The 53817-nt window shown below is 70.8% G+C and carries 58 protein-coding genes (1 of these 58 running past the window's edge); 26 read left to right on the top strand and 32 right to left on the bottom strand.

The window, feature by feature from the left end; all coding sequences use genetic code 11:
* The 5 genes from mutM to proC all read left to right on the top strand — a co-directional run.
* A protein-coding gene (gene mutM / locus GGQ83_RS18800; RefSeq protein WP_184386571.1) for a bifunctional DNA-formamidopyrimidine glycosylase/DNA-(apurinic or apyrimidinic site) lyase crosses the window boundary here: on the top strand, positions 1–504 show its 3' portion. It extends 393 nt beyond the left edge of the window; only the last 504 of its 897 coding nucleotides appear in the window; its start codon lies beyond the left edge, outside the window; it ends in the stop codon at positions 502–504.
* A gap of 11 nt (positions 505–515) precedes the next feature.
* Positions 516–1292, top strand: a complete 777-nt coding sequence (locus GGQ83_RS18795) for an enoyl-CoA hydratase (protein WP_184386522.1) — start codon at positions 516–518, stop codon at positions 1290–1292.
* A 132-nt stretch (positions 1293–1424) separates the two neighbouring features.
* Positions 1425–1697 (top strand): 30S ribosomal protein S20, encoded by a 273-nt coding sequence (gene rpsT, locus GGQ83_RS18790; protein WP_184386521.1) that lies wholly within the window; start codon positions 1425–1427, stop codon positions 1695–1697.
* Positions 1698–2000: 303 nt separating this feature from the next.
* Complete coding sequence (dnaA, locus tag GGQ83_RS18785) at positions 2001–3425, top strand: chromosomal replication initiator protein DnaA (RefSeq protein ID WP_184386520.1); 1425 nt, start codon at positions 2001–2003, stop codon at positions 3423–3425.
* Positions 3426–3427: 2 nt separating this feature from the next.
* Positions 3428–4237, top strand: coding sequence for a pyrroline-5-carboxylate reductase (proC, locus tag GGQ83_RS18780; protein WP_184386519.1), 810 nt, complete (start codon positions 3428–3430; stop codon positions 4235–4237).
* A 103-nt stretch (positions 4238–4340) separates the two neighbouring features.
* Here the strand turns inward: proC and GGQ83_RS18775 are convergent, their stop codons facing one another.
* A complete protein-coding gene (locus GGQ83_RS18775; RefSeq protein ID WP_184386518.1) occupies positions 4341–4541 on the bottom strand; it encodes a DUF2842 domain-containing protein in 201 nt (66 codons plus the stop codon).
* A 142-nt stretch (positions 4542–4683) separates the two neighbouring features.
* On the opposite strand from GGQ83_RS18775, the gene GGQ83_RS18770 reads away from it, so the two are divergent.
* Both GGQ83_RS18770 and GGQ83_RS18765 read left to right on the top strand, forming a co-directional pair.
* Positions 4684–5208, top strand: coding sequence for an adenine phosphoribosyltransferase (locus GGQ83_RS18770; protein ID WP_184386517.1), 525 nt, complete (start codon positions 4684–4686; stop codon positions 5206–5208).
* Positions 5171–7249, top strand: a complete 2079-nt coding sequence (locus tag GGQ83_RS18765) for an ATP-binding protein (RefSeq protein WP_184386516.1) — start codon at positions 5171–5173, stop codon at positions 7247–7249. The genes GGQ83_RS18770 and GGQ83_RS18765 overlap by 38 nt, the downstream gene beginning before the upstream one ends.
* Before the next feature lie 19 nt (positions 7250–7268).
* Here the strand turns inward: GGQ83_RS18765 and GGQ83_RS18760 are convergent, their stop codons facing one another.
* From GGQ83_RS18760 to GGQ83_RS18730, 7 genes are all read right to left on the bottom strand, one after another.
* Entirely contained in the window at positions 7269–7646 is a 378-nt protein-coding gene (locus GGQ83_RS18760; RefSeq protein ID WP_184386515.1) for a MerR family transcriptional regulator, read from the bottom strand.
* A complete protein-coding gene (locus tag GGQ83_RS18755; RefSeq protein WP_184386514.1) occupies positions 7643–7957 on the bottom strand; it encodes an integration host factor subunit alpha in 315 nt (104 codons plus the stop codon). Before GGQ83_RS18755 ends, GGQ83_RS18760 begins: the two co-directional genes overlap by 4 nt.
* 114 nt (positions 7958–8071) lie before the next feature.
* On the bottom strand, positions 8072–9025 hold the full coding sequence (locus GGQ83_RS18750) for a beta-ketoacyl-ACP synthase III (protein WP_184386513.1): 954 nt from the start codon (positions 9023–9025) through the stop codon (positions 8072–8074).
* Positions 9026–9034: 9 nt separating this feature from the next.
* Positions 9035–10108 (bottom strand): phosphate acyltransferase PlsX, encoded by a 1074-nt coding sequence (gene plsX / locus GGQ83_RS18745; protein ID WP_375781538.1) that lies wholly within the window; start codon positions 10106–10108, stop codon positions 9035–9037.
* A 26-nt stretch (positions 10109–10134) separates the two neighbouring features.
* Positions 10135–10338 (bottom strand): 50S ribosomal protein L32, encoded by a 204-nt coding sequence (rpmF, locus tag GGQ83_RS18740; RefSeq protein ID WP_184386511.1) that lies wholly within the window; start codon positions 10336–10338, stop codon positions 10135–10137.
* 121 nt (positions 10339–10459) lie between these two features.
* Entirely contained in the window at positions 10460–10954 is a 495-nt protein-coding gene (locus GGQ83_RS18735; protein WP_184386510.1) for a YceD family protein, read from the bottom strand.
* Positions 10951–11481, bottom strand: coding sequence for a ubiquinol-cytochrome C chaperone family protein (locus tag GGQ83_RS18730; RefSeq protein ID WP_184386509.1), 531 nt, complete (start codon positions 11479–11481; stop codon positions 10951–10953). The genes GGQ83_RS18735 and GGQ83_RS18730 overlap by 4 nt, the downstream gene beginning before the upstream one ends.
* A 210-nt stretch (positions 11482–11691) precedes the next feature.
* On the opposite strand from GGQ83_RS18730, the gene GGQ83_RS18725 reads away from it, so the two are divergent.
* From GGQ83_RS18725 to argF, 4 genes are all read left to right on the top strand, one after another.
* Positions 11692–12672 carry a Bug family tripartite tricarboxylate transporter substrate binding protein gene (locus GGQ83_RS18725; protein ID WP_184386508.1) on the top strand — a complete coding sequence of 327 codons (981 nt, stop codon included), beginning with the start codon at positions 11692–11694 and terminating at the stop codon, positions 12670–12672.
* Positions 12673–12732: 60 nt separating this feature from the next.
* On the top strand, positions 12733–13278 hold the full coding sequence (locus GGQ83_RS18720) for an outer membrane protein assembly factor BamE (protein ID WP_184386507.1): 546 nt from the start codon (positions 12733–12735) through the stop codon (positions 13276–13278).
* A gap of 117 nt (positions 13279–13395) precedes the next feature.
* Positions 13396–14598, top strand: coding sequence for an aspartate aminotransferase family protein (locus GGQ83_RS18715; RefSeq protein WP_184386506.1), 1203 nt, complete (start codon positions 13396–13398; stop codon positions 14596–14598).
* Positions 14595–15539, top strand: a complete 945-nt coding sequence (gene argF / locus GGQ83_RS18710) for an ornithine carbamoyltransferase (protein WP_311728724.1) — start codon at positions 14595–14597, stop codon at positions 15537–15539. The genes GGQ83_RS18715 and argF overlap by 4 nt, the downstream gene beginning before the upstream one ends.
* Before the next feature lie 277 nt (positions 15540–15816).
* On the opposite strand, the gene GGQ83_RS18705 is transcribed toward argF, so the two are convergent.
* The 4 genes from GGQ83_RS18705 to aspS form a co-directional block, all read right to left on the bottom strand.
* Positions 15817–17169 (bottom strand): amidase, encoded by a 1353-nt coding sequence (locus GGQ83_RS18705; RefSeq protein ID WP_184386505.1) that lies wholly within the window; start codon positions 17167–17169, stop codon positions 15817–15819.
* A gap of 41 nt (positions 17170–17210) precedes the next feature.
* Entirely contained in the window at positions 17211–18545 is a 1335-nt protein-coding gene (locus GGQ83_RS18700) for an LLM class flavin-dependent oxidoreductase (RefSeq protein WP_184386504.1), read from the bottom strand.
* Between the two features lie 76 nt (positions 18546–18621).
* Positions 18622–19476 (bottom strand): EipB family protein, encoded by an 855-nt coding sequence (locus GGQ83_RS18695; protein WP_242534765.1) that lies wholly within the window; start codon positions 19474–19476, stop codon positions 18622–18624.
* Positions 19477–19485: 9 nt separating this feature from the next.
* Positions 19486–21285, bottom strand: a complete 1800-nt coding sequence (aspS, locus tag GGQ83_RS18690) for an aspartate--tRNA ligase (protein WP_184386503.1) — start codon at positions 21283–21285, stop codon at positions 19486–19488.
* Between the two features lie 151 nt (positions 21286–21436).
* Here aspS and rnd point away from each other — a divergent pair, with 151 nt between their 5' ends.
* Positions 21437–22609: a ribonuclease D gene (rnd, locus tag GGQ83_RS18685; RefSeq protein ID WP_184386502.1), complete on the top strand. Its 1173-nt coding sequence runs from the start codon at positions 21437–21439 to the stop codon at positions 22607–22609.
* Positions 22610–22672: 63 nt separating this feature from the next.
* Here rnd and GGQ83_RS18680 read toward each other — a convergent pair whose 3' ends face one another.
* Complete coding sequence (locus GGQ83_RS18680; protein ID WP_184386501.1) at positions 22673–23560, bottom strand: polysaccharide deacetylase family protein; 888 nt, start codon at positions 23558–23560, stop codon at positions 22673–22675.
* A gap of 89 nt (positions 23561–23649) precedes the next feature.
* On the opposite strand from GGQ83_RS18680, the gene GGQ83_RS18675 reads away from it, so the two are divergent.
* A complete protein-coding gene (locus tag GGQ83_RS18675; protein ID WP_184386500.1) occupies positions 23650–24630 on the top strand; it encodes a Bug family tripartite tricarboxylate transporter substrate binding protein in 981 nt (326 codons plus the stop codon).
* Positions 24631–24653: 23 nt separating this feature from the next.
* Here GGQ83_RS18675 and GGQ83_RS18670 read toward each other — a convergent pair whose 3' ends face one another.
* From GGQ83_RS18670 to GGQ83_RS18660, 3 genes are read right to left on the bottom strand one after another with little or no spacing between them, the layout of a single operon-like run.
* Complete coding sequence (locus tag GGQ83_RS18670; protein ID WP_311728718.1) at positions 24654–25613, bottom strand: MBL fold metallo-hydrolase; 960 nt, start codon at positions 25611–25613, stop codon at positions 24654–24656.
* The gene (locus GGQ83_RS18665) at positions 25610–26215 is read right to left on the bottom strand and encodes a pyridoxamine 5'-phosphate oxidase family protein (RefSeq protein WP_311728716.1); all 606 of its coding nucleotides are present in this window, start codon (positions 26213–26215) and stop codon (positions 25610–25612) included. The genes GGQ83_RS18670 and GGQ83_RS18665 overlap by 4 nt, the downstream gene beginning before the upstream one ends.
* A complete protein-coding gene (locus GGQ83_RS18660) occupies positions 26212–27051 on the bottom strand; it encodes an ATP-binding protein (protein WP_184386498.1) in 840 nt (279 codons plus the stop codon). The genes GGQ83_RS18665 and GGQ83_RS18660 overlap by 4 nt, the downstream gene beginning before the upstream one ends.
* Before the next feature lie 141 nt (positions 27052–27192).
* On the opposite strand from GGQ83_RS18660, the gene yajC reads away from it, so the two are divergent.
* Both yajC and GGQ83_RS18650 read left to right on the top strand, forming a co-directional pair.
* Positions 27193–27528, top strand: a complete 336-nt coding sequence (gene yajC / locus GGQ83_RS18655) for a preprotein translocase subunit YajC (RefSeq protein ID WP_184386497.1) — start codon at positions 27193–27195, stop codon at positions 27526–27528.
* 12 nt (positions 27529–27540) lie between these two features.
* The gene (locus GGQ83_RS18650) at positions 27541–28410 is read left to right on the top strand and encodes an alpha/beta fold hydrolase (protein WP_184386496.1); all 870 of its coding nucleotides are present in this window, start codon (positions 27541–27543) and stop codon (positions 28408–28410) included.
* A 106-nt stretch (positions 28411–28516) separates the two neighbouring features.
* Here the strand turns inward: GGQ83_RS18650 and GGQ83_RS18645 are convergent, their stop codons facing one another.
* From GGQ83_RS18645 to wecB, 3 genes are all read right to left on the bottom strand, one after another.
* A complete protein-coding gene (locus GGQ83_RS18645) occupies positions 28517–28828 on the bottom strand; it encodes a hypothetical protein (protein WP_242534764.1) in 312 nt (103 codons plus the stop codon).
* A gap of 112 nt (positions 28829–28940) precedes the next feature.
* Positions 28941–30182 (bottom strand): UDP-N-acetyl-D-mannosamine dehydrogenase, encoded by a 1242-nt coding sequence (wecC, locus tag GGQ83_RS18640; protein ID WP_184386495.1) that lies wholly within the window; start codon positions 30180–30182, stop codon positions 28941–28943.
* Positions 30179–31303 (bottom strand): non-hydrolyzing UDP-N-acetylglucosamine 2-epimerase, encoded by a 1125-nt coding sequence (gene wecB / locus GGQ83_RS18635; RefSeq protein ID WP_184386494.1) that lies wholly within the window; start codon positions 31301–31303, stop codon positions 30179–30181. The genes wecC and wecB overlap by 4 nt, the downstream gene beginning before the upstream one ends.
* Before the next feature lie 798 nt (positions 31304–32101).
* On the opposite strand from wecB, the gene GGQ83_RS18630 reads away from it, so the two are divergent.
* Positions 32102–32656 (top strand): helix-turn-helix domain-containing protein, encoded by a 555-nt coding sequence (locus GGQ83_RS18630; protein ID WP_184386493.1) that lies wholly within the window; start codon positions 32102–32104, stop codon positions 32654–32656.
* Between the two features lie 49 nt (positions 32657–32705).
* Here the strand turns inward: GGQ83_RS18630 and GGQ83_RS18625 are convergent, their stop codons facing one another.
* The 3 genes from GGQ83_RS18625 to GGQ83_RS18615 are packed head-to-tail and all read right to left on the bottom strand — an operon-like array spanning position 32706 to position 36536.
* Complete coding sequence (locus GGQ83_RS18625; RefSeq protein ID WP_184386492.1) at positions 32706–33143, bottom strand: PRC-barrel domain-containing protein; 438 nt, start codon at positions 33141–33143, stop codon at positions 32706–32708.
* Positions 33144–33183: 40 nt separating this feature from the next.
* Entirely contained in the window at positions 33184–35028 is a 1845-nt protein-coding gene (gene mdoH, locus GGQ83_RS18620) for a glucans biosynthesis glucosyltransferase MdoH (RefSeq protein ID WP_184386491.1), read from the bottom strand.
* Positions 35016–36536: a glucan biosynthesis protein gene (locus tag GGQ83_RS18615; protein WP_184386490.1), complete on the bottom strand. Its 1521-nt coding sequence runs from the start codon at positions 36534–36536 to the stop codon at positions 35016–35018. The genes mdoH and GGQ83_RS18615 overlap by 13 nt, the downstream gene beginning before the upstream one ends.
* A 152-nt stretch (positions 36537–36688) precedes the next feature.
* Here GGQ83_RS18615 and uvrB point away from each other — a divergent pair, with 152 nt between their 5' ends.
* Positions 36689–38902, top strand: a complete 2214-nt coding sequence (gene uvrB, locus GGQ83_RS18610; protein ID WP_184386489.1) for an excinuclease ABC subunit UvrB — start codon at positions 36689–36691, stop codon at positions 38900–38902.
* 56 nt (positions 38903–38958) lie between these two features.
* Here uvrB and GGQ83_RS18605 read toward each other — a convergent pair whose 3' ends face one another.
* The 7 genes from GGQ83_RS18605 to GGQ83_RS18575 all read right to left on the bottom strand — a co-directional run bounded on the left by GGQ83_RS18605 (position 38959) and on the right by GGQ83_RS18575 (position 44478).
* Positions 38959–39306 carry an FKBP-type peptidyl-prolyl cis-trans isomerase gene (locus GGQ83_RS18605; protein WP_184386488.1) on the bottom strand — a complete coding sequence of 116 codons (348 nt, stop codon included), beginning with the start codon at positions 39304–39306 and terminating at the stop codon, positions 38959–38961.
* 54 nt (positions 39307–39360) lie between these two features.
* On the bottom strand, positions 39361–40098 hold the full coding sequence (locus GGQ83_RS18600) for a TlyA family RNA methyltransferase (RefSeq protein ID WP_184386487.1): 738 nt from the start codon (positions 40096–40098) through the stop codon (positions 39361–39363).
* Between the two features lie 3 nt (positions 40099–40101).
* Positions 40102–42027 (bottom strand): 1-deoxy-D-xylulose-5-phosphate synthase, encoded by a 1926-nt coding sequence (gene dxs / locus GGQ83_RS18595; protein WP_184386486.1) that lies wholly within the window; start codon positions 42025–42027, stop codon positions 40102–40104.
* Positions 42027–42947, bottom strand: coding sequence for a polyprenyl synthetase family protein (locus tag GGQ83_RS18590; RefSeq protein WP_242534763.1), 921 nt, complete (start codon positions 42945–42947; stop codon positions 42027–42029). The genes dxs and GGQ83_RS18590 overlap by 1 nt, the downstream gene beginning before the upstream one ends.
* Positions 42948–42961: 14 nt before the next feature.
* The gene (locus GGQ83_RS18585) at positions 42962–43240 is read right to left on the bottom strand and encodes an exodeoxyribonuclease VII small subunit (protein ID WP_184386566.1); all 279 of its coding nucleotides are present in this window, start codon (positions 43238–43240) and stop codon (positions 42962–42964) included.
* A 69-nt stretch (positions 43241–43309) separates the two neighbouring features.
* The gene (locus tag GGQ83_RS18580) at positions 43310–44239 is read right to left on the bottom strand and encodes a histone deacetylase family protein (RefSeq protein WP_184386485.1); all 930 of its coding nucleotides are present in this window, start codon (positions 44237–44239) and stop codon (positions 43310–43312) included.
* Positions 44236–44478, bottom strand: coding sequence for a sulfurtransferase TusA family protein (locus GGQ83_RS18575; RefSeq protein ID WP_184386484.1), 243 nt, complete (start codon positions 44476–44478; stop codon positions 44236–44238). Before GGQ83_RS18575 ends, GGQ83_RS18580 begins: the two co-directional genes overlap by 4 nt.
* 61 nt (positions 44479–44539) lie before the next feature.
* Here GGQ83_RS18575 and GGQ83_RS18570 point away from each other — a divergent pair, with 61 nt between their 5' ends.
* Together GGQ83_RS18570 and GGQ83_RS18565 are read left to right on the top strand one after the other, a co-directional pair.
* Positions 44540–45415 carry an ROK family protein gene (locus GGQ83_RS18570; protein ID WP_184386483.1) on the top strand — a complete coding sequence of 292 codons (876 nt, stop codon included), beginning with the start codon at positions 44540–44542 and terminating at the stop codon, positions 45413–45415.
* The gene (locus GGQ83_RS18565; protein WP_456315762.1) at positions 45406–46677 is read left to right on the top strand and encodes a DNA polymerase IV; all 1272 of its coding nucleotides are present in this window, start codon (positions 45406–45408) and stop codon (positions 46675–46677) included. The genes GGQ83_RS18570 and GGQ83_RS18565 overlap by 10 nt, the downstream gene beginning before the upstream one ends.
* A gap of 35 nt (positions 46678–46712) precedes the next feature.
* On the opposite strand, the gene nth is transcribed toward GGQ83_RS18565, so the two are convergent.
* Positions 46713–47360 carry an endonuclease III gene (gene nth, locus GGQ83_RS18560; RefSeq protein WP_184386564.1) on the bottom strand — a complete coding sequence of 216 codons (648 nt, stop codon included), beginning with the start codon at positions 47358–47360 and terminating at the stop codon, positions 46713–46715.
* 100 nt (positions 47361–47460) lie between these two features.
* On the opposite strand from nth, the gene GGQ83_RS18555 reads away from it, so the two are divergent.
* Both GGQ83_RS18555 and GGQ83_RS18550 read left to right on the top strand, forming a co-directional pair.
* The gene (locus tag GGQ83_RS18555) at positions 47461–47943 is read left to right on the top strand and encodes a DUF2244 domain-containing protein (RefSeq protein ID WP_184386482.1); all 483 of its coding nucleotides are present in this window, start codon (positions 47461–47463) and stop codon (positions 47941–47943) included.
* The gene (locus tag GGQ83_RS18550; protein WP_184386481.1) at positions 47940–48752 is read left to right on the top strand and encodes a DUF2272 domain-containing protein; all 813 of its coding nucleotides are present in this window, start codon (positions 47940–47942) and stop codon (positions 48750–48752) included. The genes GGQ83_RS18555 and GGQ83_RS18550 overlap by 4 nt, the downstream gene beginning before the upstream one ends.
* Before the next feature lie 54 nt (positions 48753–48806).
* On the opposite strand, the gene GGQ83_RS18545 is transcribed toward GGQ83_RS18550, so the two are convergent.
* Positions 48807–49715, bottom strand: coding sequence for a LysR family transcriptional regulator (locus GGQ83_RS18545; protein ID WP_184386480.1), 909 nt, complete (start codon positions 49713–49715; stop codon positions 48807–48809).
* Between the two features lie 128 nt (positions 49716–49843).
* Here GGQ83_RS18545 and GGQ83_RS18540 point away from each other — a divergent pair, with 128 nt between their 5' ends.
* Entirely contained in the window at positions 49844–50266 is a 423-nt protein-coding gene (locus GGQ83_RS18540) for a DoxX family protein (RefSeq protein WP_207017782.1), read from the top strand.
* A 177-nt stretch (positions 50267–50443) separates the two neighbouring features.
* Here the strand turns inward: GGQ83_RS18540 and GGQ83_RS18535 are convergent, their stop codons facing one another.
* Positions 50444–50989: a zinc-ribbon domain-containing protein gene (locus tag GGQ83_RS18535; protein ID WP_184386478.1), complete on the bottom strand. Its 546-nt coding sequence runs from the start codon at positions 50987–50989 to the stop codon at positions 50444–50446.
* 94 nt (positions 50990–51083) lie between these two features.
* On the opposite strand from GGQ83_RS18535, the gene GGQ83_RS18530 reads away from it, so the two are divergent.
* From GGQ83_RS18530 to GGQ83_RS18515, 4 genes are read left to right on the top strand one after another with little or no spacing between them, the layout of a single operon-like run.
* Complete coding sequence (locus GGQ83_RS18530) at positions 51084–51749, top strand: cell division ATP-binding protein FtsE (RefSeq protein ID WP_184386477.1); 666 nt, start codon at positions 51084–51086, stop codon at positions 51747–51749.
* Positions 51742–52605, top strand: coding sequence for a cell division protein FtsX (locus tag GGQ83_RS18525; RefSeq protein WP_242534762.1), 864 nt, complete (start codon positions 51742–51744; stop codon positions 52603–52605). Before GGQ83_RS18530 ends, GGQ83_RS18525 begins: the two co-directional genes overlap by 8 nt.
* Before the next feature lie 26 nt (positions 52606–52631).
* Positions 52632–53246, top strand: coding sequence for a tRNA (adenosine(37)-N6)-threonylcarbamoyltransferase complex dimerization subunit type 1 TsaB (gene tsaB, locus GGQ83_RS18520; RefSeq protein WP_184386476.1), 615 nt, complete (start codon positions 52632–52634; stop codon positions 53244–53246).
* A complete protein-coding gene (locus tag GGQ83_RS18515) occupies positions 53243–53674 on the top strand; it encodes a GNAT family N-acetyltransferase (protein WP_184386475.1) in 432 nt (143 codons plus the stop codon). The genes tsaB and GGQ83_RS18515 overlap by 4 nt, the downstream gene beginning before the upstream one ends.
* Positions 53675–53817: the final 143 nt, after the last annotated feature.

The following is a 53817-nucleotide window of genomic DNA, read 5'->3' as shown; positions in this document are numbered from 1 at the left end:
CGCTTCGGCAGCCTGGACCTGGTGCCGCGCGAGACGGAGGACAGCCACAAGCTGCTGGCGGGCCTGGGGCCGGAGCCGCTGGAGGAAGGCTTCACCGTCGCCGCGCTGGAGAAGGCGCTGGAGGGCCGCTTCACCCCCATCAAGGCCGCGCTGCTGGACCAGAAGACGGTGGCGGGGCTGGGCAACATCTATGTGTGCGAGGCGCTGTTCCGTGCCGGCATCTCGCCCCGGCGGCTTTCGGCCACCATCCCCGGCGCGCGGGCCGCGCGGCTGCATGGCGCGATCCAGGCCGTGCTGCGCGAGGCCATCGCGGCGGGCGGCTCCAGCCTGCGCGACTATGTGCGCGCGGATGGCGAGGTGGGCCGCTTCCAGGACCGTTTCGACGTCTATGACCGCGAGGGCCAGCCCTGCCGCGACTGCCCCGGCGCCCCCCGCTGCCCAGGGATCACGCGGCTTGTGCAGTCCGGCCGATCCACCTTCTACTGCCCCAAACACCAGCGTTGAGGATGGCCCACATGGCGTATGAAATGATCCTGACCGAGACGGAGGGCGCGACCGCCCTCATCCGCCTCAACCGCCCGAAGGCGCTGAACGCGCTGTGCGACCAGCTGATGCGCGAACTGGGCGAGGCGCTGCGCGCCTACGACGCGGACCCAGCCATCGCCGCCATCATCATCACGGGCAGCGAGCGCGCCTTCGCCGCCGGCGCCGACATCAAGGAGATGCAGGCCCGCACCTACCCGCAGGTCTATTTCGAGGACTTCATCACCGCGAACTGGGAGGTGGTGCCCACCATCAAGAAGCCCGTCATCGCGGCGGTGGCGGGCTTCGCGCTGGGCGGCGGCTGCGAACTGGCCATGATGTGCGACATGATCATCGCGGCCGACACGGCGAAGTTCGGCCAGCCCGAGATCAACCTCGGCATCATCCCCGGCGCCGGCGGCACCCAGCGCCTCACGCGCGCCGTGGGCAAAGCCAAGGCCATGGACCTGGTGCTGACCGCCCGGATGATGGACGCCGAGGAGGCCGAGCGCTGCGGCCTGGTGGCCCGCGTGGTGCCGGCGGACCAGCTGCTGGACGAGGCGCGCAAGGTGGCCGCCAAGATCGCGAGCCTGTCGGGCCCCTCCGTCGCCATCGCCAAGGAAAGCGTGAACCGCGCCTTCGAGACGACGCTGGCCGAGGGCGTGCGCTTCGAGCGCAAGATCTTCTATTCCCTCTTCGCGACCGAGGACCAGAAGGAGGGCATGGCGGCCTTCGCCGAGAAGCGCCCCCCCAGCTTCCGCAACCGATGAGTGCGGACCGCCGGCCGCTCCCGGGTTGACGTTGCGGGGGGGGTCGGCGTAAGACCGTGCCTCGCGCAGCGGTGGCCTCGCCTTCGCTGCTCCATCCTTTTCACTTGACACAGAGCGATAGCCCGCCCGCCCATGGCCAACAACGCTTCCGCGCGCAAGCGCATCCGTCAGACCGCGAAGCGCACCGAGCGCAACCGTATGCGCCGTTCGCGCGTGCGTACCTTCCTGCGCAAGCTGGAACTGGCCATCGCCACCGCGGACAAGCCCAAGGCCGAGGCCGCGTTCCGCGAGGCCCAGCCTGAGATGCAGCGCGCCGTGACCAAGGGCGTGCTCCATCAGAACACCGTGGCCCGCAAGCTCTCGCGGCTGTCGGCCCGGATCAAGGCGCTCAGCGCCGCGGCCTGAGGCCAGCCCTCAAAATACCCGCCTGTTGTGCGGCTGAAGGGGATTTCCCCTTCGGTCCGCATTACTGCGTCCGTATGCCTTCGTGACAGTGGTGTTTCTTTGCCACATGTGTCGCTCTGTTTCAGAGTCCTGCGAAGTGACGTTCACTTCTTGAGCGGGACTCAGTTACTGTTGCACGCAAGGTGAAAGGCGGGCGGGCACCTCCGGCCCCGGGCCCCGGAAAACTTGCAATTGGTTGTCCGGGATTCGCCTCCCGGAAGGTTGTGCGGAAACGTCTCCGCGGTGGAGAGGCAGAGGTCGGGAATGAATCACGAAGCCGGCGAACTCCCCCCGAATGCCGGGAAGGCCGCCACGGCCTGGGCCAAGGTTCGCAGCCGCCTCCGCCAGGAGGTGGGCGATGTGGAGTATCGGACCTGGCTGCGCCAGCTCACCCTCTCGGGCCTGGAGGGCGATGTGGCGCACATCACCCTTCCCACCCGCTTCCTGCGTGACTGGGTGCGCGACCATTACGGCGACCGCCTGCGCGTGCTGTGCCAGGCCGAGATGGGCGGCGTGCGCCGCGTGGAGCTGCGCGTGGCCGCCGAGGCGCCCGAGCTGGTGCAGGAGGCCGTGGCCATGCCCGCCTCGCCGCCCGGCCTCGCCGAGAGCCTGAGCCCCGCGCCCGCCGCCCCTGCCGCCGCCGCCGAGGGCGGCAAGAATGACTGGCTGGTGCCGCTCGACCCGCGCTTCACCTTCGACAGCTTCGTCGTCGGCAAGCCCAATGAATTCGCCCATGCCTGCGCCCGCCGCGTCTCCGAGCGCCCGGCCCAGGCGGGGTTCAACCCGCTGTTTCTCTATGGCGGGGTCGGTCTGGGCAAGACGCACCTGATGCACTCGATCGCGTGGTCCCTGCGCGAGCGCGAGGCGGAACTGCAGATCGCCTACATGTCCGCCGAGAAGTTCATGTACCGCTTCATCAATGCGCTGCGGACGCAGAACATCATGGAGTTCAAGACGCAGCTGCGCTCGGTTCATGTATTGATGGTGGATGACCTGCAGTTCCTGATCGGCAAGGACAACACGCAGGAAGAGTTCTTCCACACCTTCAACGCGCTGATCGACGCCGGCAAGCAGATCATCATCTCGGCCGACAAGGCGCCGAATGACCTCTCGGGCATCGAGGACCGGCTGCGGACGCGCCTGTCGGGCGGCATCGTGGCCGACCTGCACGCCACCACCTATGAACTCCGCCTGTCCATCCTCCAGGCCAAGGCCGCCCATGCGGGGGTGGAGGTGCCGGCACGCGTGCTGGAACTGCTGGCGCGCAAGATCGCCTCGAACGTGCGGGACCTGGAAGGCGCCTTGAACCGCATCGTCGCCCATGCGCGGCTGTTCGGCCGGCCCATCACGCTGGAAAGCGTGCCCGAGGTGCTGTCGGACATTCTGCGCGCGCATGACAAGCGCCTGTCCATTGACGACATCCAGCGCAAGGTGGCCGAGCACTACAACATCCGCCTCACCGAGATGGCCTCCGCCCGCCGCTCCCGCGCCGTGGCCCGGCCGCGCCAGGTGGCGATGTACCTGGCGAAGCAGCTCACCTCGCGCTCCCTGCCGGAGATCGGCAAGCGCTTCGGCAACCGCGACCACACCACGGTGCTGCACGCGGTGAACAAGATCACGGAACTGATGCAGGAAGACCCGACCTTCGCCGAGGACGTGTCCCTGCTGCGCAAGATGCTGGAGATGTGACCATGGCGCTTCCCCCCCTGCTGCTTCTCGGTTGCGGCAAGATGGGCGGGGCCATGCTGTCGGGCTGGCTCGAACAGGGGCTCCCGCCCGAGACGGTGGTGGTCGAACCGCATGCGCCCGCCATGGCCGCTTTCGCCGGCCGGGTGCGGCATGTCGCCACCACCGCCGAAATTCCCGCGGGTTTCCAGCCCGCCGCCGTCATCCTGGCCACCAAGCCGCAGGAGGCGCCGGTCGCCATCCCGGCACTCGCGCCCTTTGCCCGGCCGGAGACGGTGTTCCTCTCCATCATGGCGGGGAAGACGGTGGCGGGGCTCTCCGCCCTGCTCGGTCCCGAGGCCCGGGTGGTGCGCGCCATGCCCAACACCCCGGCCGCCGTGCGCCAGGGCTTCACCGTGGGCTTCGCGGGGCCTGGTGTGGACGCCGCCCAGCGCGACCTCTGCGACCGGCTGCTCGCCGCCATCGGCGAGGCCGCCTGGGTGGAGGATGAGGGCATGATCGACGCCGTCACCGCCGTCTCGGGCGGCGGGCCGGCCTATGTCTTCCTGCTGGCCGAGGTGATGGAAGCGGCCGCCCTCGACCAGGGCCTGCCGCCCGACCTCGCCCGGCGCATGGCGCGCGCCACGGTCGCGGGCTCCGGCGCGCTGCTGGGCGCGAGCGACCAGGATGCCGCGGCGCTTCGCCGCGCCGTCACCAGCCCCAAGGGCACGACGGAACGCGCGCTGGCGGTGCTGATGCGCGAGGGCGCCCTGCCCGAGCTGATGCGCGAGGCCATCGCCGCCGCCACCGCGCGCTCGCGCGAATTGGCGGGCTGAAGCACGCTGCTGTCACGCAGCCTCTCCCGCCATGATCGAGAGCGGGCTTCAGCGCTTTCGGTCATGCCACGTCAACACATCCCAGTCTAAGGAGGCGGCGGGCCTACTCCGCACGCCTGCCGCCGGCGCCCCAGATCATCAGCCACTTGGCCGGCCAGACCCAGATAATCCCTGCTACAACGTAATAAACTGTCTGAACGGCCCAGTGCGCCAGCACCACATGATCGCCCAGCGCAACCACTGCCAAAATATACAAAACAAATCCGACGATGCCGATCAGGATGGCGAGAGAGATGCGTGACATGATGTTGACCTGATCTCCTGCGGAACCATTGCCATAAAACTGCGGGCGAGCTTGCGAATTACTGGCGGGGCGGCGTAGTCTTGCCGGAGGCGCATTTCTGCGCGGTCCGTCGCGGACCGCCCGCCGAGCACCGAAGAAAGCCGTGACAGAGAGCGAACTCAAGCGCCACATCCGTGGCATCCCGGATTTTCCCAAACCCGGAATCCTCTTCTACGACATCTCGACCTTGCTCAGGAATGCGCAAGCCTGGAAGGCCGCCATGGCGGCCATGGCGGAGCGCATCACCCCGCACCGCCCCCAGGTGCTGGCCGGCATCGAGAGCCGCGGCTTCCTGCTGGCCGCCCCGCTGGCGCTGGAACTCGGCCTCGGCTTCATCATGCTCCGCAAGCCGCGCAAGCTGCCGGGCGCGACGATCGGCCTCGACTACGCGCTGGAATACGGCACCGACCGGATCGAGATGCAGGCCGACGCCATCGCCCCCGGGCAGCGCGTGGTCCTGCTCGATGACCTGCTGGCCACCGGCGGCACCATGGCGGCGGGCGTGGCCCTGCTGCGCCAGGCCGGCGCCGAGGTGCCCGCGGCGGCCGCCATGCTGGAGCTCACCTTCCTTGGCGGAAGGAGGCGCCTCGATGTCCCCGTCGAAACCCTCCTCACCTACGACGAGTAGCGCGCCCGCGCGGCCTCCGGCCCCGCCGGAGATCCGCCGCGATGCGGGCGGCAACGCCTATCTGGACGGCAGTGGCAACGCCATCTCGGCCGCGGGGCTGGATGGCGTGCTGGCGCTCGCCATCGCGGCCGCGCCCACGGGCATCACGCTCGCCGACCCCTCCTTGCACGACTGCCCCATCGTCTTCATGAACCCGGCCTTCGCGCAGATCACCGGCTACTCGGCCGAGGAGGTGCTGGGCCGCAACTGCCGCTTCCTCCAGGGCAAGTCCACCGAGGTCACGGCCGTGCGGGCGTTGCGCCGCGCCATCGCGGACCGCAAGCCCGTCACGGTGGAGTTCACCAACCACCGCCGCGACGGCCGCCGCTTCACCAATGAGCTGCGCCTCTCCCCCGTCTTCGACGCGGCCGGCACGCTGCTGGCCTTCGTGGGCATCCAGCACGACGTCACCGCGCGCAAGCGCGCCGAGAAGGAGGCCCAGAAGGCCCGCCGCGCCGCCGAACGCGCCAACCAGGAAAAGAGCGACTTCCTGGCCTTCACCAGCCACGAGGTCCGCACGCCGCTGCATGGCGTGATGGGCACGCTCTCCCTGCTGCTGGACACGCCGCTGGACGCCGAGCAGCGCGCCTATGCCGAGACGGCGCGCCGCTGCGGCGCCACCCTGCTGCAGACCGTGAACGAACTTCTGGACCTGTCGCGCATCGAGGCCGGCAAGCTCGACATCCACCCCGCCCCCTTCAGCCTGGCCGACATCGTGAAGGATGTGCTGGACCTGCTGGCGCCCGCGGCGGCCGAAAAGGGCATCGAGCTGTCGGCCAGCCTCGACCACCTGCTGCCCGCGCAGCTGGTCGGCGATGCCATGCGCATCCGCCAGGTGCTGATGAACCTGGCCGACAATGCGGTGAAGTTCACCCATCGCGGCAGCGTCGAGCTGCGCTTGGCCGCCCTGCCCGAGGGCCATGTGGGCTTCGCCGTGACCGATACCGGCATCGGCATCCCGCCCAAGCTGCGCCAGAAGCTGTTCACCCGCTTCACCCAGGTTGGTGCGGGGGGCGACCAGCCGGGATCGGGCCTCGGGCTTGCCATCTGCCAGCGCCTCGTCTCGCTGATGGGCGGGCAGATCGCGGTGGACAGCACGCCCGGCCGGGGCAGCACCTTCTTCTTCGACCTGCCCCTGCCGCCCGTGCCGGCCTCGGGCGCACCGCCCAGCCGCCTCGCCCCCCGGCGCGAGGTGGCCACGCCGCCCAGCCTCGCCCATGGCCGCATCCTGCTGGCCGAGGATGGCAAGGCCAACCAGCTCGTCGCCGTCGCGATCCTGCGCAAGGCCGGCTACACGGTGGAGCTGGCGCGCGACGGGGCCGAGGCCGCCGCCTGCGCCGAATCCGGCGACTACGACCTGATCCTGATGGATCTGCGCATGCCGCTGATGGATGGCTATGCCGCCACCCGCGCCATCCGCGCCATCCGTGGTGCGCGCGGCCGCGTGCCCATCATCGCCATGACCGCCAGCGTGATGCCCGACGATGCCGAGCGCTGCCTGGAAGTCGGCATGGATGGCCACCTGCCCAAGCCACTGGACCGGCTGGAATTGCTGCGGGCGGTGGAGCGCGTCATCGCAAGCCGCCCCCGCCGCCCCGTGCCGGCCACGGCCGAGCCCGGGCCGCAGATCCAGGCCCCGCTGCTGGACCGCGAGACGCTGGAGGAATTGCGCGCCGCCGTGGGGCCGGGCCGCCTGCCCCGCCTCATCAGCGTCTTCGCCGCCGAAACCAAGGACCGCGTGCGCCGCATGCACGGGCTGACCGACCCGGCCCGGGTGGAGGATGAGGCGCACAGCCTCAAGGCCTCGGCCGCCACCTTCGGCGCCATCGCCCTGCGCGACGCGGCACGGGAGCTGGAAGAGGCCTGCCGCCGGGCCGACCAGCCCGCCTGGCGCCAGATCCTGGACATCCTGCCCGGTCTCGCGGAGCGCAGCATCGCCGCCTTCCCGATGGCGCGGGGCGAAGGCCGGGGGCGGATTTCAGAAGAGGGCGGCGCGGAGTAGGCGGGCGGCGGATCAGGCGCTACCCGCGCCCCGCCATGGCCCGCAGCCGCGCGGCGAGGGCCTCCAACTCTTCCAGCGCCTCCACCACGCCGGGCACCTCGGGCGCCGACGGGGCTTCAGGCTCTCCCTCGGCCAGCAGGCGCTGCACGCCCTTGATCGTGTAGCCCTCGGTATAGAGCAGGCCTGAGATGCGGCGCAGCAGCGCCAGGTCCTCCGGCCGATAGTAGCGCCGGCCACCACCCCGCTTGAGCGGCTTGAGCTGGGGGAATTTCGTTTCCCAGAAGCGCAGCACATGCTGCGGTACGCTCAGCTGTTCCGAGGCCTCGCTGATGGTGCGGAAAGCCTGCGCGGATTTGCGGGGCCGCGCACGGGAATCGGGTTCGGCCAGGTCGCTCATGTTCGGGCGGTCTCGCGCGGGATGGGCGTACCGTTGATGCGCGCCTTGAGCACCTGGCTTGGCCGGAAGGTCAGCACGCGGCGGGGCAGGATGGGCACCTCCACCCCGGTCTTGGGGTTGCGGCCGATGCGCTGGCCCTTCTCGCGCAGCAGGAAGGTGCCGAAGCCCGAGATCTTCACCGTCTCGCCCGCCTCCAGCGTGCCGGAAATGCGCTCCAGCACAGCTTCCAGCAGGTCGGCGGATTCATGCCGCGACAGACCCACCTCGGCATAGATGGCTTCCGCCAGCCCGGCCCGCGTCAAGGTTTCCATGGTGCCCCACCCACAAGTGCCTGTCCTTGAAACAAAGCCAGGACTGGGCGGGCGCGTCAATCCGTTTCGCAATAACGCAGCGTTGGTCACGCCCCGCAAATTTACGCAAGGGCGTCAGAAGCGGACCAGCGCCGCGCCCCAGGTCAGCCCGCCGCCGATGGCTTCCAGCAGCACCATGTCGCCGGGGCGGATGCGACCCTCCTCCACGGCCTCGGCCAGCGCCAGCGGCACCGAGGCGGCGGAGGTGTTGGCGTGGCGGTCAACGGTCACCACCACGCGCTCCGGCGGCAGGCCGAGCTTGCGGCCCATCGCCTCGATGATGCGGATATTGGCCTGGTGCGGCACCAGCCAATCCACCTCGGCGCGGGTCAGGCCATTGGCGGCCAGCGCCTCCTCCACCACGGCGGCGAGCTTGGTGACGGCGTGCTTGAACACCTCGCGCCCCGCCATCCGCAGCGGCCCGCCGGTGCCTTCCACATAGAGGATGTCGGCGTGCCGCCCATCGGCGTGCAGGTGGGTGGAGAGGATGCCGCGTTCGTCCGCGCGGTCTTCGGCACGGAGGAACACCGCGCCCGCGCCATCGCCGAACAGCACGCAGGTGCCGCGGTCCGTCCAGTCCATGATGCGCGAATAGACCTCGGCGCCGATGACCAGCGCGGTGCGCGCCTGGCCCGCGCGCAGCATCGCATCGGCGATGGAGAGCGCGTAGATGAAGCCGGTGCAGGCGGCCGAGACGTCGAAGGCGAAGCCGCCCTCCATGCCCAGCTCGCGCTGGATATGCGCGGCGGTGGAGGGGAAGGCGTTGTCGGGGGTGGCTGTGGCCACCACGATCATGTCCACCTCGGCCGCGGTGGCGCCGGCCTGGGCCAGTGCCCGCCGCGCCGCCTCGGCGCCGAGGCTGGTGCAGGTCTCACCCGGCCCCGCGATGTGGCGGCGGGTGATGCCGCTGCGCTCGCGAATCCATTCATCGCTGGTGTCGAGGCCGTGGCGCGCGGCCAGGGCCGCATTGTCCAGCACTTGCGCGGGCAGGCAGCCGCCGCACCCCAGGATCACGGAACGAAGGGGCATGTTGGCGTATCAGTCCTGCCGGGCGACGAGGGGGGGTGTCTCAGGGGCGAGGCGCGAAAGGCTCTCGCGGATCTGCTGGGTGAAGCCATGCGTCACCATGTCCATGGCGACGTCCACGGCATGGGCGAAACCCTTGGCATCCGTGCCGCCATGGGACTTCACCACGACGCCGTTGAGGCCCAGCAGGATGGCGCCGTTGTAGCGACGCGGGTCCATCCATTCGCGCAGGCGTTCCAGCGCGGGCCGGGCCAGCAGGTAGCCCAGGCGCGCTGGGATGGAGGAGGTGAAGACCTGCTTCAGCAGCCCGCCCATCAGCTTCAGCGCGCCCTCGCCGGTCTTGAGCGCGACATTGCCGGTGAAGCCGTCCATCACCACCACATCCACCGTGCCGGCGGCGATGTCATGGCCCTCGATGAAGCCGTGGAAGTTCAGGCCCGTGGAGCCGCCGCGCAGCACATCGGCCGCCTGGCGCACGCGCTCGTCGCCCTTCAGCTCCTCGCTGCCCACATTCATCAGGCCGATCGAGGGGGCGGGCAGGCCCAGCACCGCGCGGGCGAAGGCGTCGCCCATGATGGCGAATTCGACCAGGTTGCGCGCATCGCATTGCACATTGGCGCCGAGGTCGAGCATGACCACGTCGCCACGCGAGGATGGCGCGATGGCCGCCAGCGCCGGCCGCCCGATCTCGGGCATGGTCTTGATGACGATCTTGGCCAGCGCCATCAGCGCGCCGGTGTTGCCGGCGGAGACGACGCCCGCGGCCTCACCGGCCGCGACGGCGTCAATGGCCAGCCGCATGGAGGAGTTCCGGCCCTGGCGCAGCGCCTGGGTCGGCTTCATGTCGCCCGGAATGGCGTCCGGCGCGTGGCGGATGGCGCAAAGCTTCGCCGCCCCCGGCCGCGTGGCCAGCAGCGGCGTCAGCTTCGCCTCATCGCCCACCAGCAGGAAGCGGGCCTGCGGATGGCGTTCCGCGGCCAGCTCCAGCCCGTCCAGGACGGATTGCGGGGCGTGGTCCCCACCCATCGCGTCAATGGCGAGGGAGAAACGCCGGAGGCTCCCCTCAGCGGGTGTGGCCACATTCACCGCAGATGGGTCCCGCGCCGCCGGCCTCAGATGTTGACGACGGACTTGGACCCATCGCCGGCCGCGACGACCTCGCGCCCGTCATAATGGCCGCAGGAAGGGCACACATGGTGGGGCCGCTTCACTTCGCCGCAGTTCGAGCATTCCACATGCGCCTCCTTCGCCACGGCGTGGTGGCTGCGCCGCATGCCACGGCGAGAGGGAGACACCTTCTTCTTAGGGACGGCCATCGAGCCAGCCTTTCCAATGCATAAGGATACCGGGGCGGAGGAAGGCCCAAGCGGGTTCGCCACTGCGGGTGCAGCGGACATGAGCCGGGGCGAATAGCACCTGCCGTGCCTCGCGCGCAACCTACCCCGGACGTTTCAGCCTTGCCAGCATCGCGAAGGGGCCATGCGCGCCACCGGCCCCAGGGTCGTCGGGGCGCTGGGCATTGGGCGCGCGGGGATAGGGGTCCAGCGCGAGCGAGAGCTGCTGCGCCACCGCCTCGCCCAGGTCCACCACCCCGCCGGCGCTTTCGATGTCGTCGGGGTCGTCATCGCCGTCGGTCGGCTCCATCCCGTCAGGCAGCAGGCGCCAGGCGATATCCTCCGCGATGTTCTGGCGCACGGGCTCCAGACTGACCACGCATTCCTGCTCCACCTCGGCGGAGAGGCGGCCACGGACGGCGATGCGGCCCTCCTCCGCCGGGCGGAGGTCCAGCTCGGCCACCAGGGCATGCACGGCCAGGATGCCCATGCGACGGGCCAGCGCCGCGCATTGAGCGGCATCGGCCACGAGGCGCAGGCGCTGCCCGCCCGCCGGCACATGGGCCAGCACCAGGGGGTGGGGGAATTCCGGCGTCATGCGAAGCGCGCCTGGCCGGCGGCGAAGCCCTCGAAGCCCTGGCCTTCCAGCGTCGCGGCCATGGCCTGGGCGCGGGCGGCGAGTGCCGCCGCCGAACCCTCGGGCGGCGGCTGGCCGGCCCAGACATTGCGCGCGATGGCCGCCTCAAGCCCCGCCATGTCCTCGGCGTCGAGCGCCGTGGCATAGACCTGGGCGCGGCCGTGGAAGCCCTCCCACAGGAATTTCACCCGCTTGCCCACGCCGAGATCGCCCACGCCCATCTCGCGGATGGTCACATCCATGTCGGAGAACATCGCGTCGAAGACCGATTGCGCGAGTTCCTGCGCGGGCTTGTCCGCGAAGCGGCGCAGCCGGCGGATCAGGACCGCCACATGCAGGCTGATCAGTTCGAAGCGGCCCGCGGTCGTGTCGGGCACGCCCAGCGTCGCGTAGTATTCAGGGGCGCGGGCCGCGGCGACGGCGGCGCCATACAGCTCGAATCCCATGCGTTCATAGGGGCGGCGGCGGAGCAGGCCGAACAGGGCCATGGGTCGGGGCATCCTCGGGTCAGGCGGGCGCGGGCTGCGCCAAAGGTCGTGGGGAGAGATTGTCGCGGGTGGGGCGCGTGGCAATAGCCCGCGCCGGCCGCGCGGCACAGCCCGGCCACAACATTCCCTGGCAGTGGCGGCGCGGCTTCTGGTATCGCGGCAGGGACGGCGCACCAACCAAGAGTGCCCGCACCCAGGGAGAACGCCACCATGGTCACACGCCGCCACGCGGTGCTTGCCGCGTCCGCTTCCCTCTTCGCCCCCGCCCTCGTCCGCGCCCAGGCGGGAGCGGGATGGCGACCCAGCCGGCCCATCCGCTGCATCGTGCCCTTCGCGGCCGGCGGCCCCACCGACATTCTGGCCCGGCTGCTGGCGGACCCCGTCTCGGCGGCCCTCGGCCAGCCCATGGCGGTGGAGAACCGGTCGGGGGCGGGGGGCGCCATCGGCGCCGACCTCGTGGCCAAGGCGCCGCCGGACGGCCACATGGTCCTGGTGCATGACAGCGCGCATGCCGTGGCGCCGGCGCTGGTGGCGCGCCTGCCCTTCCACCCCGTGACCGACTTCACCGGGATCGGCGTGCTGGTCTTCGCGCCGCTGGCCCTGTCGGTCCATCCGAGCGTCCCGGCCCGCAACCTGGAACAGATCGTGGCCCTGCTGAAGGCCAATCCCGGGCGCTACAACCTCGCCACCTCGGGGTTGGGCGGGCCCGTGCACATCGCGGCCGAGATCTTCCGCACCGCGGCCGATGTCTCCTTCGAGATGGTGCATTATCGCGGCGGCGCCCCGGCCGCGGCCGCGGTGGTCTCCGGCGAGGCGCACATGACCATCCTCAGCATCGCGGCCAGCCTCGAACAGATGCGCGCCGGCACCATGCGCCCGCTGGTGCTGACGGTGGCCAACCGCAACCGGCTGATGCCCGATGTGCCGACCGCCGCCGAGGCCGGCCTGCCAGGCTTCTTCTTCGAGAACTGGCGCGCGGCCTTCGCCCCGGCCAACACACCCGCCCCCATCCTCGCTTCGCTCAGCCAGGCCTTCCACGCGGGGCTGCGGGTCCATACCGAAAGGCTGCTGGGCTTCGGCGAGGAACCCCGGCCGGGCTTCACGGAATCGGCCCGCGTCATGGAGTTCGTCCGCGCGGAGACCGGGCGCTACTCCTCCATCCTGCGCGCGGCGGGGGTGCGACCCGAGTGACGCCCTTGCAAGGCCGCCGCGCATTGACCGCGGCGGCAAGCTGTCGGTAGAGGTGGGGCCATGGTCCGCCCCCTCCGACTGGTCAATATCCGCCCGACCCTGGCCGGCCTCGCCGCCGGGCTGCTGCTGACGGGGTGCGGCTACCTGCCCCCGCTGCCCGAGCGCCCGCGCGACGTCTTCACGACGCCGGCCATCAACCGCGGCCATGCCGTGACGGCCGACCAGCTGCGCCAGGTGACGCCGGGCGTCTCCACCCGCGCCGATGTGCAGGCGGCGCTGGGCAGCCCCAGCCAGACCGGCACCTTCGCCGATGGCGAGTGGTACTACATCAGCTCCGTCAGCCAGGTGCGGCCCGCCCGGGCGCTGGCGGTGCGGGACCAGCGCGTGGTCGTGGTCGCCTTCGACGGCGCCGGCACGGTGCGCGAGGTGCGTCAGGTCGAGGACCGGGAGATGCCGCGCGTGGCCTTCGTGACGCGCGAGACGCCCACCCCGGGCACGGAACGCACCATCATGCAGACCCTTTTCGGCAATATCGGCCGGGTGGGGCCGGGCAGCTCCATGACGCCGCAGACCCCGGGCAGCGCGGGCGGCGGTTCGGGCCGCTGAGCGCCCGCCGCGCGGCTGCCCCAAGGCTTCCGCGCTGGACTTATGGAAGATTTGGCGCAAACTGGCCGTTTCCGGAAGCATTTCGCCTCCGGAGCAACGCCAGAGGAGCGCCGTCGCGTGATCCCCGCCCTGATGCCCAACTACAACCGTGCCGACCTCGCCTTCGAGCGGGGTGAAGGCGCCTGGGTGTGGACGACGGATGGCCGACGATTCCTCGATTTCGGCTCCGGCATCGCCACCTCCAGCATCGGCCATGGTCACCCGCACCTCGTGAAGGCGATCGCGGAGCAGGCCGCGAAGGTGATGCACGTCTCGAACCTGTATCGCGTGCCGCAGGCCGAGCAGCTCGCCGCGCGCCATGTCGCGGCCTCCTTCGCCGACAGCGTGCTGTTCTGCAATTCGGGCGCCGAGGCCAATGAAGGCATGGTCAAGGCCGTGCGGAAATACCACGCGGAGAACGGCCACCCGGAGCGCTACCGCCTCATCTGCTTCGAGGGCGCCTTCCATGGCCGGACGCTCGCCATGATCGCGGCCACCGGCAACGCGAAGTACCTGGAAGGCTTCGGCCCGCCGGTGGACGGCTTCGACCACGTGCCCTTCGGCAACATGAACGCCGTGCGCGACGCGATCGGCCCGCAGACGGCGGGCGTGCTGATCGAGCCCATCCAGGGCGAGGGCGGCGTCCGCCCGGCCGACCTGCGCTTCCTCAAGGACCTGCGCGCCGTCTGCGACGAATTCGGGCTGCTGCTGGCGCTCGACGAAGTGCAGACCGGCATGGGCCGCTCGGGCAAGCTCTGGGCGCATGAATGGGCGGGCATCGAGCCCGACATCATGTCGGCGGCCAAGGGCATCGGCGGCGGTTTCCCGCTGGGCGCCGTGCTGGCCAAGGAACATGTGGCCAAGCACCTCAAGCCCGGCACCCATGGCCACACCTATGGCGGCAACCCGCTGGCCGCCGCCGCCGGCAATGCCGTCCTGGACGTGGTGCTGGCGCCGGGCTTCCTGGACAAGGTGGACCGTGTGGCGCGCCACCTCTGGCGCGGCTTCGTGGCCCTGGCCCAGAAGCACCCGCTGGTGGTCGAGGAGGCGCGCGGCGCCGGCCTGCTGATCGGCCTGAAGCTGCGCCCCGAGGTCAACAATGGCGAGATGCAGTCCGCCTGCGTGGCCGAGGGCCTGCTGACGGTGGCCGCCGGCATGAACGTGCTGCGCGTGGCGCCCCCGCTGATCATCACCGAGGCGGAGGCCGACCAGGCGCTGGACATGCTCGACCGGGCCTGCCTGCGCCTCACGCCCTCACAGGCCAAGGCCGCCGCCAAGTGAGTGCCGCGTTGAAGGAAGTGACGGGGGGTGGCGCGCCGCGCCACTTCCTCGAACTGATGGACATTGACCGCGGCAGCCTGCGCCGCATGCTGGACCTCGGCCAGCGCGCCAAGCGCGGCGAGATCACGGACAAGCCGCTGGCCGGCAAGCACATCGCCATGATCTTCGAGAAGCCCAGCACGCGCACGCGCGTCAGCTTCGAGGTGGGCATCCGCCAGCTCGGCGGCGATGTGGTGACGCTGTCCAGCAAGGACACGCAGCTCGGCCGGGGCGAGACGCCCGCCGACACTGCGCGCGTGCTGTCGCGCTATGTGGACGCCATCATCCTGCGCACCGACCGTGTCTCCAAGATGCGCGAACTGGCGGAGTTCGCGACGGTGCCCGTCATCAACGGGCTGACCGACGTCTCCCACCCCTGCCAGCTCATGGCCGATGTGATGACCTTCGAGGAACATCGCGGCCCCATCGCGGGCCAGGTGGTGGCCTGGACGGGCGATGGAAACAACGTGGCGCAGAGCTTCATCCAGGCCGCGGCGCGCTTCGACTTCACCCTGCGCGTCGCCACGCCGCCCGAGCTGGCGCCCAAGGCCGACCTCATCGCCTGGGCGCGGGCCGAGGGCGCGCGGGTGGAACTGACCACCTCGCCGCAGGAGGCCGTTGCCGGGGCGCGCTGCGTCGTCACCGACACCTGGGTGTCCATGAGCGACGACAAGACCAGCGCCCGCCAGCGCCACAACATGCTGGCGCCCTACCAGCTCAACGGCGCCCTGCTGAAGCACGCGGCGCCGGACGCCATCGTCATGCACTGCCTGCCCGCCCATCGCGGCGAGGAAATCACCGACGAGGTGATGGACGGGCCGCAGAGCGTGGTCTTCGACGAAGCCGAAAACCGCCTGCACGCCCAGAAGGGCGTGCTGCTCTGGGCGCTGGGGCTGGCGTAGCGCCGAAAGGCGCGGCCGGGGCAGGTCACTCCCTGGGAAGGGCGCTGCCCTTCCCAGACCCATCCCGCCGAGGGCCCTGGCCCTCGGAACCCGTCTCATGGCCATTTGTGGGGAGGGGCTTGGCGTGCCCTTCATCACGGATGCGCCCTTGATGCCCCTCCCCACAAATGGCCATCACACATGGGGTCAGGGGCCCATGGCCCCTGGCGGGGGTGGTCTGGCGGGGGCGGCAGCCCCTGCCAGCGGCGCCACCTGCCCCGCCCCGCGCCCTTCGGCGCTACCCCTCCAGCGCCCGCTCCACCGCCTGCGCGATGGCGAGCAGGCGTTTGTCCTGCATGGCCTCGCCCATCAGCATCAGGCCGACGGGCGCTTCTCCCGGGGTGTGGCAGGGCAGGCTGATGGCGCAGCGGTCCAGGATGTTGGCGATGGCGGTGTTGCGAAGCAACAGCAGGTTGATGCGGTTGTATTCGGCCTCGTCCTCCACCTCGGCCAGGGCGGGCGGCGGCAGGGGCAGGGTGGGGCAGAGCACGGCGTCGAAGGGCGCGGTGTGGGCGGCGGCTTCGGCGATGATGGCGGCGCGTTCGCGCAGCACGTCGAGGTAGTCGGCCGCCAACATGCGCTCGCCGCGGCTGATGCGTTTCAGGATGCGCGGATCGTAGCGCGTGCCGGCACGGATGATGAGGTCGCGGTGCCAGTGGAAGGCCTCGCTGGCGGTCAGCCCGCCCTTGGCGTTCATGGCGGGGATGCGGTCGAGTTCGGGCAGCCTCAGGTCGGTCAGCTTCGCGCCAGCCGCTTCCAGGCGCGCCAGGGCGCGGGCATAGGGCCGCGCGACCTCGCCCACCATGTCGTCCTCGACCACGTTGGTGAGGATGGCGAGGCGCAGGCCGGACAGGCTCATCTCCGGCAGGGGGGCCGCGTTTTCCTCCCCGGCCAGGAAGGCGTCCAGCGTCGCGCAGCAGCCGACGGAACGTGCCAGCGGCCCCACCGAATCGAGCGAGGGCGAGAGCGGCAGCACGCCCTCGATGGGCACGCGCCGCGCGGTGGGCTTGAACCCCACCACGCCGCACAGCGCGGCGGGAATCCGGCAGGAGCCGCCGGTGTCGGTGCCGAGCCCCCCGAAGCCCATGCCATCCGCCGCGGCCACGGCGGCGCCGGAGGAGGAACCGCCCGGCAACCGCCCCGTCTGCCGGTCCCAGGGCGAGAGGGGCGTGCCGTAATGGGGGTTCACGCCGAGGCCGGAGAAGGCGAACTCCGTCATGTTGGTGCGACCCAGCACGATGAAGCCCTGGCGCAGCAGGCGTTGCACCACGGGGGCGTGGGTCGCGGCGGGGGCCGCACCCTCGCGCGCCACGGAACCCGCCATGGTGGTGACGCCCGCCTCGTCGAAGAGGTCCTTGATGGTGATGGGAATGCCGGCATGGCGGCTGGGGGCGCGGCCGGATTTGCGCAGCGCGTCCATGGCGAGCGCCGCGTCCCGCGCCGCCTTCACATGCAGGGTGGTGAAGACGCGCGGCCCTTCGCCGGCCTGGGCGCGCACCAGCGCCTCCTCCACCAGGGAGGCGGAGGTCACCTGGCCCGTCTCCAGCCCGATGGCGGCGAGGTCTATGGTCGGGAATTCGTGGCGCGGCATGGGGTCCCCCTGGAAGGTCACTTCAGTATCGGGCAGGCGGGTCAGGCCGGGAAGAAGCGGTTGGCCGGGCGCGGCAGGCCCAGATGGTCGCGCAGGGTGGTGCCCTCGTATTCCGTGCGGACCAGGCCGCGGCGGCGAAGTTCGGGCACCACCAGGCGGATGAAGCGTTCCAGCCCGGTGGGCACCACGGGGGCCGCGATCATGAAGCCGTCGCAGCCATGGCCGCGATACCATTCCTCCATGCGGTCCGCGACTTCGGTCGCGCTGCCCACGAAGAGGTTGCCCGCCATCTGCGGCAGGATGGCGCGGCTGGCCTGGCGGATGGTCATCCCCTCGCCCCGCGCGCGGGCGACGATGGCCTGGGCGATGGCGGTGGGGCCGATCTCGCTGGTGTCGAGATCGGGGAAGGGCTGGTCGAGCATGGAAAGCTTGAACTTCAGCCCGGTCATCTTGTTCAGGTAGTCCAGCGCCACGGCGTCGGGCACCAGCGCGTCCAGTTCGTCGGACATGCGCCGCGCCTCCTCGGCCGTCTCGCCCGCGATGATGGTGACGCCGCTCAGGATCTTGAGACTGTCCGGCGTGCGGCCATGCTTGGCGAGCCGCCCCTTCAGGTCGGCATAGAGGGCCTGGGCGCGGGGCAGCGTGCCCTCGATGGCGAAGACGCAATCGGCCATGGCGGCGGAGAGTTCGCGGCCCGTCTCCGACTGCCCGGCCGAGAAGACCACGGGCTGCCCCTGCGGCGGCCGCGGCGCGTTGAGCGGCCCCGCCACCTGGAAATGCTTGCCATGGTGGTTCAGCGCATGGACACGGGCGGGGTCGAGGAAGCGGCCGCTCGCCTTGTCCTGCGGAAAGGCGTCATCCGCCCAGGAATCCCATAGCCCCTTGACCACGGCGGCGAATTCAAAGGCACGCTCGTAGCGGTCGTCGCGCGGCACATGCGCCTCATGGGAAAAATTCAGCGCATCGCCGGGGTTGGAGGTGGTGACCAGGTTCCACCCCGCCCGCCCGCCGCTGATGTGATCGAGCGAGGCGAAGCGGCGGGCGACATGGAAGGGCTCGTCATAGGTGGTGGTGGTGGTGGCGACGAGGCCGATGCGCGAAGTCGCCATGGCCAGCGCGGCCAGCAGCGTCACCGGCTCGAAGATGCCCGGCCGGTCGGAGGGAGAGGTGGCGGCGAAGAGGTCCGGCTTGTCCATGTTCCGCACGCCATTGCCATCGGCGAGGAAGAGCAGGTCGAACCCGCCGCCTTCCGCGATCTGGGCGAGGCGCACGGCGTTGGCGAGGTTGGCCGCTGGCCGGTCCCAGGCGTCGGGGTGCCGCCACTCGCCCACATGGCTGCCCTGGGCATTGGCATTGGCGGCAAGGATCATCGGCATGGCGGCTCCCCCGGGCAGTGCCGCGACAGGATTGGCCGCAGGGGAGAGGGTGGCAACCCAGGCTAGGCCGAACCGCCTAGCAAGGGCTCGGAATGGGCGTCAGTTCCGCCAATTCGCCGCGCACGCGGAAATCGCCGAAATCCATCAGCAGCTCATCGGCCACGCCATTTTCGTAATAGCGCAGGCTGACCTCGTAGCTGGGGGTGGAGGCGCCACCCTGCGCCGCCTGGTCGCGGTCGAAGAAGGCGATGCGCATGCGCGCGCTGCCCAGTTCCGACAGCAGGGGAAATTGCGCGTGGGGCTGCGGCGCGGTCCAGCCGCCGGCCATCAGCGTCGTGGTGTCCTGCGCGCCGTCCTCGCTGGTGCCGTCGAAGAGCGGGGAGACCATGATGCGCTGCCCCGAGCGCGCCGCCGCCAGGGCGCGGATGGTGTGCTGCATGGGCAGCAGCGTGCCGGGGGGCAGGCGTTCCTCGGCATTGGTGGGTTCGTCATAGCGCGCCACGCCACCCTCGGGCGTCAGCTCCGCCGTGCCGGCCACGCGGGAGGTGACGGCCCCCTCGGTGATCTGGTTCAGCGAGAAGCGCAGTCGCGTGCCGTCCTTCGCCTCCAGCGTGTTGTATTCCGAGCTGGTCTCGATGCTGTTGCCGTCGCGGTCCTGGATGATGAGGGTGAAGCGCTGCCGCGCCGCCCAGGCATCGCAGGCGTCCAGGATGTCGAAGAGCATCAGCCCCTGGGCCTCCGCCACCCCGGCACCGTCGCGCGCCCCGTCCAGCGTCAGCCGGTAGGCCGCCCGGTGGGCCAGCATCCGCTCATGCCCCGGCTCGGCGGCCGGGGTGGCGGGGGGTGTCGCGGGAGGGGTGGCCTGCTGCGCGGGCACGGCTGGGGCCAGCAGCAGCAGGGTGAGGCCGGTCAGGAGGGCGCGTCGGATCATATGGCCCTTCTAGCCCTTTTGCGGGGCAGGTGCAGCCTTCGCGGGGGGCAGGGATACACGCAGTGACAATTCCTTGAGCCGCGCCTCCTCCACCACCGAGGGCGAGCCCATCATCAGTTCCTCGCCCTGCTGGTTCATGGGGAAGAGGTTCACCTCGCGCAGGTTGGGCTCCTCGGCCAGCAGCATCACGATGCGGTCAATGCCCGCCGCCATGCCGCCGTGGGGCGGGGCGCCGAAGCGGAAGGCGTTCAGCATGCCGCCGAAGCGTTCTTCCACGGCCTCGGGCGGATAGCCCGCGATGCCGAAGGCCTTCACCATGATCTCGGCCTTGTGGTTGCGGATGGCGCCGGAGGCCATCTCATAGCCATTGCAGACGATGTCGTACTGGTAGGCCGGGATGGTCAGCGGGTCCTGGGTTTCCAGCGCCGCCATCTCGCCCTGGGGCATCGAGAACGGGTTGTGGCTGAAATCCACCTGGCCCGTGTCCTCGTTCAGTTCGTAGAACGGGAAATCGGTGATCCAGCAGAAGCGGAAGCCGGACTTCTCGGTCAGGCCCAGCTCATTGCCCAGGCGCAGTCGGGTCTGGCCGGCGAACTTGGCGGCATCGGCGGCCTTGCCGGCGGCGAAGAACACCGCGTCGCCCGGGTTCAGCCCGCAGGCCTGGCGGATGGCCTCGGCGCGGTCGGCCTCCAGGTTGCGGGCGATGGGGCCCTTGGGGCCGTCCTGGTCAAAGGTGATGTAGCCTAGGCCGCCCGCCCCCTGCTCCCGCGCCCATTCGTTCAGCTTGTCGAAGAAGCTGCGGGGGTTGGCGCCCGCGCCCGGGGCCGGAATGGCGCGGACCACGCCGCCGCCCGCCGCGATCTTGGCGAAGAGCCCGAAGCCCGAACCCGCGAAATGCTCCGTCACGTCGCGAATCACCAGCGGGTTGCGCAGGTCCGGCTTGTCCGAGCCATAGTCCAGCATGGCCTTGGCATAGGGGATGCGGATCCAGGGGCCGGCATCCACCGCACGGCCTTCCGCGAATTCCTCGAAGGTGCCGCGGATCACGGGCTCCATCGCGGAGAACACATCCTCCTGCGTGACGAAGCTCATCTCCACGTCGAGCTGGTAGAACATCAGCGTGCGGTCGGCGCGGCCCGCCTCGTCGCGGAAGCAGGGGGCGATCTGGAAGTAGCGGTCGAAGCCCGCCACCATCGTCAGCTGCTTGTACTGCTGCGGCGCCTGGGGCAGGGCGTAGAACTTGCCGGGGTGCAGGCGGGCCGGCACCAGGAAGTCCCGCGCGCCCTCGGGGCTGGACACCGTCAGGATCGGCGTCTGGAACTCATTGAACCCGATCTCGATCATGCGGCGGCGGATGCTGTCGATGATCTTGGCGCGCAAGATCATGTTGCGCTGCAGCCGCTCCCGCCGCAAATCGAGGAAGCGGTAGCGCAGGCGCATCTCCTCCGGCGCCTCCTGCTCCTGCGCCACCTGGAAGGGCAGGACATCGGCGGTGGACTGCACCACCAGCTCCTTCACCCGTAGCTCGATGGCGCCGGTGGGCAGCTTGTCGTTCACGGTGCCGGGTTCGCGGTTCACCACCTCGCCGGTGACGGTGATCACGCTCTCCACCCGCACCGCGTCGGCCGCGGCGAAGACGGAAGAGCCCGAGGGGATGACGCATTGCGTGATGCCGTAATGGTCGCGCAAATCAATGAAGAGCAGCCCGCCATGGTCGCGCTTGCGGTGCACCCAGCCGGAGAGGCGGGCCGTATGTCCGGCGTGCTCGGCGCGGAGGGCGCCGCAGGTGTGGGTGCGGTAGGCGTGCATGGGAACCCTGGTCTGGCGAACGGAAGAGGCAGGGGCGGCAAAGGGCCTTGCCCCATGCGGGAAGTCAAGCCACCGCCACGCCTGCCCCCGCCCCTGCCCCTGCCCCTTGGGGCACCTTGCGCGCCGCCCCGGAGGGCCTAAACGCAAGGGAATGGCCCGCAGCGCTGAACCCACCCCCCGCCTCATCACCTCCGCCGAGGAGCTCGCCGCCCTCTGCGACAGGCTCCGCACCGAACCCTATGTCACGGTGGACACGGAGTTCATGCGCGAACGCACCTATTGGCCGGAGCTGTGCGTCGTCCAGCTCGCGGGCGAGAGCGAGGTGGCCGTGGTGGACGCCCAGGCCGAGGGCATGGACCTGGCGCCGCTCGGCGAGCTGCTGGCCGACCCCGCCGTGGTCAAGGTCTTCCACGCCGCCCGCCAGGATGTGGAAATCTTCCTGCTGAAATTCGGCGCCGTGCCGACCCCCCTGTTTGACACCCAGGTGGCCGCCATGGTGGCCGGCTTCGGCGACCAGGCCAGCTATGACAGCCTGGTGCGGGCGCTCGCGGGTGCCGCCATAGACAAGGCCCACCGCTTCAGCGACTGGTCCGCCCGGCCGCTCTCGCCCGCGCAGATCGCCTATGCGGCTGCGGACGTGACGCATCTGCGCCGCGTCTATCGGGAGCTTCGGGAAAAGCTGCTGAACGAGGGAAGGCTCGACTGGGTGGCGCAGGAAATGGACGCCCTGGCCGAGCCCGAGACCTACATCACCCGCCCCGAAAATGCCTGGGAGCGCCTCAAGCCCAAGACCAGCAACCGCCGCTTCCTGGGCGTGCTGCGCGCCGCCGCCGGCTGGCGCGAGGCCGAGGCACAGCGCGTGAACATCCCGCGCGGGCGGCTGGTGAAGGACGAGACGCTGCTGGAGCTCGCGGCCTCCGCCCCCACCAACCCCGAGCAGCTGGCCCGCGCCCGCGGCGTGACCGAGGGCTTTGCGCGCGGCAAGTCCGGCACCGGCCTGCTGGCCGCCATCGCCGAGGCACGCGCCCTGCCGGACGACGCCCTGCCCGAACCCCTTGAAGCGCGAAAGGGCGCCGGCGCCTCGCCCGCGCTGGTGGCCCTGCTGAAGGTGCTGCTGGCCGCCGCCGCCGAGGCCCACAACGTCGCCCCCAAGCTCCTGGCCGACACCGAGGACCTGGAGCGCCTGGCGAGCGAGGCCGAACCCGATGTGCGCTGCCTGGCCGGTTGGCGGCGCGAGGTGTTCGGCGAGGACGCGCTGGCGCTGAAGCAGGGCAGGCTGGCGCTGGGCGTGGCGGGGCGGCGGGTGCGGCTCATCCGCACCTGAGATGGCGGGTGCGGCTCATCCGCACCTGAGACGGCGGGTGCGGCTGATCCGCACCTGAACCCGTCAGCGCGTCGCGGCCAGGAAGGCCTCCGCGATCGCGTCCCGCCGCGCCACCCAGATGCGGTCGCCCAGCGAGGCCAGCCGCGCCAGCACGCGGTCCATCGCCGGAAAGCGCCCCGGACGGCCGCTGATCCGCAGGTGATAGCCGATGTTGAGCAGGCGCGGCCGGCCGCGCTCCGCCTCGGCCAGCAGCGTCTCCAGCGCGTCGTCCACATATTCCACCATTTCGCGCGCGCGGACGAAGCCGTTGGGGTGGAAGAACTTGCTGTCGTTGCTGTCCAGCGCATAGGGCAGCACCAGCAGCCCAGGCTGCGCGGGGTCACGATAGGGCAGGTCGTCGTCGAAGGCGTTGGAGGTGTAGAGGAAGCCGCGCTCGGCCAGCAGCGCCCGCGTCCAGATGCTCTCCGAGCCACGGCAGAAGAAGCCGCGTGGCGTGGTGCCGCAGGCCTGCCGGATCACCTCCATGCAGCGATCGAGGTCACGCCCCTCCGCCTCGGCCGAGGCATAGTCGGAATGCGGGCGCCAGAGCCAGCCATGCACCGCGGCCTCATGCCCACGCGCGGCGATGGCCGCCGCCAGGCTGGGCGAGCGTTCCACCGCCCGGCCGCACATCAGGAAGGTGGAGGGGATGCGGTGGCGGTCCAGCGCATCCAGCATCCGCCACAGCCCGGCGCGCATGCCATAGGCGAAGATCTGCTCCTGCCCCATGTCGCGCGTGCCGGGGGTGACGACGCTCATGAACTCGCCCATGGGCTCGGAGCGGGGATCGCCATCGCCCACCTGCTGCTCGGCGCCCTCCTCGAAGTTCACCGCGACCGAAACGGCCAGCCGCGCGCCGTTGGGCCAGCGCAGGTCGGGCCAGGTGCCGCCATATCCCACGAGATCGCGCATGGCGCATCCTTTCCGCTTTGCGGCCCGGGGCGGGCGCAGCTATCTACAACCAGGGAAACGCCTGTCCACCCAGACAGGAAACGACACATATGTTCATTCCGCGTCGCGCCCTCATGGGGGCCGCGCCCCTGCTGGCCTCGCCGCTGCCGCTTCGCGCGCAGGCGGGCTTTCCCACACGGCCGGTCCGTGCCGTGCTTTCCTTTCCACCGGGCGGTGCCATTGACGCCGTGACGCGGCTGATCGCCCCGCGGGTGGGCGAATTGCTGGGCCAGCCGCTGGTGGTCGAGAATCGCGGCGGCGCGGTGGGCAGCCTCGCGGCAGGCAACGTCGCTTCCGCGCCGGCCGATGGGCACACGCTGCTGTTCGATGCCTCGCAGCACGCGGCGGCCCCCTTCCTGCTCAGCAACCTCGCCTTCAGCTACGACACCGCCTTCGCGCCGGTGACGCAGTTGACCTCCGTGCCGCTGCTGCTGGCCGCGCACCCCTCCCTTCCGGCCCAGACCATCGTCGAGTTCCTGGCACTGGGACGCGCCCGCGCCGCGGCCGGGCGGCCCTTGACCTACGCCTCGGGCGGCAATGGCGCCTCCACCCACTACGCCGGTGCGCTGTTCCAGAAGCTGGCCGGGTTCGAGGTGACGCATGTGCCGTTCCGCGGCGGCGGCCCGGCTGTGCAGGGGCTGCTCGCCGGCACGGTGGACTTCCATATCGGCACGGTCGGCAGCACGGCGGCGCTGGTGCGCGATGGGCGGCTGCGCGGCCTGGCCGTGTCCACCGCCGCCCGCCTGCCGGCCTTCCCGGACCTGCCGACCCTCCAGGAGGCGGGGCTCGCGGGCTATGACTGGAACGAATGGGGCGGCGTGTTCGCGCCCGCCGGCACGCCCGGGCCGATCCTTGCGCGGCTGCAGGCGGTGCTGCGCGAGGCGCTGTTCCAGCCGGTGGTGCTGGAACGGCTGGGGGCCATCGGGATGGTCCCGGTCGGCAGCATGCCGGCCGAATTCGCGGCATTCGTCGCGGCGCAGAAGGCCTTGACCGGCAGCCTGACCCGCGATGCCGGGATCATGGTGAACTGACGCCAAGCCGCGCCGGCCCGGCTTCAACCGAGATCCAGGACCAGCGTCTCCCCGAAGCCGGGCACCCGGAAATCCTGCGCCCCGCGCGCGGCCAGCAGCCGCTGGGCGGGTTCGTCAATGCCCTCCTGCGTCAGCTTGAAGGTGCCGAAATGCATGGCGATGGCGGTGCGGGCGCGCAATTGCCGCTGCGCTTCCAGCGCCTGCTCCGGCGTGATGTGGACATGCTGCATGAACCACAACGGCTCATAGGCGCCGATCGGGATCAGGGCCGCGCCGAAGCCGCCGAAATGCGCGCCGATGGCGTCCAGATGCCCCCCCGCCGCCGTGTCGCCCGCGAACAGGAAGCGGCCGCCGTCCACAACCTTCACCCCGAAGCCACCCCACAGCGCCAGGGCGCGGTCACGAATGCCGCGCGCCGAGAAATGCCGCATGGGCACATAGGTGGCCCGGTGGCCGCCGGGCAGCGGCGCCGCCTGGCCCCAATCCAGCTCCACCGCGCCGGGCACGCCGTTCCGCGCCAGGAATTCGGCATGACCCAGGCCCGTGATGAGCCGCGGCTGCCAGCGTGCGTGCAGGGCGCGCAGGCTGGGCAGGTCCATGTGGTCGTAATGCCCGTGGCTGACCAGCACGGCGTCAATGCGCGGCAGGGCATCCAGGGCAATAGCGGGCGGCCGGGCGCGGCGCGGCCCGATCCAGGTGAAGGGGCTGCATCGCTCGCTGAAGATGGGGTCGGTCAGCAACGTGGTGCCATCGGCCAGCCGCACCAGGAAGGTAGAGTGGCCCAGGAAGGTGAAGGCCCCCTGCCCTGCCGGCACCTGCGTGGGCGGCGGGGGCTGGGGTGGGTCGCGCAGGTCACGCGGCCACGGGGTGCCCCGGCTTTCGGTCAGCATCCGCAGCACCCGCCCGAGCGGCTGGAAGGCCTGGCCGCCATCGGGGTTGAGGAAGCGCCCGCGCGCGTCGCGGGTGGCGGGGCCGAGCCTCACCACATGGTCTTGGCCGCGCGCTCCGGCCATTCGCTGTCATAGCGCGCGCCACCGACCTCGCCCGCCGTCAGCGCGGCCAGGATCTGGCCGGGGGTGGGCAGATCGGGCTTGGCATGGGGCTCCCACAGCCCCGCGCGGATCACGGCGCGGGCACACTGGAAATAGATCGTCTCGACGGTGATGACGGCCACGCTGCGGGGCGCGCGGCCTTCCATGGTGAAGCTCTCGCACAGCGCGGCGTCGGCGGTGATGCGGGCCGTGCCGTTCACCCGCAGCGCATTGCCGCTGCCGGGGATGAGGAACATCAGCGCCACGCGCGGGTCGCGCAGGATGTTGCGCAGGCTGTCGATGCGGTCATTGCCGCGCCGATCCGGCAGGGCGAGCGTGGTGTCGTCCAGGATGCGGACCAACTGCCCCGGCCGATCGCCGCGCGGCGAGCAATCGAGCCCCTCCGGCCCCGCCGTGGCGAGTGCCAGGAAGGGTGCCGCCTCGATGATGCGGCGGTATTCTGGGATGATCCGCGACGCCTCCTTGCGCGTCGAGGCGGGGGTGGGCACGCCATAGAGGGCGTGCAGCGCCTCCAGGCTGTCCAGGAAGTTCACGCCTTCACCCCAAGCCGGCCGGCCATCTCCTGGATGAACTGCCAGGCCACGCGCCCCGACCGCCCGCCGCGCGTGACGGACCATTCGATGGCGGCCTTGTGCAGCTCCTCCTGGCCGAGCGGCAGGTTCATCGCCCCGGCATAGCCGTCGATCATGGCGAAGAAGGTGTCCTGATCGCAGTTGTGGAAGCCGATCCAGAGGCCGAAGCGGTCGGACAGCGAGACCTTCTCCTCCACCGCCTCGGCGGGGTTGATGGCGGTGCTGCGCTCATTCTCGATCATGTCGCGCGGCATCAGGTGGCGGCGGTTGCTGGTCGCGTAGAACAATACGTTGGCCGGACGCCCCTCGATCCCGCCATCCAGCACGGATTTCAGCGCCTTGTAGTCGGCATCCTCCTTCTCGAAGGAGAGGTCGTCGCAGAACACCAGCGCGCGCCGGGGCTGCGCGCGCAGGTGGTTCAGCAATTCGGGCAGGGTGCGGATGTCTTCGCGATGGATCTCGATCAGCGCCAGGCTGCCCGGGTGCTGGGCATTGGCCTCGGCATGGGCCGCCTTCACCAGCGAGGACTTCCCCATGCCGCGCGCGCCCCAGAGCATGGCGTTGTTGGCCGGCAGGCCGCGCGCGAAGCGCAGCGTGTTCTCCAGCAGGATCGCCTTCTGCCGCGCCACCCCCTGCAGCAGCGTGATGTCCACCCGGCTGACCACCGGGACCGGCTGCAGCCGGGCGGGCGGGTGCCAGACGAAGGCATCGGCCCCCTCCAGGGTCGGCGGCGGCGGGGGCGGCGGGGCCAGGCGTTCGAGGGCGGCGGCGATGCGGGCCAGCAGTTCAGCGTCCATGCGGATGTTGAAGCCCCGCCCCGGCCGCAAGTCCAGTGGGGGCCGGCACGCCTTGCCTTGACGCCCCTCTGCTTGACGCTGGGGGCGGGGGGGCTAGGTTGCGGCCTCTCCATCTCTCCCCCATCGCCCCTGCGAGGACCCATGTTCATCTCCCCGGCCTACGCCCAGGACGCCGCCGGCGGCGCTGGCGCCATCGTGATGCAGCTTCTGCCGCTCATCCTCATCTTCGTCGTCTTCTACTTCCTGCTGATCCGTCCGCAGCAGAAGAAGATGAAGGAACACAAGGCGATGCTGGGCGCGCTGAAGCGCGGCGACCGCGTGGTGACCGCGGGCGGCATCCTGGGCGAGGTGAAGCTCGTGAAGGAGACCTCGGACGAGGTGGAGGTCGAGATCGCGAACGGCGTGCGCGTCACCGTGGTCCGCGGCACCATCTCCGCCGTGATCCGCCCCGAGGCGGCGAACGACGTCAAGGGCTGAGGACGCCCCGCCATGGAGCTTCTCACCGTCGAAACCCCGCAGGCGGTTGTGGCGGTGGAGGCCCATGGCCCCGCCACCGGTGCCCCCGTCTTCCTGCTGCACGGCTTCCCCTATGCGGCGCGCTGCTATGACGGTGTGGCGCCCATCCTGGCCGAGGCCGGGCTGCGCGTGCTGGTGCCGCATCTGCGCGGCTATGGTCAGACACGGCTGAAGCCGGGCGTGCTGCGCTCCGGCGCGCAGGGCGCGCTGGGGGCTGACTTGCTGGCGCTGATGGACGCCCTGTCCATCCCGCGCGCGCTGCTGGCCGGCTATGACTGGGGCGGGCGCGCGGCCTGCATCGTGGCCGCCCTGCACCCCGCGCGCTGCGCGGGCCTCGTGTCCTGCACCGGCTACAACATCCAGGACATCGCCCGCGCCAACGATCCCGGCCCGCCGGGGCAGGAAGCGCGCTACTGGTATCAATACTATCTGCATGGAGAGCGCGGGGCACGCGGCCTTGAGGCCAACCGCCGCGAATTCGGCCATCTGCTGTGGCGCATGTGGTCGCCCACATGGCACTTCACCGAGTCGGAGTTCGCCGCCAGCGCCGATCACTGGGACAACCCGGACTATGTGGAGGTGGTGCTCCATTCCTACCGCCACCGCTTCGGCCTGGTGGCCGGCGACCCGGCGCATGAGGCCATCGAGGCCGCGCTGGCGCGCAAGCCGGACATCACCGTGCCGGCCCTCGACCTGCATGGCGCGGCCGATGGCGTGCATCCGCCGCCGGCAAGCGTGGCCCCGGGGTTCACCCGGCGCATCCTCGCCGGGGTGGGCCACAACCCGCCCCAGGAGGCGCCGGCGGAATTCGCCGCTGCCCTCCTGGAGCTTCACACGGCCTAGAGCATGCTGCGCTCACAAGCGTTCACGCCGCCTGCTCCAGCCATCGTTGAGAGCGGGGCTTCAGCGTTTTCGGTGATTCCACCTCAACGCATCCCGCTCTGAAGGCTCAGCGAGTCGCGCGGTCCAGCGCGCGGCCGGCCGCCGTGCCCGGCGGGTTGCCCGGCGTGCCATCGGCCTGGCCGGGATAGGCGCCCGAGGTGTTGGTGCCCGCCGCGCGGTCCAGGGCGCGCGTGGCCTGGGTGCCGGGCGGGTTGCCGGGCGTGCCGTCGCGCTGCGAGGGGTAGGCGCCGGACATGTTCGTCCCCGCGGCGCGATCCGCGGCGCGGCTCGCCTCGGTGCCGGGCGGGTTGCCGGGGGTCTGGGCGCAGGCCGCGCCGAGCAGCAACAGGCCGGCGGCCAGGATCTTGAACTGGGTCATGTCAGCAACTCCGATGCGGGACGCAACGTGCGTTCCGGCCAAGGCAACGCCTGGTATGACATTCCGTTGCAGTTCCGGCCGTTCCAGTTCCGGGAAAATCAGCGCCGCGCCCTCACCAGGCGCCGCGCGTGTCCACCACGATCTTGTCCTTCACCACGTCGTGATCCACGGTCAGGAAGGAGGCATGGTCCACCAGCAGCAGCAGGATGTTCGCGCGCTCGGTCGCGCGGTCGAAATCCCAGAGTTGCAGGCCCAGAACGGCCAGGTTCTCCGGCAGCGCGTTCACATGGGGCTCCACCACCAGCAGCTCCCCCACCCCCGCGCGCGCCAGCTCCTCCACGATGGTGACGGCAGGGCTCTCGCGCAGGTCGTCCACATCGGCCTTGTAGGAGAGGCCGAGGCAGGCGATCACGGGCTGCTTCAGCGTGGCCGCGTGGCGGCGCACCTTGTCCACCACGAAGCCGGGCTTGGCCTCGTTCACCTCGCGCGCGGTGCGGATCAGCGGGCTGCGCTCGGGGTCGGCGGCCACGATGAACCACGGGTCCACGGCGATGCAGTGCCCGCCCACCCCGGGCCCGGGGCGCAGGATGTTCACGCGCGGGTGCATGTTGGCCAGGCGGATCAGCTCCCAAACATTGATGCGGAGCCGGTCGCAGATCATGCTGAGTTCGTTGGCGAAGGCGATGTTCACGTCGCGGAAGGCGTTCTCGGCCAGCTTCGCCATCTCGGCCGTGCGGGCATTGGTCGGGTGGATCTGCCCCTTGGCGAAGACACGATAGAGCAGCGTCGCGGCCTGCGCGCATTTGCGCGTGAGGCCGCCGATGATGCGGTCATTCTCCACCACCTCGCGCAGGATATGGCCGGGCAGCACGCGCTCCGGGCAATGGGCGATGCGGATGTCCGACAGCTCGCCCGCCTGGTGGGGGAAGGTGAGGTCCGGCCGCGCCTGCGCGAGCCAGCGCGAGAGCTGTTCCGTGGTGCCGATGGGCGAGGTGGATTCCAGGATGACCAGGTTGCCCCGCGCCAGCACGTGCGCGATGGCGCGCGCCGCGGCCTCGATATGCGAGGTGTCGGGCTCATGGCCCGCCATGAAGGGGGTGGGCACGGCCAGGATGAAGGCGTCGGCCGGTTCGGGTGTGAGCGCCGCGCGCAGGCGGCCCGCCTGCACCACCTGGCGCAGCAGCACGTCCAGCTCCGGCTCCACGATGTGCGGCTGGCCGCGGTTGATGCTCTCGACCGCGGCGGGCTTCACGTCCACGCCCAGCACCTCCAGGCCATGGTTGGCGAAGACGGCCGAGGTCGGCAGGCCGATATAGCCCATGCCCATCACGCAGACGCGGCTGAAGCGGGTCATGGGGCGCCTTCCTCCAGCAGGCGGGCCACGATGCGCCCGGCCGCCGCGCCATCGCCGAAGGGGTTGCGGGCCTGGGCCATGGCGGCATGGGCGGCGGGGTCGTCGAGCAGGCGCGTCGCGGCCGCGACCAGTGCGGCCTCGCTAGTGCCGACCAGCAGGGCCGTGCCGGCCGCGATGGCCTCCGGCCGCTCCGTCGTGTCGCGCGTGACCAGCACGGGCGTGCCCAGCCCCGGCGCCTCCTCCTGCACGCCACCCGAATCCGTCACGATCAGATGGGCGCGCCGCATGAGCTGCACGAAGGGCACATAATCCTGCGGCGGGATGAGGTGGATGGCCGGGCTCTGCGCCAGCATGGACTGGACCACCTCCCGCACCCTGGGGTTCGGATGGACCGGATAGACGATCTGCACATCGCCGCGGCGGGCCAGCGTCACAAGCGCCCGGCAGATGCGGGCGAGGCCGCCATCGAAGCTCTCCCGCCGATGGCCGGTAACGAGGATGAGGCGCCGCGCGGGGTCGAGCCAGGCGAATTCCCGCGCGAAGCGGGCCGCCTGCTCCGGGTCCGCTTCGAGTCGCGCGGCGACCTGGTGCAGCGCGTCCACCACGGTGTTGCCCGTGACGAGGATGCGTCCCTCCGCGATGCCCTCGCGACGGAGATTCGCGGCCGCGGCCTTGGTGGGCGGGAAATGCAACTGGGCGATCTGGGCGATGAGGCGGCGGTTCATCTCCTCCGGCCAGGGCGCCTGGATGTCGCCCGTCCGCAGCCCCGCCTCAACATGCGCCACCCGCGCATGGCGGTAGAAGGCGGCCAGGGCGGCGGCCAGGGCGGTGGTGGTGTCGCCCTGCACGATCACCCAGTCCGGCCGCGCCTGGTCCAGCACCGGGCCAAGCCGGTTCAGCACGGCGGTGGTGACATGGGTCAGATCCTGGCCGGGCTTCATGATGTCGAGGTCATGGTCGGGTACCAGGCCAAAGACCTGCAGCACCTGATCGAGCATCCATCGGTGCTGCCCCGTGACGCACACAATAGAAGCGACTCCAGGTGTCGCGGCCAGTGTCTGCACCACCGGGGCCAGCTTGATCGCGTCGGGGCGGGTGCCCAGGATGGTCAGGACACGCAAATGAACTCACCCCTCCCGTGTGCTGCCGAAACCCCCAACGACTCCAGGTTGCTGTCAAAGTAATGGATATGGGGGAGCATTCTCCATCGAAATCCGCACGATCAAGGGCCTGTTCGCGAGAGATTTCGGTATGGAATGGCGTGTATTGCCAGGGACGTCATGCGAAGAGCTTGTTCACTTCCTTGGCCACGAATTGGGGAGGGGGGGGGGTGACGGGACCGCATCCACATGCAGGCGCAGATCGGCACCTTGACCCGAACCGTGACCCGTCTCGCTTGATCATGCCCTTGGCGATGAATGATGCGTGACGGAAAATACACGCCAAGGGACGGCGATGCGAAAAAAATTTGCATAAAACAGATAAATATGCTGCACATAGCGCAATTGATCATCGCCGCCAGTTGCCGCCACTCCGGCAGGGCCGCGGCGAATTGCGTCGAATTCGCATTTGCACCGATTGCCACCAACCACGCATTCCGCTTATCGTCGTGACGTTCAACCACAACCACTAGACCTGGGGTGGCTCATCACTTCAGCGCCATCTCAGCTTTCAGGTGCTCAGCCGAATTGCCCAGCACGAAGTAAAATTTCCAAGGGCGCTCTCAAAAAACAGAGATCAAGCCTGTCTTCGCGGCAAAAAAAGCAGAAGGTTGGCGGTTTGCGACTCGTGGTATATCTTCACGCATCAAGAAAATCATGATGCAACCGCATTTCTTACTGTTGCGTTCATCATCAACCAGAACTTCCTTGTCAGACCCTGTAGCGACTCCGTGCGATCGCCCTGAAAGCGCTGCGCACGTGGAAGGGAACATGTTTATGGGAATCCAAATGGACGGGCGCATGAATCTTCCCACCGGCACCACCATGGCCGGAAGGACGACGGGCGGCTCCGGTGGCGGTCCCGCACGCGACAACCCGTCCCGCATCGAGGTCGAGGAGATGGACGCATCCGCACCCGCCCGCGTGCGCGCGCCCATGCCTAGCGACTCGGCGCTGGGACGCAAGGTGCGGGAGTTGCGCCGTTCCCGCGGAATGACGCAGAAGGAACTGGCCAGCGCCGTCGGCGTCACGGGCGCGCAGCTGCACCGCTATGAGACCGGCGCCACCCGCGTGGCCGCCAGCCGCATGATCGCCATCGCCGAGGCCTTGGGCGTTCGGCCGGATGTGCTGCTGGAGTCGGCCGCGCCGGAACCTGTCCCGGTCATTTCCGCCGAAGCCTCCACCGGCGAAGACCTTCTGGAACTGATCCAGCTCTTCAGCGCCATCGGCGACCCGAAGAACCGCAATGCCATTCTGGCCGTGGCCCGCATGATGGCCTCGACCAACCCGACCGGCGGCGGCAACGGCGGCTGAAGGTCAAAAAAAGAGCCAGGGAATCGAAATCCCCTGGCCCAATTCCGGATCAGATCCGGCCGCTGCCACCCAGCGTGCGCGCCGAGGTGCCCGGCGAGACATAGTGGCGGTCCACCGCCCCACGCCAGCCGGTGTCGCCCCAGCCCGCCTCGTCATAGGAGTCGTAGCTCGGCGCGCCGGTCAGCTGCGCCTCGGTCAACGAGGTCACATACCCATCCTGCCCGGGCACATAGGTCAGCTCGGACCAGGGGATCGGGTAGTAGCGCGACCCGAGGCCCAGGAAGCCACCAAAGGTCAGGACCGCATAGGCGACCTTGCCGTCTTCCTTGCCGATCATCACGCTGTGGACCGAGCCGAGGTGCTGGCGGTTGGGATCGTAAACGCTCGTCCCCTCGATCTTGTAGGAGGAGATCAGGGTATGGGTCTCGTCACGCGCCACGTCGCCATAGGCGGCGCCGGGTGTCGTGCTGCGATGATTGTCACTCATGGCGTTTTCTCCGTTATGTCTTACTGTCGGATCAACGCCCTCAGGCCATCCGGGTTGCCTCCGCGAGCCGCAGGACGGGGGTCGGCCGGGCCTCCGGCGGCGTCTCCAGCAAAGCCCGAGCTGCCCTTCCGGCCTCGCCAGAGGTCCATCCCACCAGCGCCGGCGCCAACAGCAACCCCGCCAGCACGGGCGACATCCAGGCCGCCACCATCGGCTCCATGGCATAGGCGATGGCGAAGAGGATCAGCCCCAACACCACATGCCCGCGCGAGAAGCGAAAGCCCTCGCGCCACGCCCAGGCGCCGGCGTCGCGCCGCTGCGACTCCCACCCACTGTCGCGCCCGCGCAGGATGGCCCAGAGCTGGCGGATCTGGGTGACCATGGTGATGGGCGAGAGCAGCGCCGAGAGAATGATCTCGAAGACCAGCCCCCCCAGCAGGCGCAACTGCCCGCCGATGCGCCGTGGCCCCTCGGGCGAGAGAGCGAACGCGATCGCCCCCATGACCTTGGGCGCCAGCAGCAGCGCCATGGTGCCGGCGAAGACGGCCAGCGCCCGTTCGGCGTCGATCACCGGCCATTGCGGGAACAGCACCGGGGTGGCGGGGAAGTATTCCGGCCGCACGAAGCGTGCCTGCACGCCCACCATCAGCGCGATCAGCAGGAAGGCGAGCCAGAGCGGCGCGCTCACATAGGCGAAGATGCCCTGCGCCATGTGCAGCCGGCTGACCGGGTGCAGCCCCGGCGCCCCGATCACTGCCGCGTGCTGGAGATTGCCCTGGCACCAGCGCCGGTCACGCACGCACAGATCGGGCAATGTGGGCGGCCCCTCCTCCCAGCTCCCGCCCAGGGCGGGGTCGAAGACGACCTGCCAGCCGGCGCGGCGCAGCAGCGCGGCCTCGACGAAGTCATGGCTCATGATCTGCCCGCCGAAGGGCTTGCGGCCGGGCAGTTCGGGCAACCCTGCCGCCTCCGCGAAGGCGCGGGTGCGGATCATGGCGTTGTGGCCCCAGTAATTGCCCTCCGCCCCCGTCCACCAGGCCAGGCCATGCGCGAGCGTGGGCCCATAGACATGCCCCGCGAATTGCTGGAGGCGCGCGAACAGCGTCCGCCCCCCGTGCAGCATGGGAAGGGTCTGGAGCAGGCCCATGCGGGGCTCCGCCTCCATGCGCGCGGCCATGGCGACCAGCGTCTCCGCCTCCATCAGGCTGTCGGCGTCGAGGATGAGGAACTGGCCATAGGCATCGCCGAAGCGCCGCACCCATTCGGCGATGTTGCCAGCCTTGCGGTGGGTGTTTTCCTCACGGCAGCGGAAATAGACGGCGGCCCCCGGCAATTCGCGCAGGCGCCGTGCCGCCCCCCACTCCGCCGCGCGCGCCTCGGGGTCGCGCGTGTCGCTCAGGATGAAGATGTCGAAGAGGTGCGCCACCCCCGCCTGGTCGAGCGAGGCGCGCAGCGCGGTCAACGCCACCTCCATCCGCGGCACAGGCTCGTTGTAGATGGGCATCAGCAGCGCGGTGCGACCCTGCGGCGGGGCCTCGGGCCGCACCGCGCGGGGCCGGTGCAGCATGACCAGGAAGCCCGCCAGCGCGCTGGTGAAGGACAGCGCGATCCAGAAGAACAGCATCCCGAACAGCGCCGTCATGATGGCGCCGAGCGAGGTCCAGCGCGCATCGTCCAGCACCTCCCACATCTCGTGGATGGCGAAGACGGTCAGGATGATCGTGCTGCCGAAAACGAGCGCGCGACGCAGGCCGATTCGGATGTCGCCCGTTTTCCGGTCATGGGGTGCCGGCGGCGGCTCCGGCCGGTGCGCCAGCGGGTGCACCGGCATGGCGAGAGGCGCCTCGGGCGGCAGCGCCTCCGCGCGGGGGATCAGGCCGTCCACCGGTAGAGCCAGGTCTCGGAGAGCGCCGTCTCGCCCCGCATGAGCCGCACGCGCAGTTCCACCAGCGAGGCGCGGCCAGGTTCCATGACGAAGGCCAGGCGCCAGCCGCGCGTCTCGGGGTTGGGTTGCAGCACGATGTCGCGCACGCGACCGGGGCTGCTGTCCACCATCACCTCGGGCGGCTCATCGGCGCTGGCGCCGAGCGGGGCCAGCGGCGTGGTGTCCAGCACGAAGCGGCGCGCGCCATTGCCGGCATCCGCCATGCGGGTGGAGGCGAAGCGCAGCACCGCCGCGTCTTCCGAGCGGCCGCGCCAATGCAGGCGGTAGTGGAATTCCGCCGGGCGGCCAGCCACCAGCCCGGCCCGCGGCGCCCAGGCGGCGTAGATGTTGTCATGGATTTCCGAGCGCGTCGGGATTTCCACGAGATGCACCTCGCCCGGGCCCCATTGGCCCAGAGGCTCCACCCAGAGGTCGGGCCGCGTGTGGTAGCGCGCCTCCAGGTCCTGGTAGTCGGCGAAGCCGCGCCGGCGCTGGATCAGGCCGAAGCCGCGCGGCGCCTCGTCGCGGAAGCCGCTGGCCTGCAGGGTGCCGGGGTTGGTGAGCGGACGCCAGATCTGCTCGCCATGGCTGTTGCGCATCATCAGCCCGTCGCTGTCATGCACGGCGGGCCGGAAATCCATGCCGCCGCCCGGCGCATGGGGGCCGAAGAAGAACATGCTGGTGCCCGGCGCGATGCCCACGCGCGGCAGGTCGCGCCGGGGGAAAAGGGTGGCGCGCACCTGCATCAGCGTGGTGTCGCCGGGCATGATGTCGAAGACATAGGCGCCGGTGACGTTGTCGCTCTCCAGCAGGGCGTGCACGCGGATGGAGCTCGCATGCGGGGCCGGGCGCTCGATCCAGAACTCGGTGAAGGCGGGGAATTCCTCGCCGGCGGCCGAGGCGGTGCCGATGGCGAGCCCGCGCGCCGAGATGCCATAGTCCTGACCACGCCCCACCGCGCGGAAATAGCTGGCGCCCAGGAAGACGCAGACCTCGTCGAAATGGTCCGGGCGGTTGAGGCGCGCCAGCAGGCGGAAGCCCGCGAAGCCGAGCTCCTCATTCTCGGCGGGGGCCTCGACACCCTCGAAGCGGAATTGCGCCGCCTGGTAGGGGATGGGGCGGACCTCCTCCCCCACCACCTCGTGCAGCATCACCTTCTCGCGGAACAGGAAACCGCGATGGTGAGGCTGCAGCTGAAAGGACAGGCCATCGGCACGCCACAGCGCCTGCTCGGCGTCGAAATGCACGCGCCGATAGCCATCATAATCGAGATCGGCGAAGCGGCGCGGCAGGTCGGCCTGGCGCGGGCGCGGGGCGCGGGTGGACAGGTCGCGCGCCAGCTCCGTCACCTTGTCGGCGGTGAAGGGGGCGGTGACGACGGGTGGCGGCGCGGTCTGCGCCACGGGGCTCGCGGCGAAGGGCGTGGCGAGCAGCGGGCCGGCGCCCAGGAGAAGCGTGCGACGTTGCATGGCTCAGGCGGGACGGGGCATGGCGAGGTTCCTTGGGCGCCAGTGGGCAGCTCAAGCTCAGCCACCGGCACGCCCTGAACGCCCCTTCCCTCCCAGAGGTTGCACTGCGACATGACTTGGCCGCGTCCCCGGCGCGCCCCATATCTCCGCCCATGAATCACGTCGCCCCCGTGCTCTTCCAGCCGATCCGCCAGCCCATGCCGGAAGGGGGCAAGCCACTGCGCTGCGTCTTCGAGGTGGAGCAGGCGGATGGCACGAAGCGCACCCTGGAGCCGGCCGGCGACCAGCCCACCGCCATCGCGGAACTGACGCGCGGGGTGACGGAGGGCGAGCGCGACCAGGTGCTGCTGGGCGTCACCGGCTCGGGCAAGACCTTCACCATGGCGAAGGTGATCGAGGCGGTGCAGCGCCCCACCCTGATCCTCGCGCCCAACAAGACGCTGGCGGCGCAGCTCTATGGAGAAATGAAGTCCTTCTTCCCCGACAACGCGGTGGAATACTTCGTCTCCTACTACGATTACTACCAGCCGGAAGCCTATGTGCCGCGCACCGACACCTATATCGAAAAAGACAGCCAGATCAACGAACAGATCGACCGGATGCGCCATTCCGCCACCCAGGCGCTGCTGGAGCGGCGGGATGTGGTGATCGTGGCCTCGGTGTCCTGCATCTACGGCATCGGCTCCGTCGAAACCTACTCGAACATGGTGGTGAAGCTGGAGCAGGGCGGCACCATCGGCCGCGATGCGCTGGTGAAGGGGCTGGTCGAGCAGCAATACCGCCGCAACGACGCCGCCTTCCAGCGCGGCACATTCCGCGTGCGCGGCGAGAACCTGGACGTCTGGCCCGCCCATCTGGAAGACCGCGCCTGGCGCATCTCGCTGTTCGGCGACGAGGTGGACGGGTTGCGCGAATTCGACCCTCTGACGGGCGAGATCACGGGCGAGTTCGAGAAGCTCTCCATCTACGCCAACAGCCACTACGTCACGCCGCGGCCCACGCTGACCCAGGCCATCGGCCGCATCAAGGTCGAGCTGAAGGAGCGCCTCGCGCAGCTGGAGGCCGAGGGCAAGCTGCTGGAGGCCCAGCGCCTGGACCAGCGCACCACCTTCGACATCGAGATGATGGAGACCACCGGTTCCTGCAAAGGCATCGAGAACTACAGCCGCTACCTCTCCGGCCGGAACCCGGGCGAGCCGCCGCCCACCCTGTTCGAATACCTGCCCGAGGGCGCGCTGCTGATCGTGGACGAGAGCCATGTCACGGTCCCGCAGATCGGCGGCATGTATCGGGGCGACTATGCGCGCAAGATCATCCTGAGCGATTTCGGCTTCCGCCTGCCCTCCTGCACCGACAACCGCCCGCTGAAATTCGAGGAGTGGGACAGCTTCCGCCCGCAGACCCTCTTCGTCAGCGCCACGCCCAGCCCCTGGGAGATGGAACGCACCGGCGGCACCTTCGCCGAGCAGGTGATCCGCCCCACCGGCCTCGTGGACCCCGTCTGCGAAATCCGCCCGGTGGAAGGCCAGGTGGATGACCTGCTGGCCGAGGTGAAGCTGGTCGCGAGCCAGGGCGGCCGCGTGCTGGTGACGGTGCTGACCAAGCGCATGGCCGAGCAGCTCACGGAATACCTCACCGAGATGGGCGTGCGCGTCCGCTACCTGCACAGCGATGTGGACACGCTGGAGCGAATCGAGATCATCCGCGACCTGCGCCGCGGCGTCTTCGACGTGCTGATCGGCATCAACCTGCTGCGCGAGGGGCTGGACATTCCCGAATGCGCGCTGGTGGCCATCCTGGACGCGGACAAGGAGGGCTTCCTCCGCAGCACCACCAGCTTGATCCAGACCATCGGCCGCGCCGCGCGCAACGCCGAGGGCCGCGTCGTGCTCTACGCCGACCGCATGACCGACAGCATGAAGCGCGCCCTGGAGGAGACCGAGCGCCGCCGCGCCAAGCAGATCGCCTGGAACACCGAGCACGGCATCACGCCCACCACCATCCGGCGTGGCATCAGCGACGTGCTCAAGGACATCAGCCAGGGCGACTACGTCACCGTCGAGGCTGTGGAGGGCGACACCAGCGCCGATTTCGTGGGCAAGGACCTCCGCGCCAGCATCGCGGAGCTGGAACGCCGCATGCGGGCCGCCGCCGCCGACCTGGAATTCGAGACGGCGGCGCGGCTGCGCGACGAGATCAAGCGGCTGGAGGCGCTGGATCTGGGGCTACCCGCCCTGGCCCCCAACGAGGCCGGGCGGTCCCTGCGGGAGGCCACTCCGCGCAAGGACTGGAAGCCCAAGCCCATGGGCCCCGGCGGCGGGGGCTATGACCCGAAGAAGGGCAAGCGCGGCCGGAAGGGGCCTTAGCGCCTGATCCGCGAAGGCGGAATCGCCGGCGCGGTGAATCAGTCGCTAACGCAAAGCTAACCCGTGACTTCCAGCAGCTCCACGTCGAACACCAGCGTGGCGTTGGGCGGAATGACGCCGCCGGCGCCGCGCGCGCCATAGCCCATCTCGGGCGGGATGGTCAGGCGGCGCTGGCCGCCCACGCGCATCCCGGCCACGCCACGGTCCCAGCCCGCGATGACGCGGCCTTCGCCGAGGGTGAAGCTGAAGGGCACGCCGCGGTTGAAGCTGCTGTCGAACTTCGCACCCTTGTTGTCCTCGGCCGAGGCGTCGAACAGCCAGCCCGTGTAGTGGACCGAGACCTCCTTGCCGGCGAGCGCCATGGCGCCCTCGCCCTTCACCAGATCATCCATCTTGAGCGTCATGTCGCAGCCTTTCAGGAAAATGTCGCACCGGCATAGCGGGTAGGGGCCGACTGGTCAGCCCACCCTCTCCGCCCCGATCAGGAATTCGCGGTTGCCCTCGGGGCCGAGCAGCGGGGAGGGCTCCACGCCCCGCACCACCCAGCCCGGCTGTGTGGCCCACCAGGCGGCCATCTCGGCGCAGACGGCCTCATGCACCGCCGCGTCGCGCACCACGCCGCCCTTGGCGATGGCGGGCCCCACCTCGAACTGCGGCTTGATCAGCGCCACCGCCCAGGCGCCCGGCGCGCAAAGCGCCATGGCCGCCGGCAGCACCACGCGCAGGCCGATGAAGCTGGCATCGCAGACCAAAGCGGTGATGGGTTCGGGGATGTCCTCGGCCGTCAGGTGCCGGGCATTCACCCGCTCCATCACCACCACGCGCGGGTCGTTGCGCAGTTTCCACGCCAGTTGGCCGTGCCCCACATCCACCGCATAGACCCGCGCGGCGCCGTGGTGCAGCAGCACGTCGGTGAAGCCGCCGGTGGAGGCGCCCACATCCAGCGCCACCCGCCCCGCAGCCTCGAAACCGAAATGCGCGATGCCGTGCGCCAGCTTCACGCCCCCGCGCGAGACCCAGGGATGGTCCTGCCCGCGCAGTTCCAGCGGGCGGCCCTCGGCGATGGTCTCGCCCGGCTTGTTGATGCGCGCCTCGCCCGAATAGACGAGGCCCGCCATGATCAGCGCCTGGGCGCGGGTGCGGCTTTCCGCGAGGCCGCGCTCCACCAGCGCCACATCGGCGCGCTGCTTGGCCAAGTCTCAGGCGCTGGCGGAAACGGCCAGCGCCTCCTTGCCCAGCGCGCTGAGTGCCATCGCCGTAATGTGCGGCGCGTTCAGCCCGGCGATGTCGTATTGCTTCTTCGGGCTTTCGTGGTCGATCCAGATGTCCGGCAGCGTCATCGGCCGGAACTTGAGGCCATGGTCCAGCAGCCCCTTCAGCGCCAGGTGGTGCATGACCAGGCCCCCGAAGCCGTTCAGACTGCCTTCCTCGATGGTGATCAGCACCTCATGGTGCTTCGCCAACTGCTCGACCAGCGCGGTGTCCAGCGGCTTGGCGAAGCGCGCATCGGCCACCGTGCAGGACAGGCCGTAGGTGGCGAGTTCATCCGCCGCCTTCAGGCATTCCTGCAACCGCGCGCCATAGGAGAGGATGGCGATCTTGCTGCCCTCGCGCACCACCCGCCCCTTGCCGATGGGCAAGGGTGTGCCGCGCGCCGGCAGGGGTTGCAGCGCGAAGCCCTCGCCGCGCGGATAGCGCACGCCGGAGGGGCCATCGTCGATCTGCGCCATGGTGGCGATCATGTGGGCGAGTTCGACCTCGCAGCTCGCGGCCATCAGCGTGAAGCCGGGCAGGCAGCCGAGATAGGCGATGTCGAAGCTGCCCGCATGGGTCGCGCCATCGGCGCCGACCAGCCCCGCGCGGTCCATGGCGAAGCGCACCGGCAGGTTCTGCAGCGCCACGTCGTGCACCACCTGGTCGTAGCCGCGCTGCAGGAAGGTCGAATAGATGGCGCAGAAGGGCTTCAGCCCCTCGGTCGCCATGCCGGCGGCGAAGGTGACTGCGTGCTGCTCGGCGATGCCCACGTCGAAGCAGCGCTCGGGGAAGCGCTTCGCGAACATGTCGAGGCTGGTGCCCGAGGGCATGGCGGCGTTGACGGCGACGATGCGCTCATCCGCCTCGGCCTCGGCGATCAGCGCCTGGGCGAACACCTTCTGGTAGACGGGCGGGCCGGGTGGGGCCTTCTGCTGCTCACCGGTGATGACGTCGAACTTCTGCACGCCATGATACTTGTCGCCGCTGGTCTCGGCCGGCGCATAGCCCTTGCCCTTCTGCGTGACGGCATGGACCAGGAAGGGGCCCTTGTGCCCGGTGTCGCGCAGGTTGCGCAGCACGGGCAGCAGGTGGTCCATGTTGTGGCCGTCCACGGGGCCGACATAGTAGAAGCCCATCTCCTCGAAGAGCGTGCCGCCCGTCAGCAGGCCGCGGGCATATTCGTCGGCGCGCTTGGCCACGCGCTCGATCGGGCCCGGGAAGTTCTTCGCCATCTTGGCCACGAAGTCCCGCACCGAGAGGAAGGGGCGCGAGGAGATGGTGCGGCTCAGATAGGCGCTCATCGCGCCCACGGGGGGCGCGATGGACATGTCGTTGTCGTTCAGGATGACGATGAGGTTGGCCTTCTCGGCCCCCGCATTGTTCATCGCCTCATAGGCCATGCCGGCCGACATGGAACCGTCGCCGATCACGGCGATGACGTTGCGCGGCTTCTCCTGCAAGGCACTGGCAACCGACATGCCCAGGCCCGCGGAAATACTTGTGCTGGAATGCGCGGCGCCGAAGGGGTCGTATTCGCTCTCGCTGCGCTTGGTGAAGCCCGAAAGCCCCCCGCCCTGGCGCAGGGTGCGGATGCGGTCCCGCCGACCCGTCAAAATCTTGTGCGGGTAGCACTGGTGGCCGACATCCCAGATCAGCCGGTCATGCGGCGTGTCGAACACCGCATGAATGGCGACCGTCAGCTCCACGACGCCCAGCGAGGAACCCAGATGCCCGCCGGTGACGGAGACGGTGCTGATGGTCTCGGCGCGCAGTTCATCGGCCAGCTGGCGCAGCTGTTCGCTGGAGAAATTCCGCATGTCGGCGGGGACGCGGACCCGGTCCAGCAGCGGGGTGGCAGGACGGTCTTGCATCAATTCCTCCGCGCGATCACGAAATCAGCGAGCGCGCGCAGCATGTCCGCCCGCTCGGAAAATCCATCCAGGTGGTCGCGCGCCTGCGCGACCAGTCGTTCGGCCTGCAGCCGGGCCCGTTCGAGGCCGAGCAGTCCCACCAGCGTGGCCTTGCCCGCCCCGGCATCCTTGGCGGTGGCCTTGCCCACCTCCTCGGTGGTGGCGGTGGCGTCCAGCAGGTCGTCGGCGATCTGGAAGGCCGCCCCCAGCTCCCGCCCATAGGCGCCCAGCGCCTGGCGCTGCGAGGGCGCGGCCTTGCCCAGCACGGCGCCCGCCTCGGCCGAGAATTCGATCAGCTTGCCGGTCTTGAGCAGCTGCAGCCGGCCGATGGCGCTTTCGTCCAGCGCGCCGCACGACTGCTCGGCCATGATGTCCAGCATCTGCCCGCCCACCATGCCGCGCGGGCCGGCGGCATGGGCCAGCATCCGCACCAGCTCGATGCGCACGGCGGGGTCGGGATGGGTCGCTTCGGCGGCCAGCACGGTGAAGGCATGGCTTTGCAGCGCATCGCCGGCCAGGATGGCGGTGGCCTCGTCGAAGGCCTTGTGGTTGGTGGGCTTGCCACGGCGCAGGTCGTCATCGTCCATGGCCGGCAGGTCGTCATGGATCAGGCTGTAGGCGTGCACCATCTCGATGGCGCAAGCCACCCGCAGGGCGGCCTGGCGCGAGACGTTGAACTGCCGGGCGCCTTCCAGCACCAGGAAGCCGCGCAGCCGCTTGCCGCCGCCGATGGTGGAATAGCGCATGGCGTCGAAGAGCCGCGCCTCATCACCCTCCACCCGGGGAAGAACCTCATCGAGGGCCGCGTCGATCTCGGCGGCCGCCGCCGCCATGGCGGCGGGCAGATCAAGGGCGGATGCACCCGCCGGGACCATGTTCATGCGAACCCGAATTCCTATTCCACATTCCGCAGGACGAGCCCGGCCTTGCCCTCAACCACCGCCTGCACCTTCGCCTCGGCCTCGGAGAGCTTCTGTTCGCAATGCCGGCGCAACGCCGTGCCGCGTTCATATTCGGCGATGGCCTGGGCCAGGGTGGCCCGGCCGCCCTCCAGCGACTTCACGATGGTTTCCAGCTCGGTCAAGGCTTCCTCGAAGGAGAGGGAGGCGATGTCCCGTTCCCGCACCTCCGCGGCACCCGCAGCACGCTCATCCACCCTGTGCTCGACCGACATGACCTTCTCCCAACCTTCTTGCACTATAAGGCCGCCTGACGCGAACCCAAAGCCTTCATCGTTTTGACATCAGTCCCGCAACAATCCCCGCACATGGGCGGCGGCCGAGGCCGCCAGCGCCGGCAGGTCATAGCCGCCTTCCAAAAGGCTGACGATGCGCCCGCCGCAATGCCGCCCGGCCAGGGCGCAGAATTCCGTGGTGAGCCAGGCGAAATCCGCCTCGGTCACACGCAGCTGCGCCAGGGGGTCGCGCGCATGGGCGTCGAACCCGGCCGAGATCACCAGCAATTCCGGCCGGAACGCCTCGATGGCCGGCAGCAGCGTCTCCGCCCAGGCCGCGCGGAAGGCCGCGCCATCGGCGCCGGGCGGCAGGGGGGCATTGAAGATGTTGCCCGCTCCCCGTTCCTCCGCGGCCCCGGTGCCAGGATAGAGCGGCATCTGGTGCGAGGAGGCGAAGAGGATGCTCGGGTCCTCCCAGACGCAATCCTGGCTGCCATTGCCGTGGTGGACGTCGAAGTCGCAGATGGCGACACGGCTCAGCCCATGCGCCGCCTGGGCGTGGCGGGCGGCGATGACGGCATTGGCGAACAGGCAGAACCCCATGGGCCGGCGCCGCTCGGCATGGTGGCCAGGGGGGCGGGTGGCGCAGAAGGCGCGCTGCACATGGCCGCCCAGCACCTCGTCCACCGCGCGCACCGCCGCGCCGGCGGCCAGCAGGGCGGCGCGCGCGCTGCCCGCGCACATCACCGTGTCGGCATCGAGCGCGATATATTCGCCAGGCGCGGGGCGCACGCCCAATATGGCGGCCACATAATCGGGCGGGTGGACGCGTTCGAGCTGTTCATAGGTGGCCTCGCCCGGCTCATCGCGGATGAGGCCGACGAATTCCTCCGCCTCCAGCGCGGCGAGCACGGCGCGCAGCCGGTCGGGGCATTCGGGGTGGCCCTCGCCCATCTCGTGCAGCAGCCCGTCGCGGTGGGTCAGCAGCAGCAGGCTCATGGCGTGGCTTTCCGGCGCAGGACGAAGCGGTGGACGCCATCCGCGCCCGTCTCGGCCGAGAGCAGGGTGTGCCCCGTCTCCTCCGCATAGGCCGGGAAGTCCTTGAGCGCGGCGGGGTCGGTGGCCAGCACGGTCAAGGTCGCCCCCGGCGCCATGCCGCGCAGGGCCTTGTTCGTCCGCAGCACGGGAATCGGGCAGGTCATGCCGCGCGTGTCGAGGATGGTCGTTGTCTCTCCCATTGATGCACTCCACCATTGCGCGGGGCTTGCCCGCAAGGGGCGCGCGGCACAGCTTCCCCGGATGCGAATTGGCGTGGACCTGGGCGGCAGCAAGATCGAGGTGGTGGCGCTGGACGCCGCCGGCCATGCACGGCTGCGCCGGCGGGTGGCCACCCCCCCCAGCTACCCGGGTGTCATCGCCGCCATCCGGGCGCTGGTGGAGGGGGTGGAGGCGGAACTCGGCACGCGCGGCACCGTGGGCGTGGGCATTCCGGGCAGCCTTTCGCCGGCCACGGGGTTGGTGCGGGGCGCCAACTCCACCTGGCTGAATGGCGGGCGGCTGGACGTTGACCTGGCCGCCGCCCTGGGCCGCGAGGTGCGAATTTCCAACGACGCCAATTGCCTGGCCCTCTCCGAAGCCGCCGATGGCGCGGCGGATGGGGCCACCAGCGTCTTCGCCGTCATCCTCGGCACCGGCGTGGGCGCGGGCCTGGTGGTCCAGGGCCGGCTGCTGGAGGGCCTGAACCGCATCGCCGGCGAATGGGGCCACAACCCCCTGCCCTGGATGACCGCGGCCGAATTCCCCGGCCCCCGCTGCTGGTGCGGCCAGCGCGGCTGCATCGAGACCTTCCTCTGCGGCCCGGCGCTGGCCGCCGATGCCGATGGGCCGGGCGCGCGCGACGCCTCCAGCCTGCCCGCCCGCACCGATGCCGCGGCAAAGGGCGCCCTTTCCCGCCACACCGACCGGCTGGCCCGCGCGCTGGCGCATGTGGTGAACCTGCTGGACCCGGAGGTGATCGTGCTGGGCGGCGGGCTGTCCAACATGGACCACCTATACACGGACCTGCCCCGGCTACTCCCGCGCCATGTGTTCTCGGACGTGGTCCGCACGCGCATCGTGCGCGCCGCCCATGGCGACAGCTCGGGCGTGTTCGGCGCGGCGCGGCTGTGGCCCTGACACCCGCTCTCTGCCGGGACTGCTTCTCCACCGCCCCCGGCGAGGGAACCGCCTGCGCCCATTGCGGCGGCCGCCGCCTGATGCGTCACGCGGAACTGTTCACGCTCACCATCGCGCATGTGGATTGCGACGCCTTCTTCGCCAGCGTGGAGAAGCGCGACCGGCCGGAACTGGCGGCCAAGCCCGTCATCGTCGGCGGCGGCAAGCGCGGCGTGGTGGCGACCGCCTGCTATGTGGCCCGCACCTACGGAATCCGCAGCGCCATGCCCATGTTCAAGGCGCTGGCTGCCTGCCCCGATGCGGTCGTCATCAAGCCCGACGGCGCCAAGTATTCCGCCGCCGCGGCGCAAATCCGCGCCCTGATGGAGGCGCTCTCCCCCCTCGTGCAGCCGCTTTCCATTGACGAGGCGGTGCTGGACCTGGCGGGCACCGAGGCCCTGCACAACGCGCCCCCCGCCGTGGTCCTGGCCCGTTTCGCCCGCGCGGTGGAGCGCGAGGTGGGCGTCACCATCTCCATCGGCCTCGCGCACAACCGGCTGATGGCCAAGCTGGCGGCGGAGCGCGACAAGCCGCGCGGCTTCGCCGTCATCGGCGCCTCGGAGGCTGCGGAGTGGCTGGCGCCGCAGCGCGTGGGGCTGCTGCCCGGCATCGGGCCCGCGGCCGCGCGCCGGCTGGAGGCGGCGGGGATCACGCGGCTGGGCCAACTGGCGGCCCTTGACCCCCGCGCGGCCATCGCGCGGCTCGGCGAGGAGGGGCCGTCGCTCGCCGCCCGCGCCCGTGGCGAGGACCCCCGCCCCGTGAACCCCGTGCGCGAGACCAAAAGCATCAGCGCCGAGACCACCTTCGACACCGACATCGCCACCCTGCCCGAGCTGGAAGCCGTGCTGTGGCGCATCGCGGAGAAGCTGGGAAAGCGCCTTTCGGCCAAGGGCTTCGCGGCGGGGGGTGTCGCGCTCAAGCTCAAGACCGCGCGCTTCGAGACGCGCAGCCGCCAGGCCCGCCTGCCCGCGCCCACCCGCCTGCCCGAGACCCTCTTCGCCGCCGCCCGCCCCCTGCTGGCGCGCGAGGCCGACGGCACCCCCTTCCGCCTGCTGGGCCTCGGCGCCGCACCGCTGGTGGATGGCGCCGGCGCCGACAAGGGTGACCTGGCCGACCCCGAGGCCCCGCGCCGCGCCGCGAAATGGCAGGCGGTGGAGGCCCTGCGCGCCCGCTTCGGCGAGGCCGCCGTCAGCCCGGGGCGGGGGCTGTCACGGAAGCGATAGCGCCTGATGCGCGGAGGCAAAGCGGGAGCGGTGAATCAGCCGCCCGGCGCCGCCAGCACCTTGTCCCGGTAGTTGCAATGGGCCACGGCGCCGCAGCGCCAGCATTCCGGCGCCCGCGCCTTGCAGATGTAGCGCCCGTGCAGGATCAGCCAGTGATGCGCGTCGCGCAGCAAGGCGGGCGGGCAGCGCTTCACCAGCGCGTCCTCCACCTCCCGCACCGTCTTGCCGGGGGCGAGGCCGGTGCGGTTGCCCAGGCGGAAGATGTGCGTGTCCACCGCCATGGTCGCCTGGCCGAAGACCACGTTCAGCACGACGTTGGCGGTCTTGCGGCCCACGCCGGGCAGGGCCTCCAGGGCCACCCGGTCGGCCGGAACCTCGCCGCCATGCTGGTCCACCAGCATCCGCGCCAGCGCCGCCACATTGCGCGCCTTGGCCTGCCACAGCCCAATGCGGCGGATGTGCTGCCCGATGCCCTCCGCCCCCAGCGCGGCCATGGCGGCGGGGGTGGGCGCGGCGGCGAAGAGGCCGGGCGTCACCTTGTTCACCATCGCATCCGTGGTCTGGGCCGAGAGCACCACCGCCACCAGCAAAGTGAAGGGGTCGGTGTAGTGCAACTCCGTCTCGGGCGCGGGGTTCTCCTGGGCGAGGGCCTCTAGGAAGGCCACGGCCTGCATGCGCGACATCAGCCGCGCGCGGCGCGGGGCGCGGGCGGTGCCATGGAGTGGGGCAAGGGGGCGAATGGAGGGGGTTTTCACGTCGCAGGTCATTCTATCTCATTCAGGCATGGTCAAGGCCCATCCTTTGTTCGAGGCGCGCTCGACGCCGCTCAACAGCCTGAGCGCGCGGGGCTTCCGCATCGTGGCCGGCATCCTCTGCGGGGGCTTCGCCTTCACGGGGCTGTTGTTCACCTTCATGGGCGCCTGGCCGGTGCTGTTCTTCGCGGGCGCCGAGGCGGTGCTGGTGGTGGCCATGCTGGCCCTGTACCGCCGCCACGCCGCCCATAGCGCGGAGCTGGTCACCTTGCAGGCCGGCAGTATCACCGTCCGCCGACGCGAGGGACGGCGCGTGGAGGAGGCCCGCTTCGACCCCTTCTGGGCCAAGCTGCGCTGGGACGGCCCGCGCCTGCTTCTGGGCCACAGAGACGCCAGCATCGAAATCGGCCGCTATCTGGCCCCGGAGGAACGCGAAGACTTGGCCCAGCAACTCGAATCCGCCCTGCGCACCTATCGCGAACCCCGCTTCGACAACCCGCAGCTGCGCGCATGAGGCGCCTCTGCGCCCTGGCTTTGGTGCTGCTGGCGGCCGCCTGCGCCACGCCGCCCGCGCCCCCGCCGCCGGCCCCCCTGCCCTATCCGCCCAGCGCACGGGAGAGGCTGCAACGCCTCGCCATGGCCGAATGGCAGGACTGGGGCTGCACCACCTCGGGCCTGCCCGGCCCGGCCCTGGCCGCCTGTGCGCCCGTGACGGCCGCCCGCCCGGAGGCAGACCCCAGCAACTTCCCCCGCGTGCTGGCCTATTGGCGCGCGGTGCCGCAGACCGAGGCGGCCATCCCGCGCAATCGCGCCCTCTACGCCCGCGCGCTGGGCGGCGAGGCGACGCCCCTCTGGGCCGAGCCCTTCTGGTCCGCCGCCTTCATCTCCTGGCTGATGGGCGCCGCCGGGGTGGATCATGTGGAATTCGCCCCCGACGCCGCCCATGCGCGCTACCTGGACCACCTGGACGTGCTGGCCGCCACCCATCCGCGCACCGCGCCCTTCCTGCCGCGCGACCCGGCCGCCTATGCCCCGGAGCCCGGAGACCTGGCCTGCTTCGACCGCTCGCGCCGCCCGCTGGCCCGCTGGGCCGACCGCGCGTCCGAACGCGGCCAGTTCCGCCCCATGCATTGCGACCTGGTGGTGTCCACGGGGCCGGGGGTGGTGGAAATGCTGGGCGGCAACGTGAACGACATGGTGACGCTGCACCGCGCCCCCGCCGACGCCGGGGGCCGCCTGCTGCCCACGCCGCGGCGCTTTCTCGTCATCATGGAAAACCGCCTGGGCCGCCTGCCGCCCTGGGGGCCGGTGCCGATCAGCTGAGGGCGGCGCCACCGGGGCCCTCGCGAAGGCGCGCAGCGACTTCGCGGGGAATGATCAGGCCTCCCGCGCCTCTGCCAGCAACAGCCGCCTGAGCCAGGCATGGCCGGGGTCCGCCTCGAAGCGGCGGTGGAACACCAGGGAAAGCCGCGTGTGCCGCACCGCCACCGGCGGCTCGCGCACCACCAGCCCGTGCGGCGCGGCCAGGCTCTCGGCCAGCCGGGCCGAGACGGTGATGATCATGTCGGTCCGCTTCAGCACCTCCGGCACCGCGGAGAGATGCGCGATCACGCCCCCCAGCCGCCGCGACAGTCCCTGCCCGCCCAGCACGACATCCAGCGCCCCGTCGCGCGAGCCATTGGCCGAATGCAGCAGGTGCGGCACCGACAGGAAGCGTTCCATCGTCAATTCCCCCGCCGCCAGGGGGTGGTCGGGTCGCATGAGCGTCAGGAAGGCCTCGGGCAGCATGCGAAGCCGGGTGTAGAGGGCGGAAGGCTCGGGCAGCATCGCGATGGCCAGCACCGCCTCGCTCTGTTCCAGCAGCGCCTCGGCATTGGTGCGGTCGGCGTGCCGTATGGTCAGAAGGCAGCCCGGCGCCTCGCGCGCCATGCGGCCCAGCACCAGGGGCGCCAGCACGGCCTCGGCATATTCGGAGAAGGCCACGGGGAAGATGCGCCGCGCCGTTGCTGGGTCGAAGGGCATCTGGGCGGAAAGCACTTCCGAAAGCCGGTCCAGCGCCTCGGCCACCGGGGCGGCCAGGGCGAGGGCCAGCGCGGTCGGCTCCACCCCGCCCGGGCGGCGCAGGAACAGCTCATCCCCCAGCGCCGACCGCAGCCGGGCCAGCGCGTTGGAGACGGCCGGCTGGGAGAGGTTCAGCCGCTGGGCGGCGCGCGTCACATGCCGCTCGCGCGCCACCGCGTCGAAGACCCGCAACAGGTTGAGGTCGAGCTGGGAGAGGTCGGTCACGCGGCGCGTCCATCATTCACGGCATGGATGATGATCCTGTCGCATCGGGATTGGAAGCGCGGCCTCGTCCGGGCGCACATGTCGGCCAAGGGCGGCGCGGCCGCCTTCCCATGACAAGGACGACCCACATGCCCACCACCCACCAGACCACCCCCTATGCGGCGCTGCTGCTGCGCGTCTCCCTCGGAATCCTGCTGCTGGCGCATGGCGCCTGGCTGAAGCTCGGCGTCTTCGGCCTGGCGGGGACGATGGGGTTCTTCGGTTCCCTCGGCTACCCGCCCGCGCTGGGCGCCGTGGTCGCCATCGCGGAGACGCTGGCGGGCCTGGCGCTGATCCTGGGCCTCTGGGTGCGCGTCGCCTCGCTGGCCATGGTGCCGGTGATGCTGGGCGCCACGCTGGTGCATCTCGGCAATGGCTGGCTGTTCAGCGCGCCGGGCGGCGGCTGGGAATTCCCGGCCTTCCTCGCGGTGGCCCTTGTGGTGCAGGCGGGGCTGGGCGCGGGTGCCCACGCGGTGGCAAGGCCCCAGCCGGCAGCGCGCGCGGCGGCCTGAGGGCTTGCCTCTGCTGAGAACGCGATTCACCGCTCCGGCAATTCCGCCTCCGCGGATCGCGTTCTAGCCGCCGAGAACGCGCTTCACCGCTCCGGCGATTCCGCCTCCGCGGATCGCGTTCTAGCCGCCGAGAACGCGCTTCACCGCCCCGGCGATTCCGCCTCCGCGGATCGCGTTCTAGCCGCCGAACAGCCTGGCCACCCAGCCGAAGGGCGGCCAGGCGGTGGCGATGGCCTCGCTGTAGAGGAACAGCAGCAGCAGGATCACCACCAGGGCCAGCACGCTGCCGGCCCAGGCCATCGGCAGCAGCGCCCCGCCCCGAACCCGGCGCGGGGCGCCCGGCATCCAGCGCGGCGTGGCCAATGGCGGCGGCGCGGCGGGCCGGGGGGTGAGGGTGCCGTCCTCGTTCAGCATCTCGGCGGGGTCGGGACCGATGCTCATGGGCGCGGTGACAGGCGCCGACTCGGGCTCCGGCTCCGGCGGCGCGCCGATGCTGCGGGGAAGCGGCGCGGCGGGCGGCGGTTCCTTGGCGTCCGCTTCCGGGGCGGAGGGCTCCATCGCCGGAGGTGCGTCATCGGCCGCGGGCGGGGCCGGCAGGGCCTCCTCCGGCAGTTCCGGCACCCAGCGCGTGCCGCAGGCCGCGCAGCGCACAGGCTTGCGCGTCAGCACCAGGGCATCTGGCACGCGGTAGGCCGTCGCGCAGTTCGGGCAGACGATGTCCATCTCTGGATCCGCATGTGCCAACGGAAGCCCGTGGTCCGCAACCTCCCGCTGTGCGAAACCAGGGGCCGGGGCAGATTCGAAGGGGGATGGACCCATGGTCCGGTTCACCAATATCGGCCTGCGCTATCCGGAAGGGCGCGGCCAATGGGCGCTCAGCGGGCTCGATTTCCTGCTGGAGACGGGCAGCTTCACCTGGCTGCTGGGCCCGTCGGGGGCAGGGAAGTCCAGCGTGCTGGGGCTGATGCACCTGGCCGTGCGGCCCACGGCCGGGCGGATGGAGGTGCTCGGCCAGGACGTGGCGCGCATGCGGCGCGGCGCCCTGCCGGGGCTGCGACGGCGAATCGGCGTGGTGTTCCAGGATTACCGCCTGCTGCCGCACCTGAATGCCTATGAGAACGTGGCCCTGCCGCTCAGAATCCAGGGCCTGACCGAACAGCGCCTGCGCGCCGACGTGACCGAGATGCTGCGCTGGGTCGGCCTGCTGGAACGCGCGGATGCCGCCCCCGCCTCGCTTTCAGGCGGAGAGCAGCAGCGCCTTGCCCTGGCCCGCGCGGTGGTCGCGCGCCCCGCCCTGCTGGTGGCGGACGAGCCCACGGGCAACCTGGACGGCGCCCAGGCGCGCCGCGTCATCGCCCTGCTGCGCGAGATGCACCGGCTTGGCACCACCGTCGTCGTCGCCACCCACAGCGAGGCCCTGCCGGAGGAATACCCGGCGCCGGCCCTGCGACTCGAGGCCGGGCGGCTGCTCTCGCATGGCTGACCGCAACGCCTTCCGCATGCGCCGCCTCCGCGGGCGTGACCCGCTGGGCCTGCGCCGGGCGCTCGCCGGCTGGCTGCTGCCCGCCCTCGTCGCCGCCATGGCGCTGCTGGCCGCCATGGCGCTGACCGGCGCGCAGGGGGCGGGCAGCCTCGCCGCGCGCTGGGAACAGGCGGCGGCGGGGCAGATCCTGGTGCAATTGCCGCCGGAGGGCCTCGGCCCCGCGCTGGACAGGCTCTCCGCCCTGCCCGGCGTGGCCTCCGCCACCCCCGTGCCGGATGCGCGGCTGCGCGAATTTCTCCGCCCCTGGCTGGGCGAGGTGCCCGGCCTGCCGCTGCCCGCCATGGTGGAGATGCGAATCTCCGACCCCTCCGCCGAAACCGCCATCCGCGCCGCCGCCGCCGACATCCCCGGCGCCCTGGTCGAGGAACGCGGCGAGGCCGTGACCCAGGCGCTGCGCGTGGCCAATGGGGTGCGGGGGCTCGCCTGGGTGATCCTCGCCATCATCGTGCTGGTGGCCACCGCGCTGGTGGCCGTGGCGACACGCGCGGGCATCGCGGCCCGCAGCCAGACCATCACCATCCTGCACGAGCTGGGCGCGCGCGATTCCGACATCGCGGGCCGATTCGCCCGGCGGCTGGGCTGGCTGTGCACGCTGGGGGCGCTGGGGGGGCTGGCCATCGCCCTGCCCGCGCTCTGGCTGCTGGCCGATGCCGCCATTCCCGTCGCCATGGCGCGGCCGGCGGCGCTGGCGGACCTGCCCTGGTGGGGTCTCGCCTCGCTGCCCTTGGTGGCGGGGACCATCGGCTGGATCACGGCGCGGCTGACGGTGGGGGCCTGGCTGCGCCGCTTGCCGTAGCGGCCTTCCGGTGCGAAGCGGGTGGGATGCGCCTGCTGGTCCTCGACGCCGCCCTCTCCCGCTGCCTCGCGGCCCTGGTGGAGGATGGCATCTGCCTCGCCCAGCGCGAGGCCCCCGGGCCGCATGGCCAGGCCGCATCCCTGCCGCCGCTGGTGGAAGCGCTGATGGGCGAGGGCTTCGACGCCATCGCCGTGGGCATCGGCCCCGGCAGCTTCACCGGGCTTCGCACCGCCATCGCCCTGGCCGAGGGGCTGGCGGCCGCCCGTGGCGTGCCCCTGGTCGGCGTCTCGACCGGCGAGGCGCTGGCGGGCACCTTCCCCCACCCCGTCTGGGCCTGCACCGAGAATCGGCGCGGCGGGCTGTTCCTGGAACGCTTCGGCCCCGGCCCCTTCGCCGAGGCCCCGCCCCTTTCGCTGGCGGAACCCGCCCTGCCCCCCCCATCCACCCTGACCTGGCTGGTGGGCGATGGCGCGCCCCGCGCCGCCGCCCGGCTGCGCGCGCGCGGCGCCCCGGTGGCGCTGGGCGCCGCGCGGCAGGTGGAGGCGCTGCCGCTGGCTGCCGTCGCACTCCGCCGCCTGCGCGGCGAAATCCCGCCCCGCGCCGCCCTGCCCCTCTATGTGGACCCGGCCGCGACCACATGACGCTCCGCGCCGCCACGCCGGAGGATGCCGCGCTGCTGGCCGCCATCCATGCCAGCGCCTTCCCGGCCCATGAGGCCTGGGACGGGAAGACCATGGCCACCCTCCTCGGCATGCCCGGCGCGCTGGGGCTGGTGGCGGACGAGGACGGCATGATCCTGCTGCGCCTCGCCGCCGATGAGGGCGAGGTGCTGACCTTCGCCGTGCGCCCCGAAGCCCGCCGCGCGGGGCTGGGCCGCGCCCTGCTGGAGACGGGCATGATGCTGCTGGCCGCCCAGGGGGCCACCGCCCTGCTGCTGGAGGTGGCGGAGGAAAATGCCGCGGCACTGGCGCTCTACGGCGCGTGCGGCTTCACCCGCGCCGCCACCCGGCGCGACTATTACGGCGCGGGGCGGCACGCGCTGCTGCTGCGGGTTGATCTGGCCGCGTGATTCACGCCTCCGGGCATACGCCCTGCGGCGATCACGCTTTGCCGCCCGCGTGATTCACGCCTCCGGGCATACGCCCTGCGGCGATCACGCTTTGCCGCCCGCGTGATTCACGCCTCCGGGCATACGCCCTGCGGCGATCACGC

It is taken from the genome of Roseococcus suduntuyensis, assembly GCF_014196305.1.
GTDB lineage: Bacteria > Pseudomonadota > Alphaproteobacteria > Acetobacterales > Acetobacteraceae > Roseococcus > Roseococcus suduntuyensis.
Note: the sequence above shows the minus strand (reverse complement) of the source record. Positions and strands in the feature narration are given on the sequence as shown.

What these genes read in the sequence shown, in the direction of transcription:
- GGQ83_RS18795 (WP_184386522.1), top strand. Translation starts at nt 516, where the DNA reads ATGGCGTATGAAATGATCCTGACCGAGACGGAGGGCGCGACCGCCCTC.
- rpsT (WP_184386521.1), top strand. Translation starts at nt 1,425, where the DNA reads ATGGCCAACAACGCTTCCGCGCGCAAGCGCATCCGTCAGACCGCGAAG.
- dnaA (WP_184386520.1), top strand. Translation starts at nt 2,001, where the DNA reads ATGAATCACGAAGCCGGCGAACTCCCCCCGAATGCCGGGAAGGCCGCC.
- proC (WP_184386519.1), top strand. Translation starts at nt 3,428, where the DNA reads ATGGCGCTTCCCCCCCTGCTGCTTCTCGGTTGCGGCAAGATGGGCGGG.
- GGQ83_RS18775 (WP_184386518.1), bottom strand. Translation starts at nt 4,541, where the DNA reads ATGTCACGCATCTCTCTCGCCATCCTGATCGGCATCGTCGGATTTGTT.
- GGQ83_RS18765 (WP_184386516.1), top strand. Translation starts at nt 5,171, where the DNA reads ATGTCCCCGTCGAAACCCTCCTCACCTACGACGAGTAGCGCGCCCGCG.
- GGQ83_RS18760 (WP_184386515.1), bottom strand. Translation starts at nt 7,646, where the DNA reads ATGAGCGACCTGGCCGAACCCGATTCCCGTGCGCGGCCCCGCAAATCC.
- GGQ83_RS18755 (WP_184386514.1), bottom strand. Translation starts at nt 7,957, where the DNA reads ATGGAAACCTTGACGCGGGCCGGGCTGGCGGAAGCCATCTATGCCGAG.
- GGQ83_RS18750 (WP_184386513.1), bottom strand. Translation starts at nt 9,025, where the DNA reads ATGCCCCTTCGTTCCGTGATCCTGGGGTGCGGCGGCTGCCTGCCCGCG.
- rpmF (WP_184386511.1), bottom strand. Translation starts at nt 10,338, where the DNA reads ATGGCCGTCCCTAAGAAGAAGGTGTCTCCCTCTCGCCGTGGCATGCGG.
- GGQ83_RS18735 (WP_184386510.1), bottom strand. Translation starts at nt 10,954, where the DNA reads ATGACGCCGGAATTCCCCCACCCCCTGGTGCTGGCCCATGTGCCGGCG.
- GGQ83_RS18730 (WP_184386509.1), bottom strand. Translation starts at nt 11,481, where the DNA reads ATGGCCCTGTTCGGCCTGCTCCGCCGCCGCCCCTATGAACGCATGGGA.
- GGQ83_RS18725 (WP_184386508.1), top strand. Translation starts at nt 11,692, where the DNA reads ATGGTCACACGCCGCCACGCGGTGCTTGCCGCGTCCGCTTCCCTCTTC.
- GGQ83_RS18720 (WP_184386507.1), top strand. Translation starts at nt 12,733, where the DNA reads ATGGTCCGCCCCCTCCGACTGGTCAATATCCGCCCGACCCTGGCCGGC.
- GGQ83_RS18705 (WP_184386505.1), bottom strand. Translation starts at nt 17,169, where the DNA reads ATGCCGCGCCACGAATTCCCGACCATAGACCTCGCCGCCATCGGGCTG.
- GGQ83_RS18700 (WP_184386504.1), bottom strand. Translation starts at nt 18,545, where the DNA reads ATGCCGATGATCCTTGCCGCCAATGCCAATGCCCAGGGCAGCCATGTG.
- GGQ83_RS18695 (WP_242534765.1), bottom strand. Translation starts at nt 19,476, where the DNA reads ATGATCCGACGCGCCCTCCTGACCGGCCTCACCCTGCTGCTGCTGGCC.
- aspS (WP_184386503.1), bottom strand. Translation starts at nt 21,285, where the DNA reads ATGCACGCCTACCGCACCCACACCTGCGGCGCCCTCCGCGCCGAGCAC.
- rnd (WP_184386502.1), top strand. Translation starts at nt 21,437, where the DNA reads ATGGCCCGCAGCGCTGAACCCACCCCCCGCCTCATCACCTCCGCCGAG.
- GGQ83_RS18680 (WP_184386501.1), bottom strand. Translation starts at nt 23,560, where the DNA reads ATGCGCGATCTCGTGGGATATGGCGGCACCTGGCCCGACCTGCGCTGG.
- GGQ83_RS18675 (WP_184386500.1), top strand. Translation starts at nt 23,650, where the DNA reads ATGTTCATTCCGCGTCGCGCCCTCATGGGGGCCGCGCCCCTGCTGGCC.
- GGQ83_RS18660 (WP_184386498.1), bottom strand. Translation starts at nt 27,051, where the DNA reads ATGGACGCTGAACTGCTGGCCCGCATCGCCGCCGCCCTCGAACGCCTG.
- yajC (WP_184386497.1), top strand. Translation starts at nt 27,193, where the DNA reads ATGTTCATCTCCCCGGCCTACGCCCAGGACGCCGCCGGCGGCGCTGGC.
- GGQ83_RS18650 (WP_184386496.1), top strand. Translation starts at nt 27,541, where the DNA reads ATGGAGCTTCTCACCGTCGAAACCCCGCAGGCGGTTGTGGCGGTGGAG.
- GGQ83_RS18645 (WP_242534764.1), bottom strand. Translation starts at nt 28,828, where the DNA reads ATGACCCAGTTCAAGATCCTGGCCGCCGGCCTGTTGCTGCTCGGCGCG.
- wecC (WP_184386495.1), bottom strand. Translation starts at nt 30,182, where the DNA reads ATGACCCGCTTCAGCCGCGTCTGCGTGATGGGCATGGGCTATATCGGC.
- GGQ83_RS18625 (WP_184386492.1), bottom strand. Translation starts at nt 33,143, where the DNA reads ATGAGTGACAATCATCGCAGCACGACACCCGGCGCCGCCTATGGCGAC.
- GGQ83_RS18615 (WP_184386490.1), bottom strand. Translation starts at nt 36,536, where the DNA reads ATGCAACGTCGCACGCTTCTCCTGGGCGCCGGCCCGCTGCTCGCCACG.
- uvrB (WP_184386489.1), top strand. Translation starts at nt 36,689, where the DNA reads ATGAATCACGTCGCCCCCGTGCTCTTCCAGCCGATCCGCCAGCCCATG.
- GGQ83_RS18605 (WP_184386488.1), bottom strand. Translation starts at nt 39,306, where the DNA reads ATGACGCTCAAGATGGATGATCTGGTGAAGGGCGAGGGCGCCATGGCG.
- dxs (WP_184386486.1), bottom strand. Translation starts at nt 42,027, where the DNA reads ATGCAAGACCGTCCTGCCACCCCGCTGCTGGACCGGGTCCGCGTCCCC.
- GGQ83_RS18590 (WP_242534763.1), bottom strand. Translation starts at nt 42,947, where the DNA reads ATGAACATGGTCCCGGCGGGTGCATCCGCCCTTGATCTGCCCGCCGCC.
- GGQ83_RS18585 (WP_184386566.1), bottom strand. Translation starts at nt 43,240, where the DNA reads ATGTCGGTCGAGCACAGGGTGGATGAGCGTGCTGCGGGTGCCGCGGAG.
- GGQ83_RS18580 (WP_184386485.1), bottom strand. Translation starts at nt 44,239, where the DNA reads ATGAGCCTGCTGCTGCTGACCCACCGCGACGGGCTGCTGCACGAGATG.
- GGQ83_RS18575 (WP_184386484.1), bottom strand. Translation starts at nt 44,478, where the DNA reads ATGGGAGAGACAACGACCATCCTCGACACGCGCGGCATGACCTGCCCG.
- GGQ83_RS18570 (WP_184386483.1), top strand. Translation starts at nt 44,540, where the DNA reads ATGCGAATTGGCGTGGACCTGGGCGGCAGCAAGATCGAGGTGGTGGCG.
- nth (WP_184386564.1), bottom strand. Translation starts at nt 47,360, where the DNA reads ATGTCGCGCATGCAGGCCGTGGCCTTCCTAGAGGCCCTCGCCCAGGAG.
- GGQ83_RS18555 (WP_184386482.1), top strand. Translation starts at nt 47,461, where the DNA reads ATGGTCAAGGCCCATCCTTTGTTCGAGGCGCGCTCGACGCCGCTCAAC.
- GGQ83_RS18550 (WP_184386481.1), top strand. Translation starts at nt 47,940, where the DNA reads ATGAGGCGCCTCTGCGCCCTGGCTTTGGTGCTGCTGGCGGCCGCCTGC.
- GGQ83_RS18540 (WP_207017782.1), top strand. Translation starts at nt 49,844, where the DNA reads ATGCCCACCACCCACCAGACCACCCCCTATGCGGCGCTGCTGCTGCGC.
- GGQ83_RS18535 (WP_184386478.1), bottom strand. Translation starts at nt 50,989, where the DNA reads ATGGACATCGTCTGCCCGAACTGCGCGACGGCCTACCGCGTGCCAGAT.
- GGQ83_RS18530 (WP_184386477.1), top strand. Translation starts at nt 51,084, where the DNA reads ATGGTCCGGTTCACCAATATCGGCCTGCGCTATCCGGAAGGGCGCGGC.
- GGQ83_RS18525 (WP_242534762.1), top strand. Translation starts at nt 51,742, where the DNA reads ATGGCTGACCGCAACGCCTTCCGCATGCGCCGCCTCCGCGGGCGTGAC.
- tsaB (WP_184386476.1), top strand. Translation starts at nt 52,632, where the DNA reads ATGCGCCTGCTGGTCCTCGACGCCGCCCTCTCCCGCTGCCTCGCGGCC.
- GGQ83_RS18515 (WP_184386475.1), top strand. Translation starts at nt 53,243, where the DNA reads ATGACGCTCCGCGCCGCCACGCCGGAGGATGCCGCGCTGCTGGCCGCC.